Source organism: Pseudomonas laurylsulfatiphila (assembly GCF_002934665.1).
In the GTDB taxonomy this organism is placed as follows: Bacteria; Pseudomonadota; Gammaproteobacteria; order Pseudomonadales; family Pseudomonadaceae; genus Aquipseudomonas; species Aquipseudomonas laurylsulfatiphila.
In genome coordinates this window covers 629,078-686,135 of sequence record NZ_NIRS01000001.1, presented here as the reverse complement: position 1 = coordinate 686,135, position 57,058 = coordinate 629,078, and the positions used below count along the sequence as shown (strand labels likewise).

50 protein-coding genes and 1 pseudogene (2 of these 51 cut by a window edge) are annotated in these 57,058 nt (G+C 60.0%); 25 read left to right on the top strand and 26 right to left on the bottom strand.

From position 1 onward, the window contains the following. A protein-coding gene (locus CD175_RS03190; protein WP_104447631.1) for an AraC family transcriptional regulator crosses the window boundary here: on the bottom strand, positions 1–696 show its 5' portion. It extends 345 nt beyond the left edge of the window; only the first 696 of its 1,041 coding nucleotides appear in the window; its start codon is at positions 694–696; its stop codon lies off the left edge, out of view. A gap of 71 nt (positions 697–767) precedes the next feature. Between CD175_RS03190 and CD175_RS03185 the strand changes: the two genes are divergently transcribed. Further along, on the top strand, positions 768–1,682 hold the full coding sequence (locus tag CD175_RS03185) for a LysR family transcriptional regulator (protein WP_104447630.1): 915 nt from the start codon (positions 768–770) through the stop codon (positions 1,680–1,682). Between the two features lie 127 nt (positions 1,683–1,809). Here the strand turns inward: CD175_RS03185 and CD175_RS03180 are convergent, their stop codons facing one another. Further along, the gene (locus tag CD175_RS03180) at positions 1,810–2,727 is read right to left on the bottom strand and encodes a LysR family transcriptional regulator (RefSeq protein WP_104447629.1); all 918 of its coding nucleotides are present in this window, start codon (positions 2,725–2,727) and stop codon (positions 1,810–1,812) included. 97 nt (positions 2,728–2,824) lie between these two features. On the opposite strand from CD175_RS03180, the gene CD175_RS03175 reads away from it, so the two are divergent. Then, positions 2,825–3,664: a helix-turn-helix domain-containing protein gene (locus tag CD175_RS03175; RefSeq protein WP_104447628.1), complete on the top strand. Its 840-nt coding sequence runs from the start codon at positions 2,825–2,827 to the stop codon at positions 3,662–3,664. 524 nt (positions 3,665–4,188) lie between these two features. Here the strand turns inward: CD175_RS03175 and CD175_RS03170 are convergent. From CD175_RS03170 to CD175_RS03135, 8 genes are all read right to left on the bottom strand, one after another. Continuing rightward, complete coding sequence (locus CD175_RS03170; RefSeq protein ID WP_104447627.1) at positions 4,189–4,752, bottom strand: NUDIX hydrolase; 564 nt, start codon at positions 4,750–4,752, stop codon at positions 4,189–4,191. A 1-nt stretch (position 4,753) separates the two neighbouring features. After that, on the bottom strand, positions 4,754–5,506 hold the full coding sequence (locus CD175_RS03165; protein WP_007978695.1) for a GntR family transcriptional regulator: 753 nt from the start codon (positions 5,504–5,506) through the stop codon (positions 4,754–4,756). A gap of 88 nt (positions 5,507–5,594) precedes the next feature. Continuing rightward, entirely contained in the window at positions 5,595–5,984 is a 390-nt protein-coding gene (locus CD175_RS03160; protein WP_104447626.1) for a carboxymuconolactone decarboxylase family protein, read from the bottom strand. A 110-nt stretch (positions 5,985–6,094) separates the two neighbouring features. Continuing rightward, complete coding sequence (locus tag CD175_RS03155; protein ID WP_104447625.1) at positions 6,095–7,546, bottom strand: NAD-dependent succinate-semialdehyde dehydrogenase; 1,452 nt, start codon at positions 7,544–7,546, stop codon at positions 6,095–6,097. 147 nt (positions 7,547–7,693) lie between these two features. After that, complete coding sequence (locus CD175_RS03150; RefSeq protein WP_007978701.1) at positions 7,694–8,179, bottom strand: flavin reductase family protein; 486 nt, start codon at positions 8,177–8,179, stop codon at positions 7,694–7,696. Between the two features lie 12 nt (positions 8,180–8,191). Next, entirely contained in the window at positions 8,192–9,673 is a 1,482-nt protein-coding gene (locus CD175_RS03145; RefSeq protein WP_102675643.1) for an aldehyde dehydrogenase, read from the bottom strand. Continuing rightward, positions 9,670–10,503 (bottom strand): alpha/beta fold hydrolase, encoded by an 834-nt coding sequence (locus CD175_RS03140; RefSeq protein ID WP_007978706.1) that lies wholly within the window; start codon positions 10,501–10,503, stop codon positions 9,670–9,672. The genes CD175_RS03145 and CD175_RS03140 overlap by 4 nt, the downstream gene beginning before the upstream one ends. A gap of 44 nt (positions 10,504–10,547) precedes the next feature. Next, on the bottom strand, positions 10,548–11,138 hold the full coding sequence (locus CD175_RS03135; RefSeq protein ID WP_007978708.1) for an amino acid synthesis family protein: 591 nt from the start codon (positions 11,136–11,138) through the stop codon (positions 10,548–10,550). Positions 11,139–11,654: 516 nt separating this feature from the next. Between CD175_RS03135 and CD175_RS31560 the strand changes: the two genes are divergently transcribed. Next, on the top strand, positions 11,655–12,164 hold the full coding sequence (locus CD175_RS31560; protein ID WP_167399495.1) for a hypothetical protein: 510 nt from the start codon (positions 11,655–11,657) through the stop codon (positions 12,162–12,164). A gap of 143 nt (positions 12,165–12,307) precedes the next feature. Here the strand turns inward: CD175_RS31560 and CD175_RS03125 are convergent, their stop codons facing one another. The 5 genes from CD175_RS03125 to CD175_RS03110 form a co-directional block, all read right to left on the bottom strand. Next, entirely contained in the window at positions 12,308–12,898 is a 591-nt protein-coding gene (locus tag CD175_RS03125; RefSeq protein ID WP_162130295.1) for a helix-turn-helix domain-containing protein, read from the bottom strand. 53 nt (positions 12,899–12,951) lie between these two features. Next, positions 12,952–13,113, bottom strand: a complete 162-nt coding sequence (locus CD175_RS31285) for a hypothetical protein (protein ID WP_165824793.1) — start codon at positions 13,111–13,113, stop codon at positions 12,952–12,954. 858 nt (positions 13,114–13,971) lie between these two features. Beyond that, positions 13,972–14,334 (bottom strand): hypothetical protein, encoded by a 363-nt coding sequence (locus CD175_RS03120; RefSeq protein WP_104447624.1) that lies wholly within the window; start codon positions 14,332–14,334, stop codon positions 13,972–13,974. 159 nt (positions 14,335–14,493) lie between these two features. After that, positions 14,494–15,126, bottom strand: a complete 633-nt coding sequence (locus tag CD175_RS03115) for a response regulator (RefSeq protein WP_007970873.1) — start codon at positions 15,124–15,126, stop codon at positions 14,494–14,496. Between the two features lie 34 nt (positions 15,127–15,160). Then, positions 15,161–16,525 carry a cache domain-containing protein gene (locus tag CD175_RS03110; protein WP_104447623.1) on the bottom strand — a complete coding sequence of 455 codons (1,365 nt, stop codon included), beginning with the start codon at positions 16,523–16,525 and terminating at the stop codon, positions 15,161–15,163. 328 nt (positions 16,526–16,853) lie between these two features. Here CD175_RS03110 and CD175_RS03105 point away from each other — a divergent pair, with 328 nt between their 5' ends. The 3 genes from CD175_RS03105 to katG all read left to right on the top strand — a co-directional run bounded on the left by CD175_RS03105 (position 16,854) and on the right by katG (position 21,684). Further along, entirely contained in the window at positions 16,854–18,911 is a 2,058-nt protein-coding gene (locus tag CD175_RS03105) for a carbon starvation CstA family protein (protein ID WP_104447622.1), read from the top strand. A gap of 14 nt (positions 18,912–18,925) precedes the next feature. Next, entirely contained in the window at positions 18,926–19,123 is a 198-nt protein-coding gene (locus CD175_RS03100) for a YbdD/YjiX family protein (RefSeq protein ID WP_008051268.1), read from the top strand. 293 nt (positions 19,124–19,416) lie between these two features. After that, positions 19,417–21,684, top strand: coding sequence for a catalase/peroxidase HPI (katG, locus tag CD175_RS03095; RefSeq protein ID WP_104447621.1), 2,268 nt, complete (start codon positions 19,417–19,419; stop codon positions 21,682–21,684). A gap of 99 nt (positions 21,685–21,783) precedes the next feature. Here katG and CD175_RS03090 read toward each other — a convergent pair whose 3' ends face one another. Together CD175_RS03090 and CD175_RS03085 are read right to left on the bottom strand one after the other, a co-directional pair. Further along, positions 21,784–22,872: a redoxin domain-containing protein gene (locus CD175_RS03090; protein WP_104447620.1), complete on the bottom strand. Its 1,089-nt coding sequence runs from the start codon at positions 22,870–22,872 to the stop codon at positions 21,784–21,786. An 87-nt stretch (positions 22,873–22,959) separates the two neighbouring features. After that, entirely contained in the window at positions 22,960–23,571 is a 612-nt protein-coding gene (locus CD175_RS03085; RefSeq protein WP_104447619.1) for a TetR/AcrR family transcriptional regulator, read from the bottom strand. Between the two features lie 147 nt (positions 23,572–23,718). Between CD175_RS03085 and CD175_RS03080 the strand changes: the two genes are divergently transcribed. The 5 genes from CD175_RS03080 (at position 23,719) to CD175_RS03055 (ending at position 30,761) form a co-directional block, all read left to right on the top strand. Beyond that, complete coding sequence (locus tag CD175_RS03080) at positions 23,719–24,012, top strand: LysR family transcriptional regulator (protein ID WP_104447618.1); 294 nt, start codon at positions 23,719–23,721, stop codon at positions 24,010–24,012. A 285-nt stretch (positions 24,013–24,297) separates the two neighbouring features. Further along, on the top strand, positions 24,298–24,765 hold the full coding sequence (locus CD175_RS03070; protein ID WP_146094544.1) for a hypothetical protein: 468 nt from the start codon (positions 24,298–24,300) through the stop codon (positions 24,763–24,765). 132 nt (positions 24,766–24,897) lie between these two features. Then, positions 24,898–26,139, top strand: a complete 1,242-nt coding sequence (gene mexE / locus CD175_RS03065; RefSeq protein ID WP_104447616.1) for a multidrug efflux RND transporter periplasmic adaptor subunit MexE — start codon at positions 24,898–24,900, stop codon at positions 26,137–26,139. 12 nt (positions 26,140–26,151) lie between these two features. After that, positions 26,152–29,343: an efflux RND transporter permease subunit gene (locus CD175_RS03060; RefSeq protein ID WP_104447615.1), complete on the top strand. Its 3,192-nt coding sequence runs from the start codon at positions 26,152–26,154 to the stop codon at positions 29,341–29,343. Next, positions 29,343–30,761, top strand: coding sequence for an efflux transporter outer membrane subunit (locus tag CD175_RS03055; protein ID WP_104447614.1), 1,419 nt, complete (start codon positions 29,343–29,345; stop codon positions 30,759–30,761). The genes CD175_RS03060 and CD175_RS03055 overlap by 1 nt, the downstream gene beginning before the upstream one ends. Positions 30,762–31,073: 312 nt before the next feature. Here CD175_RS03055 and CD175_RS03040 read toward each other — a convergent pair whose 3' ends face one another. Together CD175_RS03040 and CD175_RS03035 are read right to left on the bottom strand one after the other, a co-directional pair. Further along, a complete protein-coding gene (locus CD175_RS03040; protein WP_104447612.1) occupies positions 31,074–32,639 on the bottom strand; it encodes an aldehyde dehydrogenase (NADP(+)) in 1,566 nt (521 codons plus the stop codon). Next, positions 32,639–33,271 (bottom strand): cysteine hydrolase family protein, encoded by a 633-nt coding sequence (locus CD175_RS03035; RefSeq protein ID WP_104447611.1) that lies wholly within the window; start codon positions 33,269–33,271, stop codon positions 32,639–32,641. The genes CD175_RS03040 and CD175_RS03035 overlap by 1 nt, the downstream gene beginning before the upstream one ends. Positions 33,272–33,370: 99 nt before the next feature. Between CD175_RS03035 and CD175_RS03030 the strand changes: the two genes are divergently transcribed. After that, positions 33,371–33,865 carry a winged helix-turn-helix transcriptional regulator gene (locus CD175_RS03030; protein ID WP_104447610.1) on the top strand — a complete coding sequence of 165 codons (495 nt, stop codon included), beginning with the start codon at positions 33,371–33,373 and terminating at the stop codon, positions 33,863–33,865. A 163-nt stretch (positions 33,866–34,028) separates the two neighbouring features. Further along, positions 34,029–34,481: a cupin domain-containing protein gene (locus CD175_RS03025; RefSeq protein WP_104447609.1), complete on the top strand. Its 453-nt coding sequence runs from the start codon at positions 34,029–34,031 to the stop codon at positions 34,479–34,481. A 190-nt stretch (positions 34,482–34,671) separates the two neighbouring features. Here CD175_RS03025 and CD175_RS03020 read toward each other — a convergent pair whose 3' ends face one another. Both CD175_RS03020 and CD175_RS03015 read right to left on the bottom strand, forming a co-directional pair. After that, the gene (locus CD175_RS03020; protein WP_104447608.1) at positions 34,672–35,091 is read right to left on the bottom strand and encodes an organic hydroperoxide resistance protein; all 420 of its coding nucleotides are present in this window, start codon (positions 35,089–35,091) and stop codon (positions 34,672–34,674) included. 186 nt (positions 35,092–35,277) lie between these two features. After that, positions 35,278–36,162 carry a LysR family transcriptional regulator gene (locus CD175_RS03015; RefSeq protein ID WP_104447607.1) on the bottom strand — a complete coding sequence of 295 codons (885 nt, stop codon included), beginning with the start codon at positions 36,160–36,162 and terminating at the stop codon, positions 35,278–35,280. Between the two features lie 210 nt (positions 36,163–36,372). Here CD175_RS03015 and CD175_RS03005 point away from each other — a divergent pair, with 210 nt between their 5' ends. The 6 genes from CD175_RS03005 to CD175_RS31540 all read left to right on the top strand — a co-directional run bounded on the left by CD175_RS03005 (position 36,373) and on the right by CD175_RS31540 (position 43,349). Continuing rightward, complete coding sequence (locus CD175_RS03005; protein WP_104447606.1) at positions 36,373–37,773, top strand: MFS transporter; 1,401 nt, start codon at positions 36,373–36,375, stop codon at positions 37,771–37,773. A 157-nt stretch (positions 37,774–37,930) separates the two neighbouring features. Next, positions 37,931–39,934 (top strand): aminotransferase class I/II-fold pyridoxal phosphate-dependent enzyme, encoded by a 2,004-nt coding sequence (locus tag CD175_RS31855; protein WP_104447605.1) that lies wholly within the window; start codon positions 37,931–37,933, stop codon positions 39,932–39,934. A gap of 27 nt (positions 39,935–39,961) precedes the next feature. Next, positions 39,962–40,744, top strand: a complete 783-nt coding sequence (locus CD175_RS02995) for a transporter substrate-binding domain-containing protein (protein WP_104447604.1) — start codon at positions 39,962–39,964, stop codon at positions 40,742–40,744. 170 nt (positions 40,745–40,914) lie between these two features. Next, a complete protein-coding gene (locus CD175_RS02990; RefSeq protein WP_007977785.1) occupies positions 40,915–41,628 on the top strand; it encodes an ABC transporter permease in 714 nt (237 codons plus the stop codon). Between the two features lie 18 nt (positions 41,629–41,646). Then, a complete protein-coding gene (locus tag CD175_RS02985; protein WP_015095644.1) occupies positions 41,647–42,345 on the top strand; it encodes an ABC transporter permease subunit in 699 nt (232 codons plus the stop codon). Further along, on the top strand, positions 42,345–43,349 hold the full coding sequence (locus tag CD175_RS31540) for a DMT family transporter (protein WP_104447603.1): 1,005 nt from the start codon (positions 42,345–42,347) through the stop codon (positions 43,347–43,349). Before CD175_RS02985 ends, CD175_RS31540 begins: the two co-directional genes overlap by 1 nt. Here the strand turns inward: CD175_RS31540 and CD175_RS02975 are convergent. Further along, positions 43,305–43,790: pseudogene (locus tag CD175_RS02975) on the bottom strand (TetR family transcriptional regulator C-terminal domain-containing protein); the annotation flags it as partial. The gene CD175_RS31540 and the pseudogene CD175_RS02975 sit on opposite strands and share 45 nt — an antisense overlap. A gap of 171 nt (positions 43,791–43,961) precedes the next feature. On the opposite strand from CD175_RS02975, the gene CD175_RS02970 reads away from it, so the two are divergent. Next, positions 43,962–44,978: a M14 family metallopeptidase gene (locus tag CD175_RS02970; protein ID WP_104447602.1), complete on the top strand. Its 1,017-nt coding sequence runs from the start codon at positions 43,962–43,964 to the stop codon at positions 44,976–44,978. Between the two features lie 106 nt (positions 44,979–45,084). Here the strand turns inward: CD175_RS02970 and CD175_RS02965 are convergent, their stop codons facing one another. Beyond that, positions 45,085–45,438, bottom strand: coding sequence for a DUF6124 family protein (locus tag CD175_RS02965; protein ID WP_104447601.1), 354 nt, complete (start codon positions 45,436–45,438; stop codon positions 45,085–45,087). Between the two features lie 612 nt (positions 45,439–46,050). Here CD175_RS02965 and CD175_RS02960 point away from each other — a divergent pair. Then, positions 46,051–46,512: an HvfA family oxazolone/thioamide-modified RiPP metallophore gene (locus tag CD175_RS02960; RefSeq protein ID WP_104447600.1), complete on the top strand. Its 462-nt coding sequence runs from the start codon at positions 46,051–46,053 to the stop codon at positions 46,510–46,512. Between the two features lie 255 nt (positions 46,513–46,767). Next, complete coding sequence (locus tag CD175_RS02955) at positions 46,768–47,799, top strand: IS110 family RNA-guided transposase (RefSeq protein ID WP_104447599.1); 1,032 nt, start codon at positions 46,768–46,770, stop codon at positions 47,797–47,799. A gap of 486 nt (positions 47,800–48,285) precedes the next feature. On the opposite strand, the gene CD175_RS02950 is transcribed toward CD175_RS02955, so the two are convergent. Both CD175_RS02950 and CD175_RS02945 read right to left on the bottom strand, forming a co-directional pair. Continuing rightward, entirely contained in the window at positions 48,286–52,857 is a 4,572-nt protein-coding gene (locus CD175_RS02950; protein ID WP_104447598.1) for an AAA family ATPase, read from the bottom strand. 536 nt (positions 52,858–53,393) lie between these two features. Beyond that, a complete protein-coding gene (locus CD175_RS02945) occupies positions 53,394–53,891 on the bottom strand; it encodes a Kiwa anti-phage protein KwaB-like domain-containing protein (RefSeq protein WP_104447597.1) in 498 nt (165 codons plus the stop codon). 30 nt (positions 53,892–53,921) lie between these two features. On the opposite strand from CD175_RS02945, the gene tnpA reads away from it, so the two are divergent. The 3 genes from tnpA to tnpC all read left to right on the top strand — a co-directional run bounded on the left by tnpA (position 53,922) and on the right by tnpC (position 56,221). Beyond that, complete coding sequence (gene tnpA / locus CD175_RS02940) at positions 53,922–54,278, top strand: IS66-like element accessory protein TnpA (protein WP_240628883.1); 357 nt, start codon at positions 53,922–53,924, stop codon at positions 54,276–54,278. Next, complete coding sequence (gene tnpB / locus CD175_RS31535; protein ID WP_034149241.1) at positions 54,278–54,613, top strand: IS66 family insertion sequence element accessory protein TnpB; 336 nt, start codon at positions 54,278–54,280, stop codon at positions 54,611–54,613. The genes tnpA and tnpB overlap by 1 nt, the downstream gene beginning before the upstream one ends. Before the next feature lie 81 nt (positions 54,614–54,694). Continuing rightward, complete coding sequence (gene tnpC, locus CD175_RS02930) at positions 54,695–56,221, top strand: IS66 family transposase (RefSeq protein WP_102599745.1); 1,527 nt, start codon at positions 54,695–54,697, stop codon at positions 56,219–56,221. A gap of 554 nt (positions 56,222–56,775) precedes the next feature. On the opposite strand, the gene CD175_RS02925 is transcribed toward tnpC, so the two are convergent. After that, positions 56,776–57,058: the 3' portion of a hypothetical protein gene (locus CD175_RS02925; protein WP_104447596.1), read on the bottom strand. 272 nt of this gene lie beyond the right edge of the window; 283 of the gene's 555 nt are visible here — the last part of the coding sequence; its start codon lies off the right edge, out of view — the gene reads right to left on this strand; the stop codon is at positions 56,776–56,778.

Genomic DNA, 57,058 nt, shown 5'->3' with positions numbered 1-57,058 from the left:
CTCGATCAGCGTGTGTTCCAGTTCATGATTGCCCGGCGTCAACGGGATGACGAACAGTTGTGGATCTAGGCGGATCGAGTGTTGCGCCTGTTGCCACTGCACGGGGGCACGGAAGGCTTGCTCGTGATCCTGCGGGTTGGCGGTGCAGGGGCCGGTCAGCCCGATGCCCAGCACCGGATCGCGCTCGAGGCCGCTGGCGAGGAACTTGCGCCGTAACATGCTGCACAGGCTGATGAGGATGTAATCGGCGGTCGCTGCACTGGCTTTCACGCTACCGCAGTCGAGCAGGCACAGTTCGATGCGGTCTGCGCCGCGCACAATCTGCGCCCGGAAGTGCCCGTTGAAAAATGGAAAGAAGCGCACGAAATACTGGCAGGCGCTGTCCAGTGATTCGGCCACGTCGAACAGGTACGTCAGGCCATTGGTGGCGGTGGAAACGAAGCGCCGACCGGCCGCCAGGCCGATCAGCGGGTCGCCGCTCTGTTCCAGGGCAAACGCCCAGAAGCGCCGCGACATGAACAGCGGAACGCGCATGAAGGGTGTGCGCAACTCGAACAGGCTGCGACGAAACAGGCCTTCGATGTGTTCGCGGTCCACACCGCGTGCCAGCAGCTCTTCGATGGCCGGCAGCAGGGTCGGCGCGTAGAACGCATTGGGTATGGGTTGATCGTGCAGTGGCTGATCGCTTTTTGTCATGTAGGGCTCACAGCTTGTTCCGGAACACTGGTTAGGCTGCCCGACGTTAAGCGATTTGCCGGAGCAAGACCATGCTTGATTTACGCCAGCTCGATTTGAACCTGTTGCTCGCCTTCGATGCGATTTACCAGCAGCGCAGCGTCACCCGTGCCGCCGAGGTGATGTGCCTTTCGCAACCGGCCATGAGCAATGCGTTGCGTCGCCTGCGCGAGTTGTGCGGCGATCCGCTGTTCATCAAAAGTCGCCTGGGCGTGACGCCGACACTGGTCGCCCATCGTCTGGCCGACTACGTGCGTGCGGCGCTCGAGTCATTGCGCGATGGCTTGCGCATGATCCCCGCCGCGCGGCAGAACAATCCGCTGCTGCGCATCAGTTGCCTGGATTGCCTGCAACCGGTGCTGCTCGATGCCTTGCTCGAATCGCCCCATGCCGATTGGCAGGTGCGTTATTTCCAGCCCCGGCGCCGTGACGCCTTGCAGGACCTGGCCAGCGGCAAGCTGGATATCCTGATCGACCTCGACCAGCCGCTGGCCGGGCTTGCCGGCCTGCACAAACAGGCATTGCCCGCCGACCATTACGTGTTCGCCTATGGCGCCGCGCTCAAGGCGCCGCCGCGCACCCTGCAGGAATACCTGGAGCAACCGCAGATTCAGGTGTCGAGCCGCCGCGATGGACTCAGCCCGGTGGACTTGCAGCTGGGCTTGAAAGGCCTGCGCCGCCATATCGCGATGAGTACCCAGAGCACCCTGGCCGCGAAGCTGATCGCCGACCGCCAGCCGTTGGGCATCAGCCTGCCAAGCCGGGTCGCCAGTGTGCTGGGCCTGGAACACGTGCCGCTGCCCCTGGACGAACCCGTGGAGTTGAAACTGGCGCTGTACATCGAGTCCCGCTATCGCTTCGAGCGCAGCCGCGAGGAGGCGATGCATTGCCTGCTGCGCGCCCTCGGTGAGCCCCGGGCATTGCAGGCGTTCGCAAGGCGCGCGTGATTTTAGATCTGCGACGAACCCTCTGTAGGAGCGAGCCTGCTCGCGATGGAGTGTCATTCACCGCGGGGTCGACTGATACACCATCGCGAGCAAGCTCGCTCCTACAGGGGGGGCGGTGGTTGTTCGACTAATTCGACGCCAACAAACGCCGGTCAACCGTCAGCACCGCCTCGACCATCGCCAGTGCCGCCGGTGTCAGGGAGTGGCCGGCGCGGCTGACGATGCCGTAGTGCAATTGCAGGCCGGGGTCATCCTTGGGCACATCGGCAAACTCCAGCAGGCGGATCAGGCCCTGGTCGACCAGTTCCGCGAGGGCCTCCATGGTCGCGATGCCCACTGCGTCGGAGCGCATCACCACGCGGCGGATGGCATCGAACTGCGCGCATTCCACGCTCGGGTTGAAGTCCGCCTCGCCCTGCGCGTCGGCGAGGATCTTGCGGATCATCGGCGGTATTCGCGTGCCGACCACCGCGTAGTCGAGCAGGGCGCGCAGGGACAGGTCCTGCTGTTGCGCCAGGGGATGACCGACACGGCAAAAGAACCGCCCACGCCGGGGTCGCAACAGCTGTACCTGGTATTGCGGGTCGCCGGTAAAGTACCGCGAGTCGGCCACGAGGAATTCGATCTGTTGTTCACGAAGCCAGAGCGCCAGTTGTTCCCAGTCGCCCTGGTGGAACCTGATGCGGATCGCCGGATGCGCCTGGATGAATTCCGCCAGCGCCTCGGGCACCAGCAACTGTGCCGGATACGGGCCACAGCCGAAGTGCAACTCGCCACCGGTCAGGCCGTTGTATTGCGTCAGTTCGTTGTGCAGGGCCTGGCTGCCGGCGAGCAGGCGCCGGGCATGTTGCAGCACCAGTTCACCCTGGCCCGTCAGGCGGAATTCGCGGCTGCTGCGCTCCACCAGCGCGCAGTCGAGGTCGCGCTCCAGGGTCTGGATGCTGCGACTGAAGGCCGGTTGGCTAAGGTTGATCGCCTCGGCGGCACGCCCGAAATTGCGGTAATCGGCCAGGGCGACAAGGTGGCGGAGTTGTCGTAGATCCATCATGCGTCTCCTGCATTTAGCAGATACTTTTAATGCATTGGATCGATAGCACAGAGGCTGGCATAAGTACATGCCTGTCTTCTCGCCGTAACGTGCCATGACCTGCCAACCGTTCATTTCCAGCGCCTTCACCCGCACCATTCTCAGCCATGCCCGGCAGTCCGGCCTGTGTCAGGACCAACTGCTGCAACGGGCCGGCATCTGTCTTTCGTTGCTCGAAGGGCAGGATCTGCACGTGCCTGCGCACCTGGTCGAGCGCCTGTGGAACGAGTGCGAACGTGCGGGCGCGGGGGCGTCGTTTGGCTGTGAACTGGTCAATGGCATGGCGACCACCACGTTGCGGGGTTTGAACATCCTGCTGGACTCCGCCGCCACCTTGCGCGCGAGCCTGGCGTGCTTCACTGATTTCCTGCCACGCGTGACCAACTATGTAGTGGCGGAACTGGAGGAGGGTGACGGGCAGGCCCGCCTGCACCTGCGCAATGCTGACCGGCAGGCGCATTTTTTCGGCCTCGATGCGGCGACCCTGACGTTGGTGCGCAACATCGCCCGACGCTTGGGGCGGGCGCCGGCCGAGGTGTTTGTCAGCGTTCGCCTGACGCCGCAGCAGGCGGCCGGGCAGTGGTTGCGTAGCGTGGGTATTGAGGTGCTGGAGGGGGCACATCCGTGTTTGAGCCTGCCAGCGGTTAGCCTTGATGAGCCGTTGTTGGGGGCTAATGCGTTTTTGCATCAGAGCATGTTGCGGCATTGGCAGACTGCGGCGGCGCAAGATAGTCGTAGCGACAGTCTGGAGTTGGCGCGGCATTGGTTGACGGCGGGCGATCAGCCGATTGAGCGGATTGCCGAGCGGTTGGGGTATCGGCAGGCCAGTAATTTTATTCGGGCGTTTCGTAAGCGGTTTGGGGTTACGCCCAAGCAGTTTCGTCTGAGGGTGTAGTTGTTGGGTCTGGTGTACATATCCGTTGCTGCGGTAACGGCGGCTTATGGTTTCGCCCTTACGGCGAGTCCCTTTGGCAAACGCCGGAGTGCCGGCCCAGCCCAAAGGAACCAAAGGTCTCGCCCCTTACGTACGGCCCCTCGCTGAGGCTCGGGGTACCTTCGCTGCGGTATTCATCCGGGGGCATTGCCCTCCGGTCGGCTTCGCTTCGACCTACATGCAATGAGTTCGGCTGCGCCGAACGGCGCTGCGCGCCCATCCCCGGATGAACACCTCCGCTCAGCCTGCCGAGGGGGCGGGTGGATCAAGATCAAGAGCGGCAGGCGAGCTAACGCTCGGCCTGTTGAGTGGTGAGAAGCGTGGGTGTACGCCGACCCCCTGTAGGAGCTGCCGAAGGCTGCGATCTTTTGATCTTGATCTTCCGTTCTTAAAAATCAAAATCAAAAGATCGCAGCCTTCGGCAGCTCCTACAGGCCGGGCGGCGTTCCGTTTTTCCAAGTACACAGTCAAAAGCCAAAGACGAATCAGCGAATAAAGTGAATCTTCCCGCTGTCATCATTGCCCATGTAAATGCCATAAACGCCGGCCTGCCGCTCCTCGATATAACGCTCGAGAATCTGCCGGATCGCCGGATAATAGATGCTGTCCCAAGGAATCTCCTCAGGCGCGAAGAACTTGTAGTCGAGGGTTTCCGGCCCGTACTGTCCGGTAATCTCCAGCGCGATGGCGCGGAAGATGATGTACACCTCGCTGATCTGGGGCACGCTGAAAATCGAGTAGGGCGAGACGATTTCCGCACGCACGCCACTTTCTTCCCAGACCTCGCGCAGGGCCGCCTGCTCCGTGGTCTCGCCGCTTTCCATGAAGCCCGCGGGCAGGGTCCAGGTGCCGGGGCGCGGCGGGATGGCGCGCTGGCACAGGAGGTACTTGCCGTCCTGCTCGATGATGCAGCCGGCGATGATTTTCGGATTGATGTAATGGATGTAGCCGCAACCGCGGCACATCAGGCGCTCGTGCGTATCGCCCGGCGGCAGTTGCTGACCGAGATCAGCGCTGCCGCACTTTGGGCAAAAGCTCGGGCTGAACATCTCAGCGGCCTATGCGCGGTTCTTTCAGCGCGATGGGCAGGGTGATCGCCGGGACGTCGCCGGTTTCTTCCTGCTTGCGCTTGAGGTAGTCCAGGGCCACGGCAGCGGCCGCGCGCACGTGGTCGACGCAAGCCTGGTGGGCGGCCAGCGGATCGCCGCCCTTGATCGCCTCGACCATGCGTTCCATTTCCTGGTTGCTGGCGCCGCGACGGTTTTCCTGGGATACCGAGGTCGCCCGCAGATAGCTGATGCGTGCCTGCAACTGGCGCAGCTGAGTGGCCGCGACATGGTTGCCCGAGCCTTCGAGCAGCACGTCGTAGAAACCTTGCACCGAATCGATGACTTGTTGCAGCTCGCCGTCCTTGAGCGCCTTGCGGTTTTCTTCGAGGGCTTTTTCCAGGGCCTTGATGTCCTTGGCCTTGGCGCGCAGGGTGAACAGTTGCACGATCAGCCCTTCGAGCACGCAGCGCAGCTCGTAGATGTCCACGGCGTCGGCCAGGGTAATGATCGCGACACGCGGGCCCTTGGCATCGGCGAATTCCACCAGGCCTTCGGATTCCAGGTGACGCAAGGCTTCGCGCACGGAAGTACGGCTGACGCCCAGGCGATCGCACAGATCGCGTTCGACCAGACGGTCTCCCGGCAGGAGCTGGAAGTTCATGATGGCGCTTCGCAGTTTATCCAGCACGATTTCGCGCAGGGTGACGGGGTTGCGATTGACCTTGAAGCTGTCGTCGAGTGGCAGGCGTTTCATGGGGTCCGCTCTGATTGTGGCTGTCCATGCAAAAAGAGCACTTCGATTACGGGAATCCCGGTGCTCGGTCGGATCAAACAGCCAAGGGTTAACTGGAGGCCTCGGCATCGGCTTCGGCGAAGGCTTCACGGGCGAGCCGGAAACTGTCTACGGCAGCGGGGACACCGCAATAAATGCCGACCTGAAGCAATATTTCGCGTATTTGCTCACGACTCAGGCCGTTACGCAAGGCGCCGCGCACATGCAACTTGAGTTCATGGGGCCGGTTGAGGGCCGAGATCATCGCCAGGTTGATCATGCTGCGTTCCTTGAGGGACAAACCCTCACGGCCCCAGACATGACCCCAGCAGTACTCGGTGACCATCTCCTGCAACGGGCGGGTGAAGTCGTCGGCGTTCTCGATGGAGCGCTTGACGTAGGCTTCGCCCAGCACCTGGGTGCGGATCTTCAGGCCTTTTTCGTATTTTTCGTTGTTCATTCCGATTGTCTCCTGTGGGGGCACGGATCTGTAGGAGCCGGCTTGCCGGCGATGGCGTTCTTGAGGACGCATTCGCCGGCAAGCCGGCTCTTACAGGTTGAACGCGCGGCTCAAAGGCCGCCCATCAAGGTGTATTTGAGTTCCAGGTAATCCTCGATGCCGTACTTCGAGCCTTCACGGCCCAGCCCCGAGGACTTGATGCCGCCGAAGGGGGCGACTTCGGTGGAAATCAGCCCTTCGTTGATCCCGACCATGCCGTACTCCAGGGCCTCGCTCATGCGCCAGGCGCGGCCCAGGTCGCGGGTGTAGCAGTAGGCGGCGAGGCCGAATTCGGTGTCGTTGGCCATCTCGATGGCCTGGGCCTCGGTGTCGAAACGGAACACCGCGGCCAGCGGACCGAAGGTTTCATCGCGGGCGACTTTCATCTGTGGGGTGACGCCTGTGACCACGGTCGGCTGGAAGAAACCGTTGCCCAGCGCATGACGCTCGCCGCCGCACAGCAGTCGTGCACCCCGGGCCAGGGCGTCTTGCACGTGCTCTTCGACCTTGGCCACGGCGCGCTCGTTGATCAGCGGGCCCTGGGTGACACCTTCTTCGAAACCGCTGCCGACCTTGAGCTGCGAAACCCGCTCGGCAAGGCGTGCGACAAAGGCGTCGTGGATGCCGGCCTGCACCAGGAAGCGATTGACGCAGACGCAGGTCTGCCCGGCGTTGCGGAATTTGGCGATCAGCGCGCCGTCGACTGCACGTTCCAGATCGGCGTCGTCGAAGACAATGAACGGCGCGTTGCCGCCCAGTTCCAGCGAGACTTTTTTCAGCGTCGGCGCGCACTGGGCCATCAGCAACTTGCCGATGGCGGTGGAGCCGGTGAACGACAGTTTGCGCACCTGCGCACTGGCGGTCAGCTCGGCGCCGATTGCGATGGCGTCGCCGGTGATCACGTTGAAAATACCCGCTGGAATGCCGGCCTGTTCCGCCAGCGCAGCCATGGCCAGTGCCGAGAACGGTGTTTCCGGAGCCGGCTTGACGATGCACGGGCAACCGGCGGCCAGCGCCGGGCCGGCCTTGCGGGTGATCATCGCCGCCGGGAAATTCCACGGCGTGATGGCCGCGACGACGCCAATCGGCTCCTTGCTGACCACGATGCGCGCATCGCCCTTGTGGCTGGGAATGGTGTCGCCGTAGATGCGCTTGGCTTCCTCGGCAAACCACTCGATAAAGCTCGCGGCGTAGAGGATTTCGCCCTTGGCTTCGGCCAGTGGCTTGCCTTGTTCGAGGGTGAGGATTTCGGCCAGGGCGTCGGCATTTTCCAGCATCAACGCATGCCAGCGCTTGAGCGTATTGCTGCGCTCTTTGGCGGTCAGCGCACGCCAGGCCGGCCAGGCTTTGTTGGCGGCCTCGATGGCCAGGCGCGCATGCCCGGCGCCGAGGTTCGGCACCTGGCCGATCAACTCGCCGGTGGCCGGGTTGAAGATGTCCTGTTGCGCACCATCGGGCGCATCCAGCCATTGGCCATTGATGTAGGCCTGCTGGCGGAACAGTAACGAGGCTGCTGGGCTCATGCCGGCTCCTGACAAAAAAAGAATATGCACCGCGGTACCTGTGGGAGCGAGCTTGCTCGCGATAGCGGACTGACATTCAACATCCATGTCACTGATACACCGTCATCGCGAGCAAGCTCGCTCCCACAGGGGGATTGTGTCGAGCCATCAGGCCAGGGCAGGCAGCGGCCCCAGCTTGCCTTTGTGGTAGATCATCGGCGTCACCGGTTGCTCGGGCAGGATCAGGTTCTTCACCGCGCCGACGATGATCGCGTGATCACCGCCGTCGTATTCGCGCCACAGTTCGCACTCGATGATCGCCGTCGCCTTGGCCAGGATCGGGTTGCCCCGTTCGCTCAAGTGCCACTCGATGCCTTTGGCCTTGTCCTTGCCTTTGCCGGCGAAGGCATAGGCTTCGGCGGTCTGCTCGGCGGACAGCAAATGAATCGCGAACTGCTTGCTGTCGCGCAGCACCGGGTAGGTGTCGGAGCCGTAGTTGGGGCAGAACAGCACCAGTGCCGGGTCGATCGACAGCGCACTGAAGGCGCTGGCGGTGATGCCGACGATGCCGCCGTCCGGGTCCAGGGTGGTGACCACCGTGACCCCGGACGGGAACGAGCTCATCACGTCTTTGTAAATGCCGGGTTCGATCATTTTCCAGGACTCCTAGCGCATCACGAAGGGATCAGGCATCGGTGCCTGGGACAGGTTGATCCACACCGTTTTCAGCTCGGTGTAGGCCAGCACCGAATCGATGCCGCTTTCGCGTCCATAGCCGCTGTTCTTGAAACCGCCGATCGGCGCCATGGCCGAGACCGCGCGGTAGGTGTTGACCCAGATGATCCCCGAGCGCACATCCCGGGCCAGGCGGTGGGCACGGCCCAGGTCGCGGGTCCAGATGCCGGCGGCGAGGCCGAACTGTGAGTCGTTGGCGATCGCCAGGGCTTCGGCTTCGTCCTTGAAACGGATGACCGAGGCCACCGGACCAAAGACTTCTTCCTGCATGATCTTCATCGAGTTGCGGTCGCACTCGAACAGCGTCGGTTCGTAGAACCAGCCGTCGCCCAGATTCTGCGGACGCTTGCCGCCCAGGCGCAGGCGCGCACCTTCGGCGATGGCATCGGCCACCAGGCCTTCGACCACCGCCAGTTGCTGCGCGGTGGCCATCGGGCCCATTTCGCTGCTGTCTTCCTGGGGGTTGCCGATGCGGATGCGCTGGGCTCGCTCTACCAGACGACCGACGAACTCGTCGTAGATTTCGTCCTGCACCAGCAGGCGCGAACCGGAGACGCAGCTCTGCCCGGAAGCGGCATAGATTCCGGCGATGGCGCCGTTGATCGCACTGTCGAGGTCGGCGTCGGCGAAGATGATGTTCGGCGATTTGCCGCCCAGTTCCAGCGACAGCTTGGCGAAGTTCTCCGCGCTGCTGCGCACCACATGCCGCGCCGTGGCCGCGCCGCCGGTGAAGGCGATCTTGCGCACCAGCGGATGGCGGGTGAGGGCGGCGCCGGTGCTTGGGCCATAACCGGTGACGACGTTGACCACCCCCGGCGGAATCCCGGCTTCCAGGGCCAGGCGCGCCAGTTCGAGGATGGTCGCCGAGGCGTGCTCCGACGGCTTGATCACGATGGTGTTGCCTGCGGCGAGGGCCGGAGCGAGTTTGATCGCGGTCAGGTACAGCGGGCTGTTCCACGGGATGATCGCGGCAACCACACCCATGGCTTCGTGCACGGTGTAGGCAAACAGGTCCGGCTTGTCCAGCGGCAGGGTGCCGCCTTCGAGCTTGTCCGCCAGGCCTGCGGTGTAGTGGAAGAACTCCGGCAGATAACCCACCTGGCCACGGGTTTCGCGGATCAGCTTGCCGTTGTCGCGGCTTTCCAGCTGCGCCAGTTGTTCCTTGTTTTCCGCGATCAGGTCGCCCAGGCGTCGCAGCAGTTTGCCGCGCGCGGTGGCGGTCAAGCCGCGCCAGGCCGGGCTGTCGAAAGCGGTTTGCGCGGCTTGTACGGCGCGCTCGACATCGGCTTCGTCGGCATCGGGCAATTCGGCCCAAGGTTCGGCCAGCGCCGGGTTGAGGCTTTCGAAGGTCTTGCCGGACAGGGCATCGACCCATTCACCGCCGATGCACATCTGGAAGCGTGCGAGTGTCATGCAACGATCCCCTTGATCTGGTTTTGTTGGGAGTGCGCGGCCTGCAGAAACTCCAGCAACAGCTGGTTGACCAGGCGCGGCGATTCTACGGGCATCATATGCCGTTGCTCGGCGAGGACGGCAACGGTCGCACCGGGAATGCGTTCGGCCAGTTGCCGGGCCATTTCCGGGGTCGAGCCGGGGTCCAGTTCGCCGGTGGCGATCAGCGTCGGCACGCGGATGCTGCCCAGGTCGTCGGCGCGGTACATGTCCTGGGTGGCGAACAGTTCATAAGTAGTCAGGTAACCCTGCGGGTCATTGCCGGCCAGGGTCTGGCGAATCGCGGCGATCTGCGCCGGGTTCGCGGCCTGGTATTCGCGGCTGAACCAGCGCGACAGCGCCGCTTCGGCATTGGCGTCCGGCCCGTGTTCGGCGGCCTGGCTGGTGCGGGCGATGACCCCCGCGCGCTGTTCGGCGCTGCGGTTGAACACGCTGTTGAGCACCACCAGGCCTTCCAGGCGTTGCGCGTAGTGCAGGGCAAACGCCCGCGCCACCAGCCCGCCCATGGAAAAGCCGATCACCGTTGCCTTAGGCAATTGCAGGTGGTCGAGCAGCTCCAGCAACTGGTCGGCATAGCCGAGCAGCGGTGTGCCGCTCTCCGGGCGCGGACTGGCGCCATGGCCGAGCATGTCGTAGGCGATGACGCGGTACTTCGTGGCCAGGCCAACGATCTGGCCGCCCCACATTTCTTTGTTCAGGCCCACGCCGTGGATCAAGACCACGGGCTGGCCTTGGCCGGTCGCCAGGTAACTGGTGCCAGCCGGGGTGAGTTCAGCGGTGAGCCGAATCATGGAGCGCTCCTGCAATGCCTTCTTGTTGTCGTTCTGCCGGCCGGTTACTGGGCTTTTTCGGCGGCCAGTTCTTCCAGGTCGATGTAGCGGTTGCCGATGCGCGGGTGCAGGCGGCCGCCGTCGGCGCAACCCAGGACCACGACGATTTCGTCGGCACGCGGGGCGTCTTCGATCTGCATTTCCAGGGTGATGTAGTGCGAACGCAGGCCTTCGTCGTCCTTGTGCATCATCGGGATCTGAATCGAGGTGCCCGGGCCGCCGCGCTTGTTGGTGAAACTCAGGTAGCTCTTGGCCTTGACCGCTTCGCGGTAGTGGTTGCCGAAGCGCAGGGTGTGGATCACCGCCGAAGCGTGCTCGATTTCGCCATCGGCACCGACCACCGCAGCCTTGCCATAAGCCTCGATCTTCTCGGCGCCGCCGATGATGCCCACCAGACGCTCGACCATCAGTGCGCCGAGGTCGGAGCAGTTGGCGCGGATCTGAGGTTTCAGGTCTTCGACGAAACCGTTGCCCAGCCAGGGGTTTTTCATCACCACGGCCAGACCGACCATGGTCACGGGCTTATCGGTGGCTTTGCCGCCTTCAATAAAGGTTTCTTCGACATAGCTGACGATCTTGCGGATTTCGAAACTCATGAGCTGCTCCGTGGAGGTTTTGGGTGTCTGTGCGTCTGATGGTATACCATAATACCGGAAGCACAAGACCCCGAACGGAGTTTCTGGCTGGATGGCGTGCAAAAGTTCGCGCCACGGGCACCCGCGGACAAACGGCAGGCGCGTGTTTGCTTCGGGCACAGGCCCGGCATCGGGAGAGAAAGGCAGCGTAAAGAAGGGGATCAGCGGTGAAGCGGCGTGTCGGTGTGCCTGGAGGGAAAGATTGTGATACCGGTTAGAACGATTATTTCTTTCCGCTATTTATATAGATGCAATCTGCATATCCATAACCGAATAATCCGCGTCATGGCTTTTACCTTGTCCGTGATCGAATCCGATTGTTCGTCACAGCAGAAACAATCGTCCTGCCTGCCTCGTTAAGACTGCCCCGACATCGACTTTGGCTGTTCGATCGCCAGCTTGTTGCGCTCGGCCGATTCCCTAGAATCGGCCTCCATCAGCTTCGCCCAACTATCCAGTCCTTCAGGGAGCAACACCATGATGAATGCCATGCAGATGCAAATGCCGATGAACACCACCATGCCAACGATGCCGATGATGGGCATGCCGATGATGATGGCGACCATGTCCTGCGACATGATGGACGACGGAATGATGTGCAAGATGATGCCGGCCGCTGGCATGGACATGGCCATGTTCAAGAACAGCGCTGAAATGATGCAGATGATGATGAACTGCGGCATGCCGATGATGATGCACTGCGGCAACATGAGCATGATGTGCATGTCCCAGGCGAGCATGGCCATGCCGATGATGAACATGATGATGCCAATGCCGATGATGGGCATGCCGATGCCGTCGATGAAGTGCGTGATGGAATGCACCATGATGGCTGACGGCATGATGTGCAAAATCATGCCGATGGCCGGCATGAACATGGACATGATGAAAAGCTGCTGCGCGCTGATGATGAAAATGATGAACGACTGCGGCATGCCGATGATGATGAGCTGCAATGGCATGCCGTTGATGTGCTGTACCTGCTGATCCCTGCACGGTACCTGTAACTGTAGGAGCGAGCTTGCTCCGGGCGGTGATCCGACGATGGGCCCGAGGCTGACGCGTTTTTTCAGGAAACCCGCGTCATCGTTGACGTCCATCGCGAGCAGGCTCGCTCCTACAAGGTCGTTTCAGTCCAGGCGTTCCGGGTAGGTCACTACAAGATAAGCCACCGCTTCACTGTCGGCGGGGTTGCGATAGCGGTGGGGCTGGTCGGCATAAAACAGGATCGAGTCCCCCGTGGACAGCAGGTAACGCTCGTCGTTGACGCTGATTTCCAGCACTCCCTGCGCCACCACCAGGTTTTCCTGGACGCCTGGGCCATGGCCCTGCGAATGGTCCTCTCCCAACGGGCTCAGGCGCAGCTCGTAGAATTCCGATTGGCGCGCTACGTCAAAGGGGAACAGGGCACGGCTGACAAAAGCGCCGTTGGCACTGACCAGGCGTTTGCTCTGGCTCGCCGACAGCACGGCCACACCTTCGAAGGCCCGATGCTCCAGAAACGCAGCCACCGATACCTTCAAGCCTTTGGCGATTTTGCACAGCACCTTGATGGACGGCACGCTGCGCCCCGATTCGATTTGCGCCAGCATGGCACGGCTCACGCCGCACTGTCGGGCCAGGGCATCGAGGGACAGATGGCGCTTGCCCCGCAGGCGCAACAGGTTTTGTGCTACCCGTTCGCAGATCGGGTCCTCTTCAGGGGCATCCGGATTGTTCAGGTCCAGCACAGGCTCGTCCGCGCTTATCAGAAAGCGCGAGGGTTCGTGCGCGTTCACGCCTGACGTGTCTCGGCAGACCGAGACGCCTGAACCCACTGGAATGCCTGTAATCCGGCGTTGCGTGCGTACATCTCCCACATGGCCCGTGCCCGTTGCTGAGCTTGTTTGCGTTTGCGGTAGCTGGCGAAATCGATGAGGTTGTCAGTCGGATTCATGGGGCACTTCACTGTGGTGATGAATGACGGGATGACTGGAGAGTACGCTTCTACTTTTATAACGATAAATACTTAATTTTTATTTATTAATTCCTTTTTGTTCTTTGTGTGGGCGGTTTCAGGTGTCAACGCAATACCTGTAGGAGCCAGCCTGCTGGCGATGGACTCCAGTGCGCCGCGTTTATTCAGGTTCACCCGCGTTATCGTTAACGACCATCGCTGGCAGGCCAGCTCCTACAGGGGACCGTGCCCACGCTGAAACTGTAGGAGCCAGCCTGCTGGCGATGGACTCCAGTGCACCGCGTTTATGCAGGTTCACGCGCGTTATCGTTAACGACCATCGCTGGCAAGCCAGCTCCTACAGGGGACCGTGCCCACGCTGAAACTGTAGGAGCCAGCCTGCTGGCGATGGACTCCAGTGCGCCGCGTTCATCCAGGTCACACGCGTTATCGTTGACGACCATCGCTGGCAGGCCAGCTCCTACAGGGGACCGTGCCCACGCTGAAACTGTAGGAGCCAGCCTGCTGGCGATGGACTCCAGTGCACCGCGTTTATGCAGGTTCACGCGCGTTATCGTTAACGACCATCGCTGGCAAGCCAGCTCCTACAGGGGACCGTGCCCACGCTGAAACTGTAGGAGCCAGCCTGCTGGCGATGGACTCCAGTGCACCGCGTTTATGCAGGTTCACACGCGTTTTCGTTGACGACCATCGCTGGCAAGCCAGCTCCTACAAAGAAGCGTGCCCACGCTGAGAGTGAAGTGAACCTCCAAGCCAGTGAAAGCCTCCAAAAAAAACATGAAAAAACCCGGCTGATCAGGCCGGGTTTTTTGTTGGGCGTTGAGGTGCAGCGATTCGTTATGCCGCACGATTCTGGATCAGACGATCCGAGCCACCTTCAGCAACGCGGTTCTGCAGCAGTTTGTCGGAACCACCTTCAGCAACGCGATTCTGCAGCAGTTTGTCAGAGCCACCTTCAGCGACACGGTTCTGCAGCAGTTTGTCAGAGCCACCTTCGGCAACGCGATTCTGCATCAACTTGTCGGAACCATCGGCGGCGACGCGGTTTTCGATCAAGCGATCGGAACCACCTTCAGCCACACGGCTTTCAATCAGACGATCCGAGCCGCCTTCAGCGACCACAGGTTGAGCAGAAGTTGCGGCGAAAGCGTTAACTGCGAAAACCGAGAAAGCGATGCTGAGGAGGGTCTGGCGTTTCATGATCGTGTGCTCCGGGGTGCTTATGGGTTGGTATGGAGCAGATGTTACGCCGTGGATTTTTTATGAGAACTTCATTGAGTCAATGGTGACTATCGATGCAGTCAATGGATGATTCGGTGCTCCCACAGGCTTTTGCAGTGGCCACAGTGGGACGGGGTGTCAGCGGGAAATGAGCCCATGATCGATGGCGTATTTGACCAGCGCCGCCGGTTTGTCGATGTTGAGCTTGCGCCGGATGCTCAAGCGGTGTGTCTCCACCGTGCGCACGCTGATGTCCAGTTCCCGGGCCATTTCCTTGTTGTTCAGCCCTTGCGCCATCTTCGACAGCACCTGGCTTTCCCTCGGGGTCAGTTCGTTGTCGGTGTTCCTGTCGGCGATCAGCCGTTGGGCGATGTCGGCGCTGTAGAAGGTTCCGCCGCTGGTGATGGCTTCGATGGCGGCGATGATTTCCCGTGACGGGGCGTTTTTCAGCACGTAGCCGCTGGCGCCGGAGCGCACCGATTCACTGACGTATTCGTAATTGTCGTACATGCTCAGCACCAGCACCTTGAGCGACGGGTACTGGCTGCGCAGCACGCGGGTCAGTTCCAGTCCGTTCATGTCCGGCAGGCTGATGTCGACCAGCAGCAGGTCCGGCTGGCAGCGCCCGACCATGTCGATGGCGTCGGCGCCGTTTTCCGCTTCGCCGACCACTTCCAGGGGCGACATCACGGCCAGCAGTGCCTTGATGCCGTCGCGCACCAGGGAGTGATCGTCGACCAGGGCGATGCGGATCGGGGAGGGCAGGTTCATCGCAGCTATTCACTCTTGTAGTGGTGGGGCCGGCTCAGCGTTTTGCGCCGGGCTTCATCGGCAGTCGTACGTCCAGCTCGCTTCTGCCCGGCATCGAGATCAAGTCGAAGCGCCCGCCATAATGTTCGACGCGTTCGCGGATGTTACGCAAGCCAATGCCGGCCTGACGACGTTCGACCTGGGCGACATTGAAACCGATGCCGTCATCGACCAGCGTCAGCCGCACGGACTCGTCGCAGCCGCGCAGTGTAATGGACACGTGCTTCGCCTGGGCGTGGCGTTCGATATTGGTCAGGCCTTCCTGGACGATGCGAAACAGCGACACCGCCGCGCCGTCGACCAGTTGGCAGTCGAATTCATTTTCGTTGTAGGTCACGGTCAGCCCGCTGCGCTGCTCGAATTCCGCCGCCAACTGGCCGATGGCCGCCGGCAGGCCGAGGGTGTCGAGCAAGGATGAGCGCAGGTCATGGGAGAGGCTGCGGACTTCACCGATGGCATCGCCCAGGCGTTCGGTGGCGTCCTTCAAGGTGTTCAGGCCCTTGTCCCGGGCTTGTCCGCTTTCCAGCAGGTGGCTGGCCAGTTCGAACTGGAACTTGATCGAGACCAACACCTGGCTGACGCCGTCGTGCAACTCGCGGGACACCCGGGATCGTTCCTCTTCCTGCAGGCTGACGATGCGTTGGGTCAGGCGCTGCAGTTTCTTGTCCGCCAGCCGATGTTCGCTGACGTTGAGGGTCATGCCGGTGGCGAAGACAAACAGCACCGCGACCAGGGCGACCACGGCAATCGCCATCATGGTCTTGCGGATGCCCATGGCCACTTCGGCACGGGCCTGCTGGGTGGCGCGCTCTACGTCTTCGAGGTAGATGCCGGTGCCGAGCATCCAGCCCCAGCGGTCGAGCATCACCACGTAGGCGAGCTTGTCGGTCACCTGGCCGGAGGAGGGCTTGTTCCAGGCGTAGCGTTGGAAGCCTTCACCGGATTGCGCGCTTTTGAGCAGCGCCTGAATCACCGGCAGGCCGTGGGGATCCTTCATGTCCCACAGGTACTGGCCCACCAGTTCCGACTGGCGCGCATGCATCAGGCTGCGGCCTTCGTGGTCGTAGACGAAGAAGTAGCCGTTGATGCCGAAGCTGAGCTTGCGCAGTTCTTCCAGCACTTGTTGCTGGGCGCGGGCGTCGCCATGGCCGTCGTCGTACAGCGGGGCGATCAGGCTCTGGGCCATTTCCACGTAGTTTTTCAGTTCCGCGCGTTTGCTCGCCAGAATGCTGTCTTCGATCAGTTGCGCCTGTTGATCGCCCAATTGGCGATTGAGGGAAATCACCAGCGCGCAGATGACGGCAATGGCCAGCACCAGCGGCAGAATCCCGAGGGCGACGATCTTGTGTTTGAGCTGCATCTCTACTCCTGTCCCCGCGCTTGCGCCCGACCGAGGGACGGCGGGGCCGGCATCATATGCCAAAGATACGCTTCTGTAGGAGCTGCCGAAGGCTGCGATCTTTTGATCTTGATACCCCAAAAAGTCAAAAGATCGCAGCCTGCGGCAGCTCCTACAAGGGCGGTGCGGTAATCCAGGTGGCGTCTACGTAGTACTACGTAGACGCCACGTACGTAGTAACGCGGATTTATTTGTGGACGGCATGCGCAGATATTGGGCCAGCTCCGCACCGCGGACACAATTATAAAAATTACCGCCGCAGTCACTGGCTGTCGGCAGGAGACACGCTATGCCCCGTCTGGCTAAACACCTCGCCTGGTTTGCCGTGGCTGTCCTGGGAGCGATTGCGCTGAGTGTCGTGGCCCTGCGCCGCGGCGAAGCGATCAACGCCCTGTGGATCGTAGTCGCAGCCGTCGCCATCTACCTCGTTGCCTACCGCTACTACAGCCTGTTCATTGCCAACAAAGTGATGCAGCTCGATCCTGCTCGGGCCACGCCGGCTGTGCTCAATAACGATGGTCTGGACTACGTGCCGACCAACAAACACGTGCTGTTCGGTCACCACTTCGCGGCCATCGCTGGCGCGGGGCCGCTGGTCGGTCCGGTACTGGCGGCGCAGATGGGCTACCTGCCCGGCACGCTGTGGCTGATCGCCGGTGTGGTGCTGGCCGGTGCCGTGCAGGACTTCATGGTCCTGTTCATGTCCACCCGTCGCAACGGCCGCTCCCTGGGCGACATGGTCCGTGAAGAAATGGGCCGCATCCCCGGCACCATCGCGCTGTTCGGTTGCTTCCTGATCATGATCATCATCCTCGCGGTGCTGGCGCTGATCGTGGTGAAAGCTTTGGCCGAGAGCCCTTGGGGCATTTTCACGGTGATGGCGACCATCCCGATCGCGATGTTCATGGGCATCTACATGCGTTACATCCGCCCGGGCCGCATCGGTGAGATCTCGGTGATCGGCGTGCTGTTGCTGCTCGGTTCGATCTGGCTCGGCGGGCAGATTGCCGCGGATCCGGTGTGGGCCAAGGCCTTTACCTTCACCGGTATCCAGATCACCTGGATGCTGATCGGCTACGGTTTCGTTGCCGCGGTGTTGCCGGTGTGGCTGATCCTGGCGCCGCGTGACTACCTGTCGACCTTCCTGAAAATCGGCACCATCGTCGCGCTGGCCATCGGCATCCTGGTGACCATGCCCGAGCTGAAAATGCCGGCCCTGACCCAGTTCATCGACGGCACCGGCCCGGTCTGGAAGGGCGGTCTGTTCCCGTTCCTGTTCATCACCATCGCCTGTGGCGCGGTGTCGGGCTTCCATGCGCTGATCGCTTCCGGCACCACGCCGAAGTTGCTCGCCAATGAGGGGCATGCCCGTTACATCGGTTACGGTGGCATGCTGATGGAATCCTTCGTGGCCATCATGGCCATGGTCGCGGCGTCGGTGATCGATCCGGGCGTGTACTTCGCCATGAACAGCCCGGCGGCCGTGGTCGGCGCCGATGCGGTGGCCGTTGCGCAAACCGTCAGCAGCTGGGGCTTTGCGATCACGCCGGAAGCGTTGCAAGCGGTGGCCCACGACATCGGGGAAACCACCATCCTGGCCCGTGCCGGCGGTGCGCCGACCCTGGCGGTGGGGATCGCGCAGATCCTGCACCAGCTGTTGCCGGGCGAGAACACCATGGCGTTCTGGTACCACTTCGCGATCCTGTTCGAAGCGCTGTTCATCCTGACCGCAGTCGACGCCGGTACCCGTGCCGGGCGCTTCATGCTTCAGGACCTGCTCGGTTCGTTCGTGCCGGCCCTGCGTCGCACCGAGTCCTGGACCGCCAACTTGATCGCCACTGCCGGTTGCGTGGCCATGTGGGGTTATCTGCTGTACCAGGGCGTGATCGATCCGCTGGGCGGCATCAACACCTTGTGGCCGCTGTTCGGTATCTCCAACCAGATGCTGGCCGGTATCGCGCTGATGCTCGGCACCGTGGTGCTGATCAAGATGAAGCGCCAGCGTTATGCCTGGGTCACCTTGCTGCCGGCTGTGTGGTTGCTGATCTGCACCACCACCGCCGGCTTCATCAAGCTGTTCGATGCCAACCCGGCGATCGGCTTCCTCGCCCTGGCGAAGAAGTACAGTGATGCCCTGGCCAATGGTCAGGTGCTGGCCCCGGCCAAGAGCATCGAGCAGATGCAACACGTGATCTTCAACGCCTACACCAACGCCACGCTGACCGCGCTGTTCCTGTGCGTGGTGTTCAGCATCCTGTTCTTCGCGCTCAAGGTCGGTATCGCCGCTTGGGGCAGCAAGGAGCGTACGGATAAAGAAGCGCCATTCCAGGCGCTGCCGAATGCGTAGGCGAGGAGGGCAGCATGTTCAATGACCTGAGTCGCCTGGGCAAATACCTCGGTCAGGCCGCGCGCCTGATGGTCGGCATGCCCGACTACGACAACTACGTCGAGCACATGCAGAGCAAGCACCCGGACAAACCGGTGATGGACTACGAGGCGTTCTTCCGCGAGCGCCAGGAAGCCCGTTACGGCAGTAAAGCCGGACCCAAGTGCTGTTGAGTGAAACAAAAAAAACCGGCTGAAAGGCCGGTTTTTTATTGCGTGCAGCAAAGCCCCGGGTCATGGAAGCATTGCCAACCTCCTTGCTGATTTGCACTGTTTATCAGCTATCTCCACGGATGAAGCGACAGTTTCCCGGACCGGTACTTTAATGGAGGGTCTGGAGCGACTGATCACGGGGCTGTCATAGCCTTAAGGCTATGGATCCCATACCGAAAAGCTATTTCATCAATCGGTGATCCGGATCCACGCTCAAGGGTGGTTAGCTGAAAACAAAATCAAGAGGAGATGCCATGTCAACTGAATCGAAATGCCCGTTCAATCACGCCGCTGGCGGTGGCACGACGAACCGCGACTGGTGGCCGAACCAACTGAACCTGAAGATCCTGAGTCAACACTCGCCCAAGTCTGACCCGTTGGGGGGCGACTTCAACTACGCCGAAGCCTTCAAGAGCCTTGACTTCCAGGCACTGAAAAAAGACCTGACGGCGCTGATGACCGATTCCCAGGACTGGTGGCCGGCGGACTTCGGTCACTATGGCCCCTTCTTTATCCGCATGTCCTGGCACGCCGCAGGCACCTATCGCACCGGTGACGGCCGGGGCGGCGCCGGCTCCGGCCAGCAACGCTTTGCACCGCTCAACAGCTGGCCGGACAACGTCAGCCTCGACAAGGCCCGCCGGCTGCTGTGGCCGGTCAAGCAAAAGTACGGCAACAAAATCTCCTGGGCCGACCTGATCGTCCTCACCGGCAACGTCGCCCTGGAATCCATGGGCTTCAAGACGTTTGGTTTTTCCGCTGGACGCGCGGATGTCTGGGAACCGGACGAAGACGTTTACTGGGGTTCTGAAAGCAAATGGCTGGGTGGCGATACCCGCTATGGCAAAGACGACAGCAAGCCCGTGCAACCGCCAGGCGATGTACCGCTGGTGGCTGAGCCCGGCAGAAACGAGGACAGCCGTACCGAAAATGGCCGCAATCTGGAAAACCCCCTTGCTGCGGTGCAGATGGGCCTGATCTATGTGAACCCGGAAGGCCCGGAAGGCGAACCGGACCCGGTTGCCTCGGCCAAGGACATCCGCGAAACCTTCGGCCGCATGGCGATGAACGATGAGGAAACCGTGGCGTTGATCGCCGGTGGCCACGCCTTCGGCAAGACCCACGGCGCCGGGCCCGCCGACCACGTCGGGCCGGAACCTGAAGCCGCCGGCCTGGAGCTGCAAGGCCTGGGCTGGAAGAGCACATTCGGCACCGGCAAAGGGGCCGATACCATCACCAGCGGCCTGGAAGTGACCTGGACCACCACGCCAACCCGATGGAGCAACAACTACCTGGAAAACCTGTTCGGTTTCGACTGGGAACTGACCAAGAGCCCGGCCGGCGCCCATCAGTGGAAACCGAAGAACGGTGCCGGTGCCGGGACCATTCCCGATGCCTTTGATCCATCCAAACGCCGTGATCCGACCATGCTGACCTCGGACCTGGCCCTGCGTTTCGACCCGATCTACGAACCGATTGCCCGGCGCTTCCTGGCCAACCCTGATCAACTGGCCGATGCCTTCGCGCGCGCCTGGTACAAGCTCATTCACCGTGACATGGGCCCGCTCTCGCGCTACCTCGGCCCGGAAATGCCGGGCGAGGAACTGCTGTGGCAAGACCCGATCCCTGCCGTCGATCATCCGCTGGTCAACGACAGCGATGTGGCGGGCCTGAAAAGCAAGGTGCTGGCGTCCGGCCTGTCGGTGTCGCAGCTGGTATCGACGGCGTGGGCCGCCGCTTCCACCTTCCGTGGCTCCGACAAACGCGGCGGTGCCAACGGCGGGCGCCTGCGCCTGGCGCCGCAGAAGTCCTGGCCGGCCAACCAGCCGGAGCAACTGGCCAATGTGCTGGCCAAACTTGAAGGCATCCAGAAGGAGTTCAACAGCGGCGGCAAGAAAATCTCCCTGGCCGACCTGATCGTGCTCGCCGGTGGCGCGGGTGTCGAACAGGCGGCGAAAAACGCCGGCCACAGTGTGACGGTGCCGTTCAGCCCGGGACGCACGGACGCCAGCCAGGAACAGACCGATGTCGAGTCCTTCGGTTTCCTTGAACCGATTGCCGACGGCTTCCGTAACTACCTGAAAACCCAGTACCGCGTGCCCGCCGAAGCCTTGCTGATCGACAAGGCACAACTGCTGACGCTCAGCGCACCGGAAATGACGGTACTGCTGGGCGGCCTGCGGGTGTTGAACACCAACGTCGGCCAGAGCAAACACGGTGTGTTCACCCAACGGCCGGAAGCGCTGACCAATGACTTCTTCACCAACCTGCTGGACATGGGCGTGGAGTGGAAGCCGGTGTCGGATGCCCAGCAGGAGTTTGAAGGGCGTGATCGCAAAACCGGTGCGGTGAAATGGACGGGCACCCGGGTTGACCTGGTCTTCGGTTCGAACGCGCAGTTGCGTGCGCTGGCCGAAGTCTATGCCAGCGCCGATGCGCAGCAGAAATTCGTCAAGGACTTCGTGGCTGCGTGGACAAAGGTGATGAACCTGGATCGCTTTGACTTGAATCGCCGCATTTAGAGGAGATAACGCTGGCACTACCGGCAAAAGGTGCCTCGGCTCGCCCTCCGGCTTTTACTTCAGCGGAGGGCATCCGGCGATCATGGTCCGAACTGGCACTCAAGGCTGTCTTTCAATAAATGAGAGGTTCTGTTCTCGAATGACGCCAGCAGCATCATCGTAGAGAAACGGCAGAAACATGTAACGGCGACCTTGGGTTACAGAAGTGGCTTCGTGCAAGAGTGAACAGGAAAACACCACGGCCCCTCCTGTCGGCGCGTTGTAATACACTTTTCCATACTCTGGAAAATGCAGAAAACCACCTTCGTACTCTCCCGAATTAAGAAACAGGGAAACGGCAAAACGGCGATGGGCCGTACCCTTCGTGGTGTTGTCCCTGTGGGGCCGGAAATGCCCGCCTTCCTCGCTGTTGTAGCAGGCCACCAGATAGCGCTCCATTCGAGTGGCATTGAACTGGAATGCTTTATGTAACTCTGGAAGTAAACGGCTGGCTATACGCGATTCACAGGCCTTGGCTAGCACTTCATCTTCAATAACGCAGTCACGACGTCGTTTGTGATTATGGTCAGTGATGTGGACGGTTTTACCCGACTGCTCCGTCATGAACCCGGATTCCTCTCCGCCGCGTTCGTCGTAATAACTGATCAGTGCTTTACACAACGACGGCTCAAATATGCGGGGAACCACCAGGACGGGGGCGTGCGGAGTGGCGGCATGTGGCGCAGCCGTTGCAGGCAATCGATCCAGAAAGCGCATTAACGAGGGTACATGGTTATCGATGGGTGTTTTTATCGGGACGATGGCCAGGACACGTAGCGCAGGGTCCAGCACATAGGTCATTTGCCTGATGCTGCCGTCTGGCTGCAATGTACCGTAGAGCTTGCTGACCGACCGATCGAAATCCCAGATGAAGCGTATGCCGGGTATCGAACTCTCCACCCGCTTCAGCTTTTCATCCTCTGGGTCGACGGAAACACCAAAGAAGCAGATTTGATCATCATCAAACCGTGGGCGATGGGCCTGAATATCTTCCAGAACTTTAGTGGATACAGGGTCAGCCGCAGAACCAAAAAAACAAAGCACTACATACCGACCGGCAATCGTGTCGAAACAAAAGCGTTCTCGTAGTTGAGTGCGGCAATGAAACCAGGGGGCTGGTTGACCGACTGAAAATGCCGTGGCACGCATCACAACTCCTTACCCGTTGGCCGTGGATCGTTGCAGGTAAAGCTAGTTCAGTCTTGTTGAAGCTGCCCGGAGCGATGATGCGGCTCCTCATCCTTGACTTGTATCGCCGGTTTGTCGCACCGGTACGTCCTGTGCGGTTTTTTCGGCCTTGGCAGGCCAGGCATCGATCACCGATTGCAGGAACTGCTGCGACAATCGCGGGTTGTCCAGGGCTCTGGCGATCAGTATCGCCCCGGTAATCGATGACAGGATGCGCAAGGCTTCCTGGTGCTTTTCATCAACGGTTTCGCCGTCGACCAATGGCATCAGCGTTTCGATCAGGGCCTGCACGCCTTGGGTGAACGAGTGGCTGACGGCACCGCCGTTGCGCGCGACATCGGCCGCCAGGGCAGGGATCGGGCAGCCTTCGGTCCAGTTGTTCATGTGGCCTTGGCTCAAGTACCTCTTGAGCAGTTCGGGGATGGATTTGGCCGCTCGCCAGTCGTCGATGTTGGTTTCGAACGTACGGCTCACGGCCTCCGACGCCAACTGCTCCTTGCCACCTGGGAACTGTCCGTAAAAGCCGCCGTGGGTCAGGCCCACCGAGCGGGACAGTTCGCCGATCCCGATGCCGTCGATGCCTTTTTCCCGGTACATCCTCGAGGCCGCCCCGAGGATCGCTTCCTTGTTGGCGGCTGCCTTGTCTTTCGTCACTTTCATGAGTGGAGTCCTGTCTTCCGATGGGCGCCATGGCAATTTTTTGCTGAAGGGCTGGTATTAATGATGGTCGTAATATAAATTCGCGGCAATGGCCTTGCAGGCCCGAACCCGTGGCTCAAGTCAAAACACCTCACAGGGTGCTGACCCATGAAACGTAATGATCTGCGCAATATCGACCTCAATTTGCTGGTGGTATTCGAGGCGCTCATTCAGGAGCGCAATGTCACTCGGGCCGCACAAAGACTTTCCCTGGGCCAACCGGCGGTCAGCGGCGCATTGGCTCGTCTGCGCACACTGTTCAACGACCCTCTGTTTAAACGCATTGGCCACAAAATGGAACCGACCACCCGAGCCTTGCAGGTGGCGCAAACGCTCGGTCCGGCACTGGACTCCATTTGTTCGGTCGTCAGTTTGACGGCTTGCAATGAAAAATCCCGTTAATTCATAGGCTTGAACAGAGCATTCCTTTTTTGGGGCTTTCACTGGTTTGGACCCGGACGCGGTCTTTTGTAGGAGCTGGCTTGCCAGCGATGGTCGTTAACGATAACGCGTGCGAACCGGATAAACACGGTCCCCTGTAGGAGCTGGCCTGCCAGCGATGGTCGTGAACGATAACGCGTGCGAACTGGATAAACACGGTCCCCCTGTAGGAGCTGGCCTGCCAGCGATGGTCGTTAACGAAAACGCGTGCGAACTGGATAAACACGGTCCCCTGTAGGAGCTGGCTTGCCAGCGATGGTCGTGAACGATAACGCGTCTGACCTGGATGAACGCGGTGCACTGGAGTCCATCGCCAGCAAGCTGGCTCCTACAGTTTCAGCGTGGGCACGGTCCATTGTGGGAGCTGGCCTGCCAGCGATGGTCGTTAACGATAACGCGGGTGATCTGGATGAACGCGGCGCACTGGAGTCCATCGCCAGCAAGCTGGCTCCTACAGTTTCAGCGTGGGCACGGTCCATTGTGGGAGCTGGCCTGCCAGCGATGGTCGTTAACGATAACGCGGGTGATCTGGATGAACGCGGCGCACTGGAGTCCATCGCCAGCAGGCTGGCTCCTACAGTTTCAGCGTGGGCACGGTCCATTGTGGGAGCTGGCTTGCCAGCGATGGTCGTCAACGATAACGCGTGCGATCTGGATGAACGCGGCGCATTCGAGTCCATCGCCGGCAAGCCGGCTCCTACAGGTGTTGCGTGAAAACCTTTTTTTTGTGCTTATACATGATAGTCATCATTAATAGTGATACCCAAGTTCACTCCATTCGATTCGTCGCTGCCCTTTGTGCGGCCGAGAATTCTCCAACCCTTAAACCGTCTGGCGGACACCCCCATGGAACAGTCACTCAAACCTTTGCGTTATCCCCTTGCTGCCCTGACCCTGGCGGCCATCACGGCCTGCGGTCACGCACCCGATGCCGCCAAGGCGCCGGGTGCGCCTTCTGTCACCGTCGCAAAAGTGCTTGAGCAACCCATTACCGAATGGGATGAAGTCACCGCCCGTCTGGAGGCGCCGGAAACCGTCGTGGTTCGTCCGCGGGTTTCGGGGCAGATCGATCGTGTCGCCTTCACCGATGGCGAGTCGGTCAAGAAAGGGGATCTGCTGTTCCAGATCGATCCACGTCCGTTCGAACACGAAGTGCACCGCCTCGAAGCGCAGTTGCAACAAGCTCGCGCCGCGCTGGTTCGAACCGCCAACGAAGCGCAGCGCGGCCAGCGCCTGCTGAGCAGCAATGCCATTTCTGCGGAACTGGCCGACACGCGCAGCACCACGGCCCAGGAAGCCAAGGCCGGTGTCGATTCGGTTCAGGCGCAGCTGGATCTGGCGCGCCTGAACCTGAGCTTCACCCGCGTCACCGCGCCGATCAGCGGCCGGGTCAGCCGTGCCGAAATCACCGCCGGCAACATCGTCACCGCCGACACCTCGGCGCTGACCAGCGTGGTCTCCACCGACAAGGTCTACGCCTATTTCGATGCCGATGAACGCCTGTTCCTCAAGTACGGCCAGCTCTCCCGTGAAGGCCGGCGCAGTCAATCCACGCCGGTGTACATGGGCTTGTCGAACGAGGAGGGCAATAGCCACTTGGGGCAGATGAACTTCGTCGACAACCAGGTCAATCCCAAGACCGGCACCATCCGTGGCCGCGCGGTGTTCGACAACGCCGACGGTCAATACACCCCGGGCCTGTATGCCCGATTGAAACTGGTGGGCAGCGCGGCCTATGCCGGCCTGTTGATCAAGGACGAGGCCGTGGGCACTGACCTCGGCAAGCGATTCGTGCTGGTGATCGACCAAGACAACAAGGCCGTGTACCGCAGCGTCGATCTGGGGCCGAAGCTCGAAGGCTTGCGCATCGTGCGCAGCGGTTTGCAAAAAGACGACCGGATCATCATCAACGGCCTGCAACGGGTTCGTCCCGGCGCGGTGGTCGCGCCTCAGGACGCGCCGATGACCGATGCGCAAACCGTCGCCAACCTGGCCCGTCAGCGGCAGGCCGTCGAGGCGGGTAATCAGCCCGTCGCTCCGTCACCGGCGCTGGTGAAAACCGATGCCGCCGTTTCGCCTCGCGGATAAAGGAACACTGCCATGAAGTTCTCCCGGTTCTTTATCACGCGGCCGATCTTCGCCGCCGTGCTCTCGCTGCTGATCCTGATCGCCGGTGCGATCTCGCTGTTCCAGCTGCCGATCAGCGAGTACCCGGAAGTGGTGCCACCCACCGTTGTCGTCCACGCCAACTATCCGGGGGCCAACCCCAAGGTCATCGGTGAAACCGTGGCCGCGCCCCTGGAGCAAGCCATCACCGGCGTGGAGAACATGCTGTACATGTCCTCGCAGTCGACGGCCGATGGTCGACTCACGCTCACCGTGACCTTCGCCCTGGGCACCGATCTGGACAACGCCCAGGTACAGGTGCAGAACCGCGTGACCCGCACCGAGCCGAAACTGCCGGAGGAAGTGACGCGCATCGGTATCACCGTGGACAAGGCGTCGCCCGAGCTGACGATGGTGGTGCACCTGACTTCGCCGGACAAGCGCTACGACATGCTGTACCTGTCCAACTACGCGATCCTCAACGTCAAGGATGAGCTGTCGCGCCTGAACGGAATCGGTGACGTGAAGATGTTCGGTATCGGCGACTACTCGCTGCGTATCTGGCTCGATCCGAACAAGACCGCGTCACGCAACCTGACCGCCACCGACGTGGTCAATGCGGTGCGTGAACAGAACCGCCAAGTGGCGGCCGGCCAACTGGGTTCACCGCCTGCACCCAACGCCACCAGCTTCCAGATGTCGATCAACTCCCAAGGGCGGCTGGTCACCGAAGAAGAGTTTGAGAACGTGATCGTCCGCAGTGGTCCGGACGGCGAAATCACCCGCCTCAAGGACATTGCGCGGATTGAACTCGGCTCCAACCAGTACGCCTTGCGCGCCTTGCTCAACAACCAGGAAGCGGTGGCGATGCCGATCTTCCAGCGCCCGGGTTCCAATGCCATCGACGTTTCCGACCAGGTGCGGGCGAAGATGGCCGAGCTGAAAAAGAGCTTCCCGGAGGGCATGGATTACGAGATCGTCTACGACCCGACCATCTTTGTGCGCAGCTCGATCGAGGCGGTGGTTCACACCTTGTTCGAAGCGCTGATCCTCGTGGTGCTGGTGGTGATCCTGTTCCTGCAAACCTGGCGCGCCTCGATCATTCCGTTGGTGGCGGTTCCGGTTTCGCTGATCGGCACCTTTGCCGTGATGCACCTGTTCGGCTTCTCGCTCAACGCCCTGTCGCTGTTCGGCCTGGTATTGGCCATCGGCATCGTGGTCGACGATGCGATCGTCGTGGTGGAGAACGTCGAGCGCAATATCGAGACGGGGCTCGATCCGGTCGAAGCGACCCAAAAAGCCATGGGCGAGGTGACCGGCCCGATCATCGCCACGGCGTTGGTGTTGTGCGCGGTGTTCGTCCCGGCGGCGTTCATCTCCGGGTTGACCGGGCAGTTCTACAAACAGTTCGCCCTGACCATTGCGATCTCCACAGTGATCTCGGCCTTTAACTCCCTGACCTTGTCGCCGGCATTGGCGGCGGTTTTGCTCAAGTCCCACAGCGCACCCAAGGACCGCTTTTCGAAGATTCTGGATCGCCTGTTCGGTGGCTGGCTGTTCAAACCCTTCAACCGGTTGTTTGAAAAAGCCGGCAACGGGTATGTCGGGACCGTGTCCAAGGTGATCCGTGGCAGCAGCGTGGCGTTGCTGGTCTATGCCGGTCTGATCGCCATGACCTACATGGGCTTCAGCACCACGCCGACTGGGTTCGTGCCGACCCAGGACAAAAAGTACCTGGTGACCTTCGCGCAACTGCCGGATGCGGCCAGCCTTGATCGCACCGAGTCGGTGATCCGGCGCATGAGCACCATCGCCATGAACGAACCGGGCTTTGACAGCGCCGTGGCCTTCCCGGGCTTGTCGATCAACGGTTTCACCAACAGCCCGAATGCTGGCATTGCGTTCATCGGCTTGAGCGCTTTCGATGAACGCAAAAGCCCGAGCCTGTCCGCCGGAGCGATTTCCGCTTCGCTGAACGCCAAGTTCGGTGGCATTCAAGACGCCTATATCGCGGTGTTCCCGCCGCCGCCCGTTCAAGGCCTGGGCACCATTGGTGGCTTCCGCCTGCAGATCGAAGACCGCGGCAACCTGGGTTACGACGAGCTGTACAAAGAGACCATGAACATCATCGGCAAGAGCCGCAGTGTTCCGGAACTGGCCAACCTGTTCACCAGCTACACGGTGAACGTGCCGCAGGTCGAGGCCGCCATCGATCGCGAAAAAGCCAAGACCCACGGCGTGGCGATCAACGACATATTCGACACGCTGCAGGTGTACCTGGGGTCGCTGTACGCCAACGACTTCAACCGTTTTGGCCGTACTTATCAGGTCAACGTCCAGGCTGAGCAACAGTTCCGCCAGGAGCCGGAGCAGATCGGTCAGTTGAAGGTGCGCAACGACCGTGGAGAGATGATTCCACTGGCCACCTTCGTCAAGGTCAGCCCGACGTCGGGGCCGGACCGGGTCTCGCACTACAACGGTTTCGTCACCGCAGAAATCAACGGCAGCGCGGCCCCGGGCTACAGCTCCGGCCAGGCGCAGGCGGCGATTGAAAAGCTGTTGAAGCAAGAGCTGCCCAACGGCATGACCTACGAGTGGACCGACCTGACCTACCAGCAGATCCTTTCCGGCAACACCGCGTTGCTGGTGTTCCCGCTCTGCGTCCTGCTGGCGTTCCTGGTGTTGGCGGCCCTGTATGAAAGCTGGAGCCTGCCGCTGGCGGTGATCCTGATCGTGCCGATGACCCTGCTGTCGGCGATTGCCGGGGTGATCATTTCCAAGGGCGACAACAACATCTTCACCCAGATCGGCTTGATCGTGCTGGTGGGGCTGGCGTGCAAGAACGCGATCCTGATCGTCGAGTTCGCCAAGGACAAACAGGACCAGGGCCTGTCGCCGCTGGACGCTGTTCTCGAAGCCTGCCGGCAGCGGCTGCGCCCGATCCTGATGACGTCGTTCGCGTTCATCATGGGCGTCATCCCGCTGGTGACGTCCACCGGCGCCGGTTCCGAGATGCGTCGGGCCATGGGGGTTGCCGTGTTCTCCGGAATGCTCGGGGTGACCTTCTTCGGTCTGTTGCTGACACCGGTGTTCTACGTCCTTATCCGTCGCTACATCGAACGTAAAGCCGCGCGCCAGGCGGCCCGCGCTCACTCGCTCAAGGTCATTGATCCGGAGGCACACTGATGAACGCTTTCAAGCTGTTTTTACCGAGTCTGCTGGTCACCGCGTTGGCCGCCTGCACCGTCGGGCCGGATTACAAGACCCCGGACACGGCGCCTGCCCATGTCGTCTCGGCCCAAGGGGCCAACTACGATCAAACGCGTTTCGAAACGGTGTGGTGGCAGCAATTCGATGACCCCACGTTGAATCAGTTGGTCGGTAAAGCGCTCAACGGCAACCGCGATCTGCGCGTGGCCTTCGCCCGCTGGAAAGCCGCGCGGGCCATTCGTGATGACATCAGCAACGACAACCTGCCGGTGGTCACCAGCCGGGTCAGCAGCCAGCAAGGCAAGTCGCAGGTGCCGGGCCTGACCGAGCAGCGGGTCAATACCGATCGCTACGACCTGGGCCTGGACATGGCCTGGGAGATCGATCTGTTCGGGCGCATCCAGCGCGAACTGGAATCCAGCGATGCACGGGAAGACGCCACGGCGGCGGACCTGTACCAACTGCGGGTGAGCATGATCGCCGAGTTGGTGGATGCCTATGGTCAGCTGCGGGGTGCGCAACTGCGGGAAAAAATCGCCCTGGCCAACCTGAAGAACCAGAGCGAATCGCGCAGCGTCACGGTGAGCCTGCGTGACGCGGGCGTGGGCAATGAACTCGACGTGGTGCGCGCCGATGCCCGCCTGGCGGCCGTCGAGGCGAGCGTGCCGCAACTGCAGGCGGAACAGGTGCACCACAAAAACCGCATCGCCACGCTGCTGGGTGAACGCCCGGACACGCTGGGCATCGACTTGAGTCCGAAGGACTTGCCGGCCATCGCCAAGGCGTTGCCGGTGGGTGATCCCGGCGAGCTGTTGCAGCGGCGCCCGGATGTGCGCGCGGCAGAGCGCCGCCTGGCGGCTTCAACGGCGGATGTCGGTGTGGCCACCGCCGACCTGTTTCCACGGGTGAGCTTGAGCGGATTCCTCGGGTTCATCGCGGGGCGTGGTTCGCAGATCGGCTCCAGTGCCGCCCGCGCCTGGAGCCTGGGCCCGAGCATCACCTGGGCCGCATTTGACCTAGGCAGTGTGCGGGCGCGTATTCGTGGCGCAAACGCCGAGGCCGAGGGTGCATTGGCGACCTATGAACAACAGGTGCTGCTCGCCCTGGAGGAGTCGGAAAACGCCTTCAGCGACTACGGCAAGCGCCAGCAACGCTTGCTGTCGCTGATCAAGCAAAGCGAGTCGAGCCGTGCCGCGGCCGACCTGGCGGCGACGCAATACAAGGAAGGGGTGGTGGACTACCTGGTGTTGCTCGACGCACAACGCGAGCGCCTGAACGCCGAAGATGCCCAGGCACTGGGTGAAACCGACCAGTACCGGGCCATTGTGGCGATCTACAAATCCCTGGGGGGCGGATGGGACAGCGGTGACACCCGGCTCGCGAAAAACAACTGAGCGAGCAACACACAACCTGTGGCGAGGGAGCTTGCTCCCTCGCCACGGAACGAGTGTTCGCCTGTAGGAGCGAGCCTGCTCGCGATGGACTCAAGAGCGCCGCGTTCAGTCAGGACACACGCGTTATCGTTGACGACCGTCGCGAGCAAGCTCGCTCCCACAGGGTTAGTGGGTGTACGCAGTATTTGTGAACTACCGAATCTACTGTGGGAGCGGGCTTGCCCGCGAAAGCGGTAGTTCAGCCACCGATGATGTTGGCTGTGCCGGCCTCTTCGCGAGCAAGCTCGCTCCTACAGGGTTGGCGGTATGGCGTTAATGACCGTCGACAAGGCGCGGCAACCCCAAGGGATTGCCCTCACGCAAAACCTCCGGCAGCAGCTCATCCGGAAACCCCTGGTAAGCCACCGGGCGCAGGAAGCGTTCGATGGCGGTCATGCCCACCGAGGTGAAGCGACTGTCCGTGGTAGCCGGAAACGGTCCGCCATGCACGGTGGCAAAACACACTTCCTGCGGATGGGCGAAGGCGTTGACCACGATGCGCCCGGTGCGTCGTTCCAGGGTTGGCAGCAGGCGACGGGCCAGTGGCAAGTCGTCCTGTTCAAGGTGCAGAGTCGCGCTGAGTTGCCCCTTGAAGGCGCGCGCTACCCGTAACAGCTCCGCTTCATCCCTGACCTTCACCAGCAGCGCGGACGGGCCGAATACCTCCTGGGAAAGCGCCGGCTCGGCGAGAAAATGTTCGCCGTCGACTTCGAACAGCGCCGAACGGCCATCGACTTCAGCGGTGGCGGTCGAGCCCACGGCGACGAGGCGGGCGCCGGCGTTTTCCAGGGTGCGCAGCCCGTTCAGATAGGCCCCATGGATGCCCGGTGTCAGCATCGTGCGCGCCGGTGCGGTGCTCACGCGTTGGCTCATGGCGTGGCGCAGTGCTGCAAATCCTGCACCTTCGACGGCCAGCAGGATCGCCGGCTTGAGGCAGGCTTGCCCGACGTTGACCAGCATGCGCTCGACAAAGCCATCGCCAATCGCCGCGCCGCGTTCGGCCAGTGCCCGGGGCAGGATGAAGGTCGGGTTGACGCTGGTCATTTCGGCGAAGACCGGAATCGGCTCGGGACGCAATTGCGCACGCCGATACAGCGCCATGCCACCCTGTTCGGAACCGGTGAAGGTCACGGCTTTGATCAGCGGATGATCGACCAGCGCTTCGCCGATGGCATTGCCGCCGCCACGCACCATGGAGAACACGCCTTCGGGCAATCCGCAGTCTTGCACCGCCTGGCGGATCGCCCGGGCCTGGATTTCCGAGGCGCCGGGATGCGCGTTGTGCGCCTTGAGAATGACGGTCGATCCGGCTGCCAGCGCCGACGCGGTATCGCCACCGGCCACCGAATAGGCGATGGGGAAGTTGCTCGCGCCGAAAATCGCCACCGGGCCGATGGCGATTTTTTGCAGGCGGTGATCCATACGTGGGCGTGGCTGACGCTCGGGTTGCGCCGGGTCGATGGCCAGTTGCAGGAAACGCCCCTTGCGCACCACATCGGCGAACTGGCGGAACTGGGTGGCCGCCTTGATGGCCTCGCCTTCCAGTTGCGCCTCGGGCACGCCGGTTTCCAGGGCGGCCCGTGCCGCCAGCGCCGTGCGAACGCGGTCGAGGTTGTCGGCGATGCGTTCGAGAAACGCCGCCCGCACGGCGAGCGAGGTATGGCTGTACACATCGAACGCTTCATCGGCCAGGGTCGCCGCCCGGTCGACATCGGCCACGTTACCCAGCGCGAACGCCGGTTCAATCGGCTGGTTGGTCGCGGGATTGAGCGCCTTCAGGGTGCCTTCGCTGGCGCCGACATCACGGGCGCCGATCAGCAGGTTGCCGGTCAACTGCATCACGCACCTGCCTGTGCCAGTGCGGCAACCAGTTCATCGGTGGTCAGGATGGCGTGAGCGAAGGTCGGGCCGTTCAGCTCATGGGCCGAATGCATCATCTCCGGCTTGAAGGCCGCGGTCGCGTCGCGTACCAGGGTGACGTGATAGCCGAGTTCCTGAGCGTAACGGGCGGTGGCCTCGATGCAAGTATTGGCCAGCAGGCCGACGATGATCACGTGGGTGATACCCTTTTGCTTGAGGCGGAAATCAAGGTCGGTATTGGCAAAGCCGCTGGAACCCCAATGTTCCTGAACGATGATGTCGCCTTCCTGCGGCGCGAAGTCGGGGTGCCATTCGCCGCCCCATTCCCCGCGGGCGAAGTGGTGCATGTGCATGATCTTGCACTGAGTGGGGCTTGGGTGATCCCAGTTTTCGTAGTCGCCTTTTTCCCAGCGGTGGTGCGGTACGATGACCACCGGAATGTCGAGCCCGCGAACGGTGCGATCAAGCGTACGCAGGTTGTCGAGCAGGCCGACGCCCTTGGCAATGGGTTCGATCAAGGGGTAGATCTTTCCGCCTTCCGACAGAAAATCGTTGTAGGGGTCGACCAGCAGGTAGGCCGTCCGATCAAGAGGGTAGGTGGCGTTGGACATGGAGGTGCTCCGCAAGATAATCCGTGGAAGATGAAGTGTAGTTGCCAGCAATTCACGTAGATATGATAATCATAGTAACTAGGCAAGAGGCAATACCGCATGTCGGTGAAAGCAAGCGTTTCTGAAACCCTGTGCCCGATTTCCCGGGCCGAAGCCGTCGTGGGCGACCGCTGGACGGTGCTGGTCCTGCGTGAGTTGTTCATGGGCAGTCATCGCTTCGATGAAATCCAGGCGCAGACCGGCGGTACGCCGCAAATGGTCGCGGCGCGCTTGAAGAGCATGGAAGCCGACGGGCTCGTAGAGCGACGTGCCTACAGCGAACGGCCCAAACGCTACGAGTACCACCTCACGGAAAAGGGCGATGCGTTCTACTCGGTGGTGCTGGCGCTGCGGGCCTGGGGCGAAACCTGGTGCAAGTCGCCCGAGGAAGGTTTGGCGGTGGTTTATACCCACCGCAGTTGCGGCGAGCCCGCCGGGCTCGGACCGCTGTGCGCCCATTGCGGGCAGCCCTTGCGCCGCGCAGACCTGATCAGTGAACCGAGTGCCGCCTATGTCGCCGAACGCAGCGCCCGGCGCGAAGCGTTCAAGGCCTAGCGGCGGGTTTGTATCGGAAGGTATCCGCAACGCCCGTCGCTACCCGGGCATACAAAACCGGGGTTTCCAGACACCCGGGCGATACACGACGGCCTTCAAATGCAACCACCGGCACCGTGTCATTTTCGGCGCGGCTCGCCAGGGTTCAACTGGAGGAAAGGCAATGTTGCGTATCAACACCCGTCACACCATTGGCAAGCTTGGTCTGGTTCTGACCGCTGCAGGGCTCGCTGCCTTCGCGAGTCTCTCTCAAGCCCAGGAAACACAGGCGGCGTCGGCGATGAAAAGCTGGCAGCAGGGCCTGCATCGCACCGACCTGGTACGCGAAGACCTGGGCGCCGCCGATCGTGAAGTCACTCAGGTGCTCGTGGACTTCGACCCGGGCGTGACATCACCCAAACACGCTCACCCCGGCGTAGAAGTGGCGCACGTGATCAGCGGCACCTTCGAGTATCAGCTGGAAGGGCGGGCACCGGTGACGCTCAAGGCCGGTGATTCGTTGTACATCCCCGAAGGCGTCGCCCATGTGGCGAAGAACGTGGGCCAGGACAAGGCCTCGGAACTGGCAACCTACATCGCCAGGAAAGGCCAGCCGCTGCTGATCCTCAAGGAGTAGGAGAACTGTAGGAGCGAGCCTGCTCGCGATGGTCGTTAACGATAACGCGTGCTTACTGGCTAAACGCGGCGCTCTCTAGACCATCGCGAGCAAGCTCGCTCCCACAACAACAACAACAACAACGATTGCGGTGTTCAGAAAGCCTGGCCTGACCGGTATCAAGACGTCAGGCCAGGCTTTTCTGCGTCGATCAAACCAGATTGATCTCGACGTCGATATTGCCGCGAGTCGCTTTGGAGTACGGGCAAGTCTGGTGCGCCATTTCCACCACGCTGCGTGCGATGGCCGGGTTCAGGCCCGGCAGGCTGACATTCAGGCGGGCTTGAAGGAAGAAAGCGTTTTCGGACTTGCCCAGATCGATTTCGGCATCCACCGCAACGTCGCTCGGCAAGGCCACTTTCAGCGCGACGCACGCCTTGCCCATCGCCCCGATGAAGCAGGCCGACCAACCCGCCGCCAGCAGTTGCTCAGGATTGGTGCCGGCGCCCGAACCGCCGGGAGGCGAAAGCTTGATGTCCAGGCGTCCATCGGTGCTGCGCGCCTGACCGTCGCGGCCGCCGGTGGTGTGGGTCTTGCCGGTGTACAGCACGGTATCGATTGCATTGATCATGGTGTTTTTCCTGTCAGTAGGTCGCTGGAATGCTCGGAAAACCTGCGCTTTCCGATGCGCGCCCACTTTTTCATTTCCATGTACTGCCCATATGTCCTGAACCTGGGGGATGTGTATCGCTGTGTAAGGTGGCCGGGGGGACATACAGTTCGATACAAACCGCTGGAGTGCGCGCGGCGCCGGAGTTTACTGACTGCAAACCTCCCACACACAACCGCGCAGCCAGCGATGCGCCGGGTCGGCGTCCATGCGTGGGTGCCACAGCATCGACACCGTGATCGGCGGCGTGGGGAAGGGCAGCGCAAAGCAATGCATGCCCTGGCACAGGTTGCCGACGTGCCGCTGCGGTACGCTGGCGACCAGGTCTGAAGCCCGCGTCAATGCAATCGCGGACGAAAAACCGGCGACGAGGGTGATGATCTCACGCTTCAACCCCAACTCATTCAAGGCGTCATCCATCACGCCTTTTTCGTGGCCCCGGCGTGAAACCAGGATGTGCCGGGCCTCGGCATAACGCACCGGTGTGACTTCACCGTGAGCCAGTGGATGCCCCTCGCGCACCACGCCAATGAAGCGGTCGCGAAACAGCATCCGGGTCCGCACTTCCGGGCTGGTGGATTCGTCGATCACGCCGGTTTCCAGGTCCACCGAACCGTCGCGCAGCAGGGTGCTGTCCTTGTTCAGCTTCTGCACGAAATTCAGGCGGACACCGGGCGCCTCGCGGTGGATGCGGGCGATCAGTGGTGCGCCGAAATTTTCCACGAAGCCGTCGCTGGTGCGCAGGGTGAAGGTGCGTGCCAGTTGATCGAGATCGAGCGCCTCGGCGGGGCGCAGGACGGCTTCGGCATCCTGTACCAGCACGCCGACGCGTTCACGCAGCTCCAGCGCTCGGGGCGTGGGAACCAGTCCGCGTCCGGCCCGCACCAGCAACGGATCGCCCGTGGTTTCGCGCAATCGCGCCAGCGCCCGGCTCATGGCCGACGGGCTCAGGCGCAATCGCTGCGCGGCGCGGGCCACGCTGCCTTCTTCGAGCAACACGTTCAGGGTGATCAGCAGATTAAGGTCGGGCATAGGTTCCTGTGGGAGCGAGCCTGCTCGCGAAGGCGTCAGGCCAGTCGATATCAATGTTGAATGAAACACCGCCTTCGCGAGCAGGCTCGCTCCCACATGGTTTTTTAGCATATGGCGTTTGGTGCATGTATTCAGTGCAAACGCTGCGTCTTCCGCCATGTTATGGCTGGGCTTAGGCTCCAGACAACCTGTTTGCGGAGTCGCGAGAAAATGAAGTCCATATCGATTCGGGGCGCGCTGGCCAGCCTGTCGCTGTCCATGTTGCTGTCATCCTTGGGCACGAGCATTGCCAACGTGGGTTTACCGACACTGGCCGCCGCGTTCTCGGCCTCTTTCCAGCACGTGCAATGGGTGGTGCTTTCTTATCTGCTGGCGATCACGGCGCTGATCGTCAGTGTCGGGCGGCTCGGCGACATCATTGGCCGTCGGCGTTTGTTGTTGATCGGGATGGGTGTGTTTACCGCCGCTTCAGTCCTGTGCGCCGTCTCCTCCGGTCTCGGGTTGCTGATTGCCGCTCGGGCCCTGCAGGGCATCGGCGCGGCCATCATGATGGCGTTGACCCTGGCGCTGGTGAGCGGGGCGGTGCCCAAGGCAAAACTGGGCAGTGCGATGGGCCTGCTCGGCACGATGTCGGCGATCGGCACCTCGCTCGGCCCGACCCTCGGTGGATTTTTGCTTGCCAATTTCGGGTGGCCGGCGATTTTTCTGCTCAATGTGCCGCTGGGTATTTTGGCGATGGGCCTCGCGCAGCGTTTTCTGCCGAAAGATGACCCTGAGAAAAGGGCGGACCGAGCGGGTTTCGATGTCCTCGGCACCCTGGTACTGGTGTTGACGCTGCTGGCCTATGCGCTGGCGATGACCCTCGGGCGCGGCAGTTTTGCTCCGCTGAACCTGGCACTGCTGCTGGTGGCCGTGGTGGGGGCGGGCGTGTTTGTGTTCGTCGAGCGCAGCGTCGAGTCGCCGCTGGTTCGACTGACGATGTTCCGCAATGTGCAACTGAGCGCAGGTTTCGCCATGAGCCTGCTGGTGACGACCGTGGTCATGGCCACCCTGGTGGTGGGGCCGTTTTATCTCACCGGCGCACTGGCGCTGAATGCCGCGAGCGTTGGCCTGGTGATGTCGACGGGGCCGCTGGTCGCCGCACTGGTCGGGGTCCCGGCGGGTCGATGGGTCGACAGGTTGGGCGCACATCGATCCGGCACGCTCGGATTGCTGGCCATGCTGACCGGCGCTTGCCTCCTGCCCGCCGTTCCGACGAACTTCGGTGCGGCCGGCTACATCGTGCCCCTGGCGGTCATGACCGCCGGTTATGCGCTGTTCCAGGCGGCCAACAATACCGCCGTGCTGGCGGCCATCGCGCCGCAAGAGCGCGGCGTGGTTTCCGGTCTGCTCGGGTTGTCGCGCAATCTGGGCTTGATCACCGGCGCTGGCGTGATGGGCGCCGTGTTCGCCTTCGGCACGGCCAGCCACGATGTTTTGCAGGCGCCACCTGAGGCCATCGCCCAGGGGATGCGCTTGACGTTTGCGGTAGCGGCGGGGCTGATCTGCATCGCCCTGGCGATTGGCGCGGTCAGCAAAATCGTTTCACGTCGCCTGATCGCGTCGTGTTGAAAAACGGCGCGACTGTCGTGAAAACGACCTGTTTGCGCTGAACGCGAAGCCTTGTGAGTTTTCTGTTGAACGAGTGTTCAGTCTGGACTATGTTGAGGGCCACCTTCCCCCGGCTGGTTGCGGGCTTGCGTTTCTTCAATTCGAACGAGGCACTGGCATGCGGTTTTCACCCTTTGTAGAGCGGATCAGTGGCCAAGGCGTTGCCGCCTGGGATATTCACTACGCGGCCAACGCGGCACAGCGCAAAGGCGAGGACGTGATCATCCTCAGCGTCGGCGACCCGGATTTCCCCACCCCGGATTTCATCACCGATGCCGCCATCCACGCCTTGCGCGAAGGGGATACCCACTACACCGAAATCGCCGGCCGCCAGGCCTTGCGCGAAGCCATCGCCGGCCGCTACAGCCAGTTGATCGACCGCGAACTGCAGGCCTCGAACATCATTCTCACCGCAGGTGCGCAGAACGCCTTGTTCGCCACCTCGATGTGCCTGCTCGGTGCCGGCGACGAAGTGATCGCCTTCGACCCGATGTACGTCACTTACGAAGCCACGCTCAAGGCGTCCGGCGCCACGCTGGTGCGGGTGCCCTGTGCGGCGGATTCGGGTTTCCGCCTCGATGCCGCCGTATTGGCCAAGGCCATCACCCCGCGCACCCGGGCGATTTTCTTCTCCAACCCGAACAACCCCACCGGTGTGGTACTCAATCGCGAAGAGCTGCAAGCCATCGCCGACCTCGCCATCGCCCATGACCTGTGGGTCGTGGTGGACGAGGTCTACGAGAGCCTCGCCTACGAGCGCGAACACCTGAGCCTGGCGGCGTTGCCGGGCATGGCCGAGCGCTGCGTGGTGATCGGCAGCCTGTCGAAATCCCATGCCATGACCGGTTGGCGCATCGGCTGGGTCGTGGCCAACGAAGCCTTGGTCAACCATGTCGAAACCCTGGTGCTGAGCATGCTGTACGGCTTGCCCGGTTTCGTCATGGAAGCGGCGCTCAAGGCCGTGCAGTCCCATGAAGAAGTCACCCACGGCATGCGCGAGATCTATCGCCGGCGCCGCGATCTGGTGGTGTCCGGCCTGGCCGATTGCCCGGGCATCAGTGTGCTCAACCCGGATGCCGGCATGTTCGTGCTGGTGGACGTGCGCGGCACCGGCCTGACCTCGCTGGAATTCGCCTGGCGCCTGCTGGGTGAAGCCGGTGTCTCGGTCCTGGATGCCGCGGCATTCGGTGAACCGGCCCAGGGTTTTGTACGGCTTTCGTTCACCCTCAGCGAAGAACGACTGGCCCAGGCCTGCCAGCGCATTCGCGGCTTTGTCCAGGTACTCAACGGCGAAGCGCCGAGGCCGGTAATCGGCACGGTGACCAGTACCGCAACCGTCGAACCGGCCGCGGCCAGGACCATGATCGAGGTCGATCGCCTGCACAAACGCTTCGGCAATATTGAAGTGCTCAAGGGCGTTTCCCTGACCGCCCGCGAAGGCGAGGTGATCTCCCTGATCGGTGCCAGCGGCTCGGGCAAGAGTACCTTGCTGCGCTGCATCAACATGCTCGAAGTGCCGGACCAGGGGCGCATCCTGGTCGATGGCGAAAGCATTCACCTCAACCAGAATCGTCCCGGCGCACCGCTGGTGTCGGACGCCAAACAGCTGGTGCGCATCAGGTCGAGCCTGGGCATGGTGTTCCAGAACTTCAACCTCTGGCCCCATCGCACGGTGCTGGAAAACCTCATCGAAGCGCCGACCCAGGTCTTGCGTGAAAGCCGTGCGGAGGCCACCGAACGGGCCGAAGCCCTGCTTGAACGCGTCGGGCTTGCGGCCAAGCGCAACGAGTACCCGGCGTTTCTCTCCGGGGGACAGCAACAACGGGTGGCCATCGCCCGGGCCCTGGCCATGCGGCCCAAGGTCATGCTGTTCGATGAACCCACCTCGGCACTCGACCCGGAACTGGTCGGGGAAGTGCTGCGGGTGATCCGCTCCCTCGCCGAAGAAGGCCGGACCATGATCCTGGTGACTCATGAAATGGCGTTCGCACGCGATGTCTCTTCCAAAGTCGCCTTCCTGCATCAAGGGCTGATCGAGGAAACCGGTTCGCCGGACGAAGTGTTCGTACACCCACGCAGCGAGCGTTGCCGGCAATTCGTCAACGCTCATCAGACTCGCTAACTCATCATAAAAAGACGGGAAAACAACATGGGAAATCGACGTTTTGCAAACTGGTTGACCGGTGCAGCCTGCGTACTGCTGGCCGGCATGAGCGCGGCTCAGGCACAGCCGATCCGTTTCGCGGTGGCCGCCGAACCCTATCCGCCGTACACCGAAAAGCAGGCCAACGGTGAGTGGAAGGGCTTTGAAGTCGACCTGATCCACAAGCTGTGCAGCGAAATGAAAGCCGATTGCGAGATCAAGGAAGTGGCGTGGGACGGCATCATTCCGTCGCTGCTGGCGAAGAAGATCGACGTGATCTTTTCTTCGATGTCGGTGACCGAAGAACGGGAAAAACAGATCGCCTTCAGCAAGGCCTACTACGATTCGGCGATTGCCGTCGTCGGCCCGAAAGAGACGTCGGTGAAGAAGTACCCGGATGACCTCAAGGGCAAGATCATCGGCGTGCAGAACTCGACCGTGAGCGCCAGCTACCTGAAGACCTACTACGAAAAAATCGCCGACGTTAAGTACTACGACACCCAGGACTCGGCCAACGCCGACCTGATTGCCGGCCGCATCGACCTGATGATGGCCGACGGCACCGCCATGGCCGCCTTCGTCAAGACCCCGGATGCCAAGGACCTGGCCTACCTCGGCACCGTGCCTTACGACCCGATCTTCGGCAAAGGCGTAGGCGCCGGCCTGCGCAAGGACGACACCGAACTCAAGGCCAAACTCGACAAGGCCATCCAGGAGTTGCTGGCGAGCAAGGACTACGACGAGCTGTCCCAGAGCTACTTCGGCACCAGCGTGAAGCCGGCGTTCTGATGACTGGCTAAACGCAAGTCCTGAGGAAAAGCAGATCCCTGTGGGAGCGAGCTTGCTCGCGATAGCGGTGGTTCAGTCAGCATTGATATTGACTGGCATGGCCTCATCGCGAGCAAGCTCGCTCCCACAGAATCCGGCGGTGTGTTCATGACCGCATACTGGAGACTGAAATGCCGGCAATGTTCGATCTGATCAATTTCACCGAACAGGGATGGGGCAGTGCGCTGTTGAAGGGGCTCTGGATGACCCTGCAGATTTCCGCCGGGGCCTTTGTGCTCGGGCTGGCCATCGGGCTGGTGGTGGCGTGCCTCAAGCTCGGCGCACCGAAGCCGATTGCAGCGCTGATGCGCGGCTACACCACCTTGTTCCGCGCGGTGCCCGAGTTGCTGCTGATTCTGTTGCTGTACTACGTCGGCTCCATGCTCCTCAATTCGCTGATGACCAAACTCGGCTACGGCGTGGTGAACGTCAGCGGCCCGCTGGCGGCCATCGTCGTGCTGGGGCTGGTGCAGGGCGCCTACGCTTCGGAGATTTTCCGCGCGGCGATCCAGGCGATTCCCTTCGGCCAGATCGAAGCGGCCAAGGCATTCGGCCTCAACGGTTTCGGTCTGTTCCGCCGGGTCACGCTGCCGATCATGGCGCCTTACGCCATGGCCGGGATGGCCAACCTGTGGATCAACCTGATCAAGGACAGCGCGCTGATCAGCGTGGTCGGCACCAACGAGCTGCTGTACACCGCCAAGCAAGGCGCGGGTTCGACGCGCCACTATCTGTTGTTCTACCTCACGGCTGCCGCGCTGTACTACGCGGTGACCTTGGCGTCGAACTATCTTTCGGGACGGTTGGAGCGACGCATTCGTCGCTGGATGCCTCTTGTTGACTGAACCGGCAGAGAGAATGAAATGATTCCAGCGTGGATAGTTGAATACGGGGCGCTGTTGGGCCGGGGGCTGCAAACCACCCTCATCATTCTGTTGGTCTCCAGTGTGTTCGGTTACCTGCTGGCGGTGCTGGTGGCGCTGGCGCGGATCTCGAAAAACAAGGTGATCGCCAAGGTCAGCCTGTTCTACACCAGCGTCACGCGCGGCACGCCGTTGCTGATCCAGATCTACATCTACTACTACGGGCTGGGCAGCCTGTTTGCCCAGTTCCCGCTGATTCGCGGCAGCTTCCTCTGGCCTTACCTGCGCGATGGCTACTGGTACATCGTGTTCGCCCTGGTGGTGTCGATGGGGGCCTATGTCGGCGAAGTGATTCGCGGTGGCCTGCTGGCGGTGCCCAAGGGGGAAATGGAGGCCGCGTCGGCCTTTGGCATGACCGCGCGCCAGTCATTGTTGCGGGTGCGCTTGCCCCGGGCCCTGCGTCTGCTGTTGCCGACCCTGGCGGGGGAGACCGTGATGCTGCTCAAGTCCACGGCACTGGCCTCGACCATCGCCGTGATCGACCTGCTCGGCGCCGCCAACGTGGTCCGCGCGCAAACCCTGCAAGTGTACGAACCCCTGTTGCTGGTGGCCGGTGTCTACGTCTGCCTGACCTTCCTGATCGAAGCGCTGTTTGCCTTCGCCGAGCGGCGCGGAACGCCTGTGCGCAGGTCGGCCTGATGAGTTCGTCCAACGTCGACCGCTCGCTGCAGGGCATTGGCCTGTGCACCCTGGGCTATGCGTTCCTGTCGTTGCAGGATGCAGTCATCAAGTGGCTGGTGGCCGATTATTCGGTGGTCACCATTCTGTTCTGGCGCGCCGCCGTTGTGGTCGTGGCCGTGCTGCTGGCGGGGCGTTCGCGGGTTATCCAGCGGGCCTGGCATTCACCGAGCCGGCGCCTGCTGGTGGTGCGCGGCTTGCTGTCGATTGTCGCCTGGGTGCTGTACTACACAGCGGCCCGGGACCTGACCCTGGCCGAGATGACCACCCTGTATTTTTCCGCGCCGATCATGGTCACGGTGCTCGCGGCGGTGATTCTCAAGGAGCGCGCCAGCGGCTGGCAGTGGTTCAGCCTGATCGTCGGATTCGTCGGAGTGGTCATTGCCTGTCGCCCCGACCACATGACCGAGCCGTTGCCGATCGTCTTGACCCTGCTGGCGGCGATGTGCTGGGCGTTCACCTACATCCAGCTGCGTCAGGTGGATGACCAGACCTCCGTGCTGGAACAGATGCTGATCACCAACGTGGTGTTCGTGATTTGCATGGCGGTGGCGCTGCCGTGGACTTACACACCCTCGCCGACACCGGCCTGGCTGGGCATGCTCGGCGCCGGCCTGGTGGGCGGCATCGGCCAGTTCCTGCTGTTCGCCAGTTTCCGCCGCGCCACCGCGACCTTGCTCGCGCCGTTCGAATACACCGGCTTGATCTGGGCGTTTGCCCTGTCGAGCCTGGTCTGGGGCACGCTGATGGACACGTCACTGATGATCGGCGCCGGGTTGATCGCCGTCAGTGGCACCCTGGCGATGATCTTCGGCCGGCACCCGTCACAGGACGTCGTCGGTGCTGAATGCTCCGTGACGCAGCCCCTTTATCCAGCAACGGCAGATATGCAGTCCGTTGGCGGCGCTGAAGGTCTCGGGGTTCAGGCACCACTCGAGCCAGAGACCGTCGAGCATCGCCGATAGGCCGATGGCGGCCAGGCGCGTGTCGTGAATCACAAAGCCTTCGCTGGCCGCCAGGCCGTCGAGCAACTGGCGGATCAGATCGAGGTAGGCGCGGTAGCTTTTTTCATGGGACTGGCTGACGTGTTCGGAGTGACGGATCAGGCTCCAGAACACCACCCACACCCCGAGCAGTTTCGGGTCCATGACCCTGGGCGAAAACGAGCCTTCGAGAAAGGCATCGATCTTCTGCGCAGGTGTCTGTGCCTGTTCGATTTCCTGGAGCAGGGCCGTGGTCAGTTCGCTCGCGAGCCGCTGGTAGGTGTCGGCGATCAATGCCTCGATGCTGCCGAAGTGATGGTTGAGCAAACCCACGGACACCCCGGCTTCGGTGGCGATGCGCCGCACGGAGATCCCGGCGTGACCGTCGCGGCCCAGGCAGCGCAGGGTGGCCGCCACCAGCATTTCGCGGCGGTCTTCGGGTTCGGCGCGACGGTTTTTCGGGGCATCGGTTGTCACAAGGCTGTCCCTGGATGAGCTTCCACGCAGTCGAGCTTAGTTGAACACCTGTTCAATCACCAGCCTCGACAGCCGCGATACAGCGTTTTTCAACGGTCATGACAGGAGGGAAAACCAATGCCGCAGGATATTTCGTTCAGTGTCAGCAACAACAACGGCGATGCCGTGCGGGTCGGTGCCTGGCGCTATGCCGGCGATGGCAGCGGGCCGAACGTGCACCTGCAGGCCGGGGTGCATGCCGATGAAATCGCCGGGATGCTGGTCCTGCATGTGCTGATGCAACGGCTACAGATCGCCGAAGCCCAAGGTCGGCTCAAGGGCCAGGTAACCGTGGTGCCACAAGCCAATCCACTGGGCATCGGACAGTTTCGCCAGGGCCGGATACTCGGGCGTTACCACGACGCGACCGGGCACAACTTCAATCGCGCGTTCGACCAGTCGGCGGCCATGGCGCGACCTTCGACCTGCGTCCAGCAATGGCAAAAGCAACTGGTGCAACTGGCCGCCCCGGCCGACGTGATGCTCGACCTGCACACCGACGACGAAGCCCTGCCGTACCTCTACGTACACCGCAGTTTCTGGCCCCGCGGTCGCGAACTGGCGGCGGCGATGAAGATGGACGTGGCGATCATCTGGGATGAAGGCGGCGACGGCTCGTTCGAAGAAACCATCATCGCCCCGTGGCTACGCGACGGCGTCACAACAGGGCGCATGGCCGCGACCCTGGAGCTGCGCGGGCAGGGCGATGTCAACGACCGTTTCGCCGAGTCCGATGCCGAAGGGCTGTACCACTGGTTGTGCGCGTTCGGCGTCATCGATGAGTCCGTGACGCCTGCGGACTGGCCTGTCGAAGCCGTGGAAATGGGCCACATGGAAACCCTCATCGCCCCGCAACCCGGCGTGCTGATCTTCGAAAAGGAGCTGGGAGATTTCGTCGAAGAAGGGCAGCGCTTTGCCCGGATCCTCAGAACCCCGGGCGACCCGACTTCCGAAGTGGTCCTGCATGCCGAACAAGCAGGGCGCCTGGTGACGCGCCATCGCGACCGACTGATCGCCCAGGGCATGGGCGTAGCAAAATTCACCGGCAGCCGGATGTCGCGTCACTGGAGCGGCGGCTTACTCGACCCGAACTAAGCCAACATCACACACACACAACCCTGTAGGAGCCGGCTTGCCGGCGATGCGATGGTGAATGTGCCGCCGCCATCGCTGGCAAGCCAGCTCCTACAATTGACCGTGTCTATTCACGCGGATCAATCTGATCCAACACCCGATTCGCCGTAATCTCCGCCAGCATCACACTATTGGAAATCCCCAACAGGGCATTGCGCGACCCACCGTCCAGATGATCCACCAACTGATGCACCATCACATCGACCGAGGCCAGCGTCTCGACCAGATACACCATCAGCGTTTCGGTATCGGCCTCGGGGTCGACGGTAAACAGAGTGCCAGGTGTGCGCGGTGTGGCCTTGATGTCGGCGGTGGAGGGGACGTGGAAGGCGGATTCGGCCGCCTCGTTGAACTTGTTTGAGTCGGGTTCGCAGGGGGATGTGGGATCGGTGTCCGGCGGGTTGGGGGTGACCTTGAACATATGCTTGCTTCTCTGATTGGGTGCCAACCCTCTTGCTGCTAAACGAGAAGGAGGCAGCTGTGCGCAGGTTAGCAGACCGGGGAAGCTAGCAAAGCCGGCGCGCCCGAAGGCGCCCTGCGCACAGCCACCATCAAATGCAGGCATAGGAATACCTGACTGACAGGAGCATGTGCACCTTGCTTACAACCCCGGGCTGCTAAACCCGACCACTGATGGGCAGTGGCGCGGAAACGATAGAGACCAGGGGCAAGGCGCACAAGCCGGCGGATTCTGGCGTACCCGTAGGCAACGACGCAAGGTCTTGTAGCCCGCCGGAAACAACCTACAACCTTTTTAAACAAGCGCTCGTGGGCAATGTCGAGCGATCCCCTCGCGAGCAAAAAACATCCCCAGCCAACTGAAGACCTGCTTTCGTGTATCGCTGTGTATCAGCGCACGAAATCCGACTACAACCCTACAAAACCCACTCATCACGGATACAGCCCGGATACACCACTGGGGCCAAATAGACCTGCCAAAGCGAGAAGCACAACGCACCTCGCAACCAGGTTCATCAACCCTTGTGGTACGACCAATAGTGGTCCCGCCACGCCATTGATCCGGAGTATCAACATGTCTCGTATCCAGTCGAACAAAACCCGTATTGGCCTGATCGCTGTAGCACTGGTCGGCGGTATCAACTTCGCATCCTCGGCGTTTTCCGCCGAAGCCCTGCCTCAGGGCTATCAACTGGCCTCCGCCGAGAAGACCAGCGAAGGCAAGTGTGGCGAAGGCAAGTGCGGTGCCGGCGAAGCCAGCGCCCAAAAGACCCAGGCCGAAGGCAAGTGCGGTGAAGGCAAGTGCGGCGATGCGTCTTTCGCCCGCACCGACGCCGACCACGACGGCCGCGTGTCGCTCAAGGAACTGCTGGCCGTGGCACCTAAGGGCACAGAGGAATTCAAGGCGATGGACGCCAATGGCGACGGCTTCCTGTCCGAGGGTGAGGTGTACAAGTTCCGCACCAATCAGTACACCTCCAATGGCAAGAAAGTACCGACTGAGTTGTTTACCAAGTTGAGCCAGGCTAAAGAGTGATCAGCCGCTAACAAAAAACCCTTCCTGTGTTGACGCGCAGGAAGGGTTTTTTGCGCGGGCAGTAGTGGAATGGTCGTCAGGTGCGGAATTGCAGCCCACTAGGCCACCGGTTGCATCGGATTTAACCAGCAGGCTTTGTAACCATGACCGGCAGAGAACGGCCAATAGCAATGGGATGGACTCCTCCTCACCTCGGCATCTTGAGTGCCAGACTGAAGGTGCGAACCGCAGTCAACCGTGAGAAGGAGTCCACACATGAAGCTTATGCGCATTGGGGTCGACTTGGCCAAGAACGTGTTTCAGATCCACGGCGTGGATCGTCATGAGCAGCCAGTCTGGCGGCAGCGTCTGCCTCGCGATCGCTGGCTGCAAACGGTGCTGGAGAAGATCGAACCCGGCTGTGAGATCGGCATGGAAAGTTGCGGTGGTGCGCACCATTGGGCGCGGCAACTACAAGCACGCGGATTTCGGGTGAGGCTGATCGCGCCGCAGTTCGTCAAACCGTACGTCAAGAGCAACAAGAACGACGCCAACGATGCCGAGGCAATCTGCGAAGCGATGAGCCGCCCCAGCATGCGCTTCGTCGCCGTCAAGACCATCGAACAACAGGATATCCAGGCGACGCATCGCATCCGGGCCGGCTTAATCGAGCAGCGGACGGCCAAAGCCAATCAGATTCGTGGGCTGATCGCCGAGTACGGTCTCGTTGCGCCGAAGGAATTACTGATGCTGCGTCGCGCAATACCGTGCTGGCTAGAAGATGCAGATAACGGTTTGACGGCACGCTTTCGTCGTCTGCTGAATGGCTTGTGGGATGACCTGCGCGCACTTGATGAGCGCGTGAGCGAACTCGATGGCGAGATATCTGCGATCGCGGCAAGTGAGCCATCGGCCGTCCGTTTGCAACAACTGCGTGGCGTCGGCCCGATGATTGCCACTGCGCTAGTTGCTGCCATCGGTGATGCCAGTCAGTTTGCTAACGGCCGACAACTGGCCGCCTCGCTAGGGCTGACGCCAAAGCAACACAGCTCTGGCGGCAAGGATCGACTGCTTGGCATCAGCAAACGTGGGGATGCTTATCTGCGAACGCTGATGATCCACGGTGCGCGGTCGGCACTGCGCACAGCCAAATCCAAAGACGATCGACTCAGCCAGTGGGCTGTCCGTTTAGCCGAGCGCTCACATCCCAACGTGGCCGCCATCGCACTGGCCAACAAAACTGCACGCATGGCTTGGGCGATGCTGCGCAATGGCACTGATTACCAACCGGGTCGGGCAGCGGCCTGATCCATTCATCCCGGGAGAAGCCCCACACACCACGATTGCGAAGCAACCCGAGCAATGGCAAACCGGTCGAACCGGCGTCGGCAAAACCCTTTAACGTCCAGGTGCGTAAAGCACGTAAAAGCGATTGGGAGCTGACGCGCGAATAGCCCATCATGGCCCTGCATCAAAACGATGCCGCAGTAAGAGGTCGAATATACGTGTGCAGTCGGCACGGGCGCCAAAGCGAAGGAGGCTTGCAACGAGGAGGAGTCCATATACGGACGTTCGACCAAGGACCGCTACTCGCTAAAGGCAGCCGCTCATGATGAAAAATTAATCTGTCCTCTTTTGCTGACCACTTTTTGCTGAGTAGAAATCCAAGTCTAAATTGGGAGTTGAGGGCGAGCGAAATGAGTACATCTGGTGGGCTATGACACCCACCCAGGTAGGCATCTCCGTCCTGTACAACATGGCATGTAAAGATCAGTTTCGACTGCATGCTACCAATCACGGTCGTTCGGCAGCCTTCAGCCAATCGACTACGCCGTTGACTCCAAGTGAAAGTAAAGTGTCTTGTATTCCCACAACGCGCTGCAGCATCGCGCCACAGTCAGATTCTTCTCGTTCTTCTGCTTCCGCAAAGAGCCGGGTCATAAGCTGGGTAAGACTATTTTTATGATCAAATAAATGTCGTTTTTCATGACGGACATAAGCTAGATAGCGTTCGGTTGCGTACAAAGCTTGTTCTGGATCATTTTGTACAATCGCGTTAAGCCATTCATGAAATCCGAAGAGACGATGATGTCTATTTTCGCTACCTTCATCATTTTCAAATACTGAAAAACAGCAATCAATTAGTTCTATTGGAACCGAAATCGCATCAGCTTCATCGTTGAATATTTGAGTCATCTGCTCGGCAACGTCTAGGGCACGAGTGCCGCCTGTGTTTAAACCTGACTTTATACCGGTAAGACACTGTTCTCGATTCTGCCGAATATTTCCATGGTTTGTCCACACGGTTGCTGCACCACGCCAAGCGTCTGTGTTATTCAGAGCGTTCAAGTCTCCTAGGAATTCAGCAAAGTTGATGTGCTGAGTCATGGTAGCTAAAGCCGAAATACGTCCCCATGTTTCTAGGTCTTTGCCGCTTCCCTTGTTGCGAAGACGCGCTAGCAGAGGTCTTACTACTTCAAAATGATTGTGGTAAGAATAATAAAGACACGGTTCGGCGACTTGCCAAAGTCCACCTCCATCTTGTATGGCGAGATCGAACAACTCCCATCCTAGATCGAAATAAGTGATTTGCAAATACGGTAAGCGACGTAAGATCATGGCACGGATAGCAGGGTGTTCGTCACTCGCAAAGCGGCGCAATATGGGTGCTAACAATTCAGGAAACTCAATACCGCGCTTTAGAAAATTATTAGCCAAGATCATCAAGGCGTCAGAAACTTCTCCCTTTGCCATATTGATTCCTAGATCTATTAAATCTACACCATCCCCCTCGACTGGATCAGCTTCTTGAAGTCCCACAAAGTCTTCGGCCAAATATATGAGCCGCGATGCCTCTCGAGTATCCTGTATGACGTTTGCACAGGCTTCAAGTGCTTTGGCCGTGGAGCGTTTGTGTTGCCATTCGGCTGAATGAAGCTCTAGCTCATCAAAAATTCGGCATACCAAGAGCGAGACCTGAGGCTCTTCGGCCGATTGCCATGCATCGTTGGGACGTAAATTTCCATAACGATAAGCTAGATATGTAGCTACCCCATCCATAATGTCATCACGAAAATTTTTTGGAATTACTAACCAGTGAATAGACAAAAAGCCCAAGAATCGGGAGGGGTTCCGAGATGAGGCCTCTCGCAATTGCGAGCCAACCTCCCGCTCGCCCCCCATAAGAAAGTCAGCCATATGCCAATTCGAGTATCCGTTGTAGTGCGCTAATAATTTCAATACCCCACTATCGCTCGCACCTAAAAATATTTCAAATGAGAATGGTGCGCTTACCATACCGCCAGCCGAACGGATTTTCGGCTGACGAACCAGTACTCCTGCTTTTTCCTCATATGAATCCACCACCGCTTGCACTTCGGGGGAGCGCAGGTAGCAAGGAATCGGCAAAATCAGTTCCGCTTGCGCTCTCAATACCCAGAGTGTGGATTCCTCGGTAACCTCTTCGTTCCAAATAGTTAAAATGCTCGTTATGACTGCATCTTGCACTGGCGCGGCCAAAAGATTGAATGCCGACTGTATTAGCGAACCAAGTTCGTAAGATAATTCAAATTCCAACATCCTTGTATCACACAACATACGGGCTACTATTTCAATATTCGCCGCAGGCGAGGCAGTGCAGGCGAGTATGGCGAAATACAGCAACGCTCCTTCATGATTAAAACAAAGACGCTCTTGGTTTTTTTGCCACCAGTCTGAGTTGTTTTTGGCTTGCTGCAGAATAGCTGCCTCAACTGCATCAAGTAGAACATTCATGCTGCTCGAGTGAACTGTATCTCTTTGGCTATGCAAATTTTCGTATGAGCTCTCGTTCAAAAAACCATTTCTGTAGCCTACGCGAGTACCATAGCGTAAGGCGCGAACATTGCTCCAGTGCTCGATTGACTCTATTGCTAAATCCAGCAAGGCAATGGATTGCAACATACGATTACCTATAAATTTTTCATCCCGCCCCCCGAATTCATGTTTTTGGCAACGTAACTTGTTATTGAGTCTGAATTTAAGTAAATCCTCGTCGTTAATGTCACCTGAGATATACTGCCAGAGCAGGGCATCTTCCACTACACCTGCCTCCACGCATCTAGCGATGACCCGGCCAAGAACGCTGTGCTCAGTTAGCGGCATATTGATCAGCCGCTCAAGCAATGGAACAACCAGTGCCATATTTTCTAATTTGATTTCAGACAGGTGGATTCCGAGTCGGTCAGCAATTTCATTCCTATCAAGCCAGCCTAGTGAAAGCGCATCCATCCAGAATGACAACACGCCCGCACAATCTTCATTGCTCCATTGAGCAATGCGATAAGCATGCCCAATCAATCCGTCGGAATCCTGGGCAGACTTCAGAGTTGGAACCAGATGTTTGAGCCAGAAACGATGCCACTCAATCGCACTAGCCAAGGCATAGATCACCTGAAAAATATCACGGTGTTTTTCCCGCAAATCACGTAGCAATGGCCAGTCTTCTTCCTGGGGCATCTGCTCGGCAAATGACTCCGCTACTAGGCGTCTGATGTGGAAGGCCGCGCTACCAGTCAAGACGGACCTAAGTTGTTTTCTAAATTCGCGACGCTCACCTAGTGCCAACTGTGCGACAAAACTGCGGATGCTGGGGCGTACAAAGGGTACTGGCGGCAAGCCATGTATGAATTTATTCAAAGTAACGCCAGTTCGCACGGCTCCGCTTATCACCAATACATCCAATAGGGTTTGATGTCCGAATGTCAGCTTTCCATCCTGGGTTTCTCGCAGCACGTTTAAGCTACACAGTTTCCGCTGAATGTCTTGAGAGGCTGAAAAGCGCTGATGCGGCACCGCCAAGCTTCTTAATTTCAGCATTTCCGAGGCAATTGTTTCAATTGCTTGTATTGCCGCATCTCCCAAAGCGTTGTCGGCTCGCACGATCGTATCGAGATAACGTTGTGCCAGTGCTTGGCTAGTCACAACGTTGAAGCTACCGCCTCGTTGGGCCAGTTCAACAAACAATGCTAGTTCGCGTGGATTTCTTATCAGTACGCGAGTGGCGCCATCAATAGTTGCTGTCGCAATCCCTAGCGTATCAAGTAATGGTGCAATGTCGGCCTCCCAGTCCATCGGTTGGCACTTCAATTCGCAATCCCATTGTCGTTCCGAAATTCGCCGGTCGTACTGCCTGTCGAAGTCACGGCAGGCAGTAACGACAGTAATATTAGGAATCAATAGCAGGCGGTCTATCTGCGCAAGAAAATATTGAAGAACGCGATGATCGCGGGCGATGGAGAGCACATCCAAAGAGTCAATTACTACAATCACTTGAGCGTTTTCAGCCAATCGAGCAGCTTTTTCGACCCATTGCTCAGAAAGGCCTTGGGCTAGACGATCTTCCGATGTAGCCAGGTCGGCGAATTCGCGGGACTGGATAAAGAGTGGCACGATGTCAGAATTGCTCTCGGCCCGCTTCTCCAATGTTTCTTGTAACGCAAGCATCACGCACGTTTTACCCGATCCCGGAAGGCCCGTCAGCAAGATGGATTTTTTTTTATCATCAATGGATACAAGTAGCTCATCCAGGGTTGGGTTGGAAATACGTTTTCCCGCAATATCCCTTCGCCACGATCTGCCAATGGCAGATGTACTGAAAAAAGAAAGACGTACCTCAGCAAGATTCATTGGCGGAACTAGTGTTGCTCCCGCCTTTTGAAGAATAGTCTTCAGGTCGCTTTTAGTTAATCGGTGGTGCGAGGCTGTAGTTGTGCTATCGCCCCCTGTGCGCGCGCCGAGTTGGTCGAGGCTAGCCCAAAGTGCCGCGAATGCAGCGTCAGTATTGCTCACCATGTTGCGTAAGCGTTCGCGGAGCAGTTCCACCATACGATCTAGGTCATCACTGGTAATAAAGTTCGTTCGGCACAGGAATTTATAGGTGGAAAGATTGGAGGAGAATTTAGCAAGTAGCGCCGAAAAACTTTTATCTACTGCTTGGTGCTCTTGGCCTAGACTTGCTAGGTAGCTCGCTTCGTTATGCTGGGTAGAACTGTGCTCTCTTAATTTTGCAAGAGGGCCAAAGTTGTTTCTTGAATAGAAACGAACATTGACGTTCGGATTATCTTCCAGCAAGCAGGAGGCTTTGCCCAACTCATCTGCAAGATCGCTTATCGACCAAGATTTGAAATCGGTTTGATTTTTTTTGCACTGGCACGCAATCAGAGTGCCGTCAGTTTTGCCTACTACCACATCATCTACGGAATAGCTGATCGAATCTATTTCGAGCCATTGAAAGTCTTGATCGGATAATACTGTCAATGCCCAATCAAATGCCACCAACGTCTGGTAAATGTCACCTCGATTGGAACGGATACCAGCGATGCTCATAAATTTCTCCTATTTGGGGGCATTCATCCCCTCAAATTAGCGTCAGCAGTTTCAATGGATTTGAGCATGATATTCAAATTTAGGGCGCTTAACTACGGATCACCCTTGTCAAAAAAAGGACGTTCACCAGGACTACATAACAATCGAGGACAGACCATAAGACTAATGATGCTGAACGTCCGTTATGCTGCCGTACACGAGCGACCAAATTCGGCCAATTGCAGACCTTGGATGTGTCTGGAAAACCGAGGGCAATTCACCTTTTTCGGCCGCTGTGATCGGGATCAGGCTGCCTGGAAGGTATTACCGGACTGAGCTTGGGCTGCACCACGAACCCATTTCTCCCGCGTCCTCGTATGTAGTCATCCTTGTCATCATGAGCGGGGCGATTCCGGATTGTGCAACTGCTTGCCTGCTCCTCTGAAAGTGAACTGATCTACGTCAAGAGGGCTTTGGGTCCGAGGCTTGAGGAGTTTTGCCGTCCGGGCATAGGGTAATTATCAAAAGGAGGACATGTGGCCCTCCCTTATCAACACTCAAATCCCTGTCTCAGCGGTGTTCTGAACGTCATAGATCTTTTCAGAGAAGTGAGATTTCAGCCGGTGATCCAGTAGTGCTTTGAAAATATCAGGGCAGCTTTCTGGCGTAGGCGCGATTTTTCCGTCAGCTTGGAAGGGGATGTTTAGGCCAAAATTAGCGTGCTCGCGTCGCAGATTACCCATGAATCTTGCGTCCAGATAATGGCCCTTCATCTTGATGGCCGACGCCCTGCGAAGCTGCATGGCATTTGTCCCAACGTAGGCGCTCACCGCGTCGGTAGTGGTGAAAAGCGCTTGGAAATCAGCCTGAGCTAGGAGCTGAGTAAAGTCTTCCTGGTGGGCTGCCTTGTGGCTCAATATCGATTCAAAGCTGGGTTTGTGTTTGATGAATATGGTGTCTTCCAGCACCGCCATGTCGAAGTCCTTCGCGATGTGGAAGCTGGGCGCCTCATCAAGTTTCGTAAGCGTCCGGCCAACACACCTTTCTGATCCCAACGCTTAGGGCGATGGTGGACACCTATTTAAGTGGACACCATTTTTAGCCTTATTAAGCGGATCGCCATGCGCCAACGACACTCTTACCCCAAACCTTTCAAAGCCCAAGTCGTTCAGGAATGTCTGCACGCTGGTGCGTCCATCGCAAGCGTCGCGCTGAGCCACGGGATCAATGCCAATCTCGTGCGTAAATGGATTCCGCTTTATCGCGACGCGGACAGTAAAAACCTGCCCGCTTTTATCCCTTTGAAACTAGAACCCTGCGTTCATGATCGTCCCGAGCCATCGATCAGAATCGACGTGCCAAGCGAGCATGGGAGCCTCGTGGTGAACTGGCCCGTCAACGATCCCGAGGGATGTGCCCGATTCGTCCGGGGATTAATCTGATGATCCGCATCGATTCCATCTGGCTCGCCACCGAGCCGATGGACATGCGCGCGGGCACCGACACCGCGCTTGCACGGGTAGTGGCCGTGTTCGGTGCGGCGAAGCCGCACTGTGCTTATCTCTTCGCCAACCGCCGCGCCAATCGGATGAAAGTGCTGGTGCATGACGGCGTCGGCATCTGGCTGGCAGCACGTCGATTGCACCAGGGGCGCTTTTTCTGGCCGGGTGTCCGACACGGTTCAGAGCTTGAATTAGACGCCGAGCAACTTCAGGCCCTGATACTCGGATTACCGTGGCAAAGAGTCGGTGCCGGCGGCGTCATCACTGTGCTTTAAGTTCTGTCATGGCCAGCTCGCCAGCACAATTGTCCGATCAACCTATCGTCGCCTAATGCCTGCTCTGGCAAAATCAGCGGCATGACTTCCGCCCCGAATCTCGACCAACTGAACCCTGAACAACTGCGTGCTCTGGCCGCGCAGTTGATGCAGCGCGTCGAGACGATGGACAAACAAATCCACCATCACAAAACAGTCAACGAGAAACTGACCCATGAGATCGCGCTGCTCAAGCGCTTCAAGTTTGCCAAGCGCAGCGAACAACTAAGTCCTGCTCAAGCTAGCTTGCTCGATGACCTGATCGACACCGACATCGCGGCTATCGAAGCTGAACTTGAGGCACTGCAATCAACGCCGACTGCGGCCAAAGTGCGTCAGCAACCCAAGCGTGCGCCGCTGCCAGCGCAGTTTCCTCGTACGCTGATCCACCACGAACCGGACAACAGCCATTGCCAATGCGGCTGCGCCCTCAAGCGCATCGGTGAAGATGCCAGCGAAAAGCTCGACTACACCCCCGGCGTGTTTACCGTCGAACGCCATATCCGTGGGAAATGGGCCTGTGAGCAGTGCGAGACGTTGATCCAGGCACCGGTACCGGCGCATGTCATCGACAAAGGCATCCCTACGGCAGGCCTGCTGGCCCACGTTATGGTGGCCAAGTTTGCTGACCATCTGCCGCTGTATCGACAAGAGAAAATTTTCGGCCGAGCTGGTCTGGCGATCGCCCGTTCGACCTTGGCGCAATGGGTTGGCGCCTGCGGCGTGCAGCTACAGCCACTGGTGGATGCGCTGCGCGTAGCAGTGCTCGAGCATGGCGTGATCCACGCCGATGAAACGCCGGTACAGATGCTGACGCCGGGCGCCAAGAAGACCCACCGAGCCTACGTTTGGGCCTACGCAACCAGCCAGTTCGCCGACTTGGCGGCAGTCGTTTACGACTTCAGCCCGAGCCGCGCCGGCGAACACGCCCGAACCTTCCTGAACAACTGGCACGGCAAGCTGGTCTGCGACGACTTCGCCGGTTACAAGGCGAGCTTTGATCTGGGCGTCACGGAGATCGGCTGCATGGCCCATGCTCGCCGCAAGTTCTTCGACCTTCACGCGACCAACAAGAGCCAAGTCGCCGAAAAAGCGCTGCATTACATCGCCGCACTTTACGAAATAGAGCGTGAAGTAAAAGACCTAGAACCGGACATGCGGCACCGAATACGGCAGGAAAAAGCGGCTCCGATAATCGAGGCGCTACACGCCTGGATGATTGCCCAGCGCGAACTCGTACCCGAAGGGTCGGCCATCGCCAAAGCCCTGGATTACAGCCTCAAACGCTGGGTCGCGTTGATCCGATATCTCGAGGATGGCGCCGTGCCCATAGACAATAATTGGTGTGAAAATCAAATCCGGCCATGGGCACTTGGGCGCTCGAACTGGCTGTTCGCCGGGTCACTACGCAGCGGCAAACGTGCGGCTGCAATCATGAGCTTGATCCAGTCAGCACGGCTAAATGGACATGATCCGTACGCCTATCTGAAGGATGTTCTGACGCGGCTGCCCGCGCAGCGAGCGAGTGAGATTGAGGCGTTGTTACCACATCGGTGGCAACCGGTGTAATTACATCAGGTCGCGTCGTGGAGCGTTTATGAATATTCCGGCGCATAGTCCCAAAATCATCCACAAAACATGGTTTTTCGTAGCATTGGTTGCAATGGGGTAGATCTACGCCACGTACCGCCCTTTAGCGCCCCTAAACACCCTATAAATCCCCTAGCCTCCCTGTATCCCCCTCTCAAACACCCCATTTCCCCCCATTTAATCCGCGGGAACGGTAGTTACCCTGGAGATAGCGCCCCCTGATAACCCCCTATTTTCCCTAATAATCCCCGTAACACCCCATCACACCCTAATTATCCCTATATATCCCCGTAGCGCACCCCATTCTGCCCCTTCCAAATTCACTCGGGAGTTGTCGCTCCGCATTTGGTAGCAAAACTCGCAAAACTGATCCGAACTTATGAAAAATTGCGACGGAAGCCGGCCGCAAGCGATAGTCCCTGCTGTACCTGAAACCTCTTAAATCCCCGTCTAATGTAATTATACGGATCACCATTGTTTTTGAGGGTGGTCCTGTCACTACGGCCCCATCATCTTGCGCGCGTAACATCCCCCTAGAAGTGGCGATGGTTAAAGGAAGCTATCAGTTGTTGCGCCATTTCCGACTTCGGGCCAGATGCCTTTGCCGGACGCTTACCAAGTTTCAGCGTTTTGGATTTGAAAAAGGTGTGAATGGCACCAGCTCGCTTCTTGGTCTTCCATGTGGAATCCGTCTTGCGCACGCAGTACAGATTGCCCTGAGCACTGGAGAATTTCACCACGTAGAATTCGGCGTTGGCCAGCTCTTCCATTTCGGAGACTCGCTTGGCTGGAGTCTGGTCATGCGACTCTGCGACG

What these genes read in the sequence shown, in the direction of transcription:
- CD175_RS03105 (WP_104447622.1), top strand. Translation starts at nt 16,854, where the DNA reads ATGCCCCGTCTGGCTAAACACCTCGCCTGGTTTGCCGTGGCTGTCCTG.
- CD175_RS03170 (WP_104447627.1), bottom strand. Translation starts at nt 4,752, where the DNA reads ATGTTCAGCCCGAGCTTTTGCCCAAAGTGCGGCAGCGCTGATCTCGGT.
- CD175_RS03175 (WP_104447628.1), top strand. Translation starts at nt 2,825, where the DNA reads ATGACCTGCCAACCGTTCATTTCCAGCGCCTTCACCCGCACCATTCTC.
- CD175_RS02965 (WP_104447601.1), bottom strand. Translation starts at nt 45,438, where the DNA reads ATGTTCAAGGTCACCCCCAACCCGCCGGACACCGATCCCACATCCCCC.
- CD175_RS03145 (WP_102675643.1), bottom strand. Translation starts at nt 9,673, where the DNA reads ATGACACTCGCACGCTTCCAGATGTGCATCGGCGGTGAATGGGTCGAT.
- CD175_RS03185 (WP_104447630.1), top strand. Translation starts at nt 768, where the DNA reads ATGCTTGATTTACGCCAGCTCGATTTGAACCTGTTGCTCGCCTTCGAT.
- CD175_RS03140 (WP_007978706.1), bottom strand. Translation starts at nt 10,503, where the DNA reads ATGATTCGGCTCACCGCTGAACTCACCCCGGCTGGCACCAGTTACCTG.
- CD175_RS03035 (WP_104447611.1), bottom strand. Translation starts at nt 33,271, where the DNA reads ATGTCCAACGCCACCTACCCTCTTGATCGGACGGCCTACCTGCTGGTC.
- CD175_RS02960 (WP_104447600.1), top strand. Translation starts at nt 46,051, where the DNA reads ATGTCTCGTATCCAGTCGAACAAAACCCGTATTGGCCTGATCGCTGTA.
- CD175_RS02990 (WP_007977785.1), top strand. Translation starts at nt 40,915, where the DNA reads ATGCCGGCAATGTTCGATCTGATCAATTTCACCGAACAGGGATGGGGC.
- tnpB (WP_034149241.1), top strand. Translation starts at nt 54,278, where the DNA reads ATGATCCGCATCGATTCCATCTGGCTCGCCACCGAGCCGATGGACATG.
- CD175_RS03110 (WP_104447623.1), bottom strand. Translation starts at nt 16,525, where the DNA reads ATGCAGCTCAAACACAAGATCGTCGCCCTCGGGATTCTGCCGCTGGTG.
- CD175_RS03085 (WP_104447619.1), bottom strand. Translation starts at nt 23,571, where the DNA reads ATGAAAGTGACGAAAGACAAGGCAGCCGCCAACAAGGAAGCGATCCTC.
- mexE (WP_104447616.1), top strand. Translation starts at nt 24,898, where the DNA reads ATGGAACAGTCACTCAAACCTTTGCGTTATCCCCTTGCTGCCCTGACC.
- CD175_RS03030 (WP_104447610.1), top strand. Translation starts at nt 33,371, where the DNA reads ATGTCGGTGAAAGCAAGCGTTTCTGAAACCCTGTGCCCGATTTCCCGG.
- CD175_RS03160 (WP_104447626.1), bottom strand. Translation starts at nt 5,984, where the DNA reads ATGAACAACGAAAAATACGAAAAAGGCCTGAAGATCCGCACCCAGGTG.
- CD175_RS03150 (WP_007978701.1), bottom strand. Translation starts at nt 8,179, where the DNA reads ATGATCGAACCCGGCATTTACAAAGACGTGATGAGCTCGTTCCCGTCC.
- CD175_RS03055 (WP_104447614.1), top strand. Translation starts at nt 29,343, where the DNA reads ATGAACGCTTTCAAGCTGTTTTTACCGAGTCTGCTGGTCACCGCGTTG.
- CD175_RS03015 (WP_104447607.1), bottom strand. Translation starts at nt 36,162, where the DNA reads ATGCCCGACCTTAATCTGCTGATCACCCTGAACGTGTTGCTCGAAGAA.
- CD175_RS03100 (WP_008051268.1), top strand. Translation starts at nt 18,926, where the DNA reads ATGTTCAATGACCTGAGTCGCCTGGGCAAATACCTCGGTCAGGCCGCG.
- CD175_RS02995 (WP_104447604.1), top strand. Translation starts at nt 39,962, where the DNA reads ATGGGAAATCGACGTTTTGCAAACTGGTTGACCGGTGCAGCCTGCGTA.
- katG (WP_104447621.1), top strand. Translation starts at nt 19,417, where the DNA reads ATGTCAACTGAATCGAAATGCCCGTTCAATCACGCCGCTGGCGGTGGC.
- CD175_RS03020 (WP_104447608.1), bottom strand. Translation starts at nt 35,091, where the DNA reads ATGATCAATGCAATCGATACCGTGCTGTACACCGGCAAGACCCACACC.
- CD175_RS03090 (WP_104447620.1), bottom strand. Translation starts at nt 22,872, where the DNA reads ATGCGTGCCACGGCATTTTCAGTCGGTCAACCAGCCCCCTGGTTTCAT.
- CD175_RS31560 (WP_167399495.1), top strand. Translation starts at nt 11,655, where the DNA reads ATGATGAATGCCATGCAGATGCAAATGCCGATGAACACCACCATGCCA.
- CD175_RS03180 (WP_104447629.1), bottom strand. Translation starts at nt 2,727, where the DNA reads ATGGATCTACGACAACTCCGCCACCTTGTCGCCCTGGCCGATTACCGC.
- CD175_RS03165 (WP_007978695.1), bottom strand. Translation starts at nt 5,506, where the DNA reads ATGAAACGCCTGCCACTCGACGACAGCTTCAAGGTCAATCGCAACCCC.
- CD175_RS02985 (WP_015095644.1), top strand. Translation starts at nt 41,647, where the DNA reads ATGATTCCAGCGTGGATAGTTGAATACGGGGCGCTGTTGGGCCGGGGG.
- CD175_RS03040 (WP_104447612.1), bottom strand. Translation starts at nt 32,639, where the DNA reads ATGCAGTTGACCGGCAACCTGCTGATCGGCGCCCGTGATGTCGGCGCC.
- CD175_RS02955 (WP_104447599.1), top strand. Translation starts at nt 46,768, where the DNA reads ATGAAGCTTATGCGCATTGGGGTCGACTTGGCCAAGAACGTGTTTCAG.
- CD175_RS02970 (WP_104447602.1), top strand. Translation starts at nt 43,962, where the DNA reads ATGCCGCAGGATATTTCGTTCAGTGTCAGCAACAACAACGGCGATGCC.
- CD175_RS02950 (WP_104447598.1), bottom strand. Translation starts at nt 52,857, where the DNA reads ATGAGCATCGCTGGTATCCGTTCCAATCGAGGTGACATTTACCAGACG.
- CD175_RS03060 (WP_104447615.1), top strand. Translation starts at nt 26,152, where the DNA reads ATGAAGTTCTCCCGGTTCTTTATCACGCGGCCGATCTTCGCCGCCGTG.
- CD175_RS31855 (WP_104447605.1), top strand. Translation starts at nt 37,931, where the DNA reads ATGCGGTTTTCACCCTTTGTAGAGCGGATCAGTGGCCAAGGCGTTGCC.
- CD175_RS03115 (WP_007970873.1), bottom strand. Translation starts at nt 15,126, where the DNA reads ATGAACCTGCCCTCCCCGATCCGCATCGCCCTGGTCGACGATCACTCC.
- CD175_RS03080 (WP_104447618.1), top strand. Translation starts at nt 23,719, where the DNA reads ATGAAACGTAATGATCTGCGCAATATCGACCTCAATTTGCTGGTGGTA.
- CD175_RS03155 (WP_104447625.1), bottom strand. Translation starts at nt 7,546, where the DNA reads ATGAGCCCAGCAGCCTCGTTACTGTTCCGCCAGCAGGCCTACATCAAT.
- CD175_RS31540 (WP_104447603.1), top strand. Translation starts at nt 42,345, where the DNA reads ATGAGTTCGTCCAACGTCGACCGCTCGCTGCAGGGCATTGGCCTGTGC.
- CD175_RS03025 (WP_104447609.1), top strand. Translation starts at nt 34,029, where the DNA reads ATGTTGCGTATCAACACCCGTCACACCATTGGCAAGCTTGGTCTGGTT.
- CD175_RS03135 (WP_007978708.1), bottom strand. Translation starts at nt 11,138, where the DNA reads ATGAGTTTCGAAATCCGCAAGATCGTCAGCTATGTCGAAGAAACCTTT.
- CD175_RS03005 (WP_104447606.1), top strand. Translation starts at nt 36,373, where the DNA reads ATGAAGTCCATATCGATTCGGGGCGCGCTGGCCAGCCTGTCGCTGTCC.
- CD175_RS03120 (WP_104447624.1), bottom strand. Translation starts at nt 14,334, where the DNA reads ATGAAACGCCAGACCCTCCTCAGCATCGCTTTCTCGGTTTTCGCAGTT.
- tnpC (WP_102599745.1), top strand. Translation starts at nt 54,695, where the DNA reads ATGACTTCCGCCCCGAATCTCGACCAACTGAACCCTGAACAACTGCGT.
- CD175_RS31285 (WP_165824793.1), bottom strand. Translation starts at nt 13,113, where the DNA reads ATGAATCCGACTGACAACCTCATCGATTTCGCCAGCTACCGCAAACGC.